Source organism: Colwellia sp. BRX8-7 (genome assembly GCF_014077275.1).
Lineage (GTDB): Bacteria > Pseudomonadota > Gammaproteobacteria > Enterobacterales > Alteromonadaceae > Colwellia_A.
Map to the genome: position 1 here is coordinate 1 of NZ_JACGVP010000011.1, position 57,671 is coordinate 57,671.

At 37.5% G+C, this 57,671-nt stretch carries 52 protein-coding genes, 1 rRNA gene and 1 pseudogene (1 of these 54 running past the window's edge); 31 read left to right on the forward strand and 23 right to left on the reverse strand.

Going from position 1 to position 57,671, the window contains the following annotated elements:
• Positions 1-5 precede the first annotated feature (5 nt).
• The 3 genes from rrf (at position 6) to H4J57_RS11800 (ending at position 2,473) form a co-directional block, all read left to right on the forward strand.
• A 5S ribosomal RNA gene (gene rrf / locus H4J57_RS11790) occupies positions 6-120 on the forward strand.
• 930 nt (positions 121-1,050) lie between these two features.
• Entirely contained in the window at positions 1,051-2,010 is a 960-nt protein-coding gene (gene epmA, locus H4J57_RS11795) for an elongation factor P--(R)-beta-lysine ligase (RefSeq protein ID WP_182243038.1), read from the forward strand.
• Between the two features lie 79 nt (positions 2,011-2,089).
• Positions 2,090-2,473, forward strand: a complete 384-nt coding sequence (locus H4J57_RS11800; RefSeq protein ID WP_182222507.1) for a MerC domain-containing protein — start codon at positions 2,090-2,092, stop codon at positions 2,471-2,473.
• A 22-nt stretch (positions 2,474-2,495) separates the two neighbouring features.
• Here the strand turns inward: H4J57_RS11800 and glnG are convergent, their stop codons facing one another.
• The 4 genes from glnG to glnA all read right to left on the reverse strand — a co-directional run bounded on the left by glnG (position 2,496) and on the right by glnA (position 7,102).
• Complete coding sequence (gene glnG / locus H4J57_RS11805; protein ID WP_182243040.1) at positions 2,496-3,902, reverse strand: nitrogen regulation protein NR(I); 1,407 nt, start codon at positions 3,900-3,902, stop codon at positions 2,496-2,498.
• On the reverse strand, positions 3,892-4,986 hold the full coding sequence (gene glnL / locus H4J57_RS11810) for a nitrogen regulation protein NR(II) (RefSeq protein WP_182176505.1): 1,095 nt from the start codon (positions 4,984-4,986) through the stop codon (positions 3,892-3,894). The genes glnG and glnL overlap by 11 nt, the downstream gene beginning before the upstream one ends.
• Before the next feature lie 76 nt (positions 4,987-5,062).
• The gene (locus tag H4J57_RS11815) at positions 5,063-5,584 is read right to left on the reverse strand and encodes a DUF4124 domain-containing protein (RefSeq protein WP_182176504.1); all 522 of its coding nucleotides are present in this window, start codon (positions 5,582-5,584) and stop codon (positions 5,063-5,065) included.
• Between the two features lie 111 nt (positions 5,585-5,695).
• Positions 5,696-7,102, reverse strand: a complete 1,407-nt coding sequence (gene glnA / locus H4J57_RS11820) for a glutamate--ammonia ligase (protein WP_182176503.1) — start codon at positions 7,100-7,102, stop codon at positions 5,696-5,698.
• 342 nt (positions 7,103-7,444) lie between these two features.
• On the opposite strand from glnA, the gene typA reads away from it, so the two are divergent.
• The 3 genes from typA (at position 7,445) to H4J57_RS11835 (ending at position 9,983) form a co-directional block, all read left to right on the forward strand.
• Entirely contained in the window at positions 7,445-9,259 is a 1,815-nt protein-coding gene (gene typA, locus H4J57_RS11825) for a translational GTPase TypA (RefSeq protein WP_070375026.1), read from the forward strand.
• A 273-nt stretch (positions 9,260-9,532) separates the two neighbouring features.
• Positions 9,533-9,751 (forward strand): hypothetical protein, encoded by a 219-nt coding sequence (locus H4J57_RS11830; RefSeq protein ID WP_182203252.1) that lies wholly within the window; start codon positions 9,533-9,535, stop codon positions 9,749-9,751.
• Between the two features lie 49 nt (positions 9,752-9,800).
• Positions 9,801-9,983, forward strand: a complete 183-nt coding sequence (locus H4J57_RS11835) for a hypothetical protein (protein ID WP_182176501.1) — start codon at positions 9,801-9,803, stop codon at positions 9,981-9,983.
• 167 nt (positions 9,984-10,150) lie between these two features.
• On the opposite strand, the pseudogene H4J57_RS11840 reads toward H4J57_RS11835, so the two are convergent.
• Positions 10,151-10,759: pseudogene (locus H4J57_RS11840) on the reverse strand (DUF2959 domain-containing protein).
• Positions 10,760-10,799: 40 nt separating this feature from the next.
• The gene (locus tag H4J57_RS11845; RefSeq protein ID WP_182176500.1) at positions 10,800-11,033 is read right to left on the reverse strand and encodes a hypothetical protein; all 234 of its coding nucleotides are present in this window, start codon (positions 11,031-11,033) and stop codon (positions 10,800-10,802) included.
• A gap of 100 nt (positions 11,034-11,133) precedes the next feature.
• On the opposite strand from H4J57_RS11845, the gene H4J57_RS11850 reads away from it, so the two are divergent.
• The 3 genes from H4J57_RS11850 (at position 11,134) to dtd (ending at position 13,501) form a co-directional block, all read left to right on the forward strand.
• Positions 11,134-12,015, forward strand: coding sequence for a virulence factor BrkB family protein (locus H4J57_RS11850; RefSeq protein WP_182176499.1), 882 nt, complete (start codon positions 11,134-11,136; stop codon positions 12,013-12,015).
• An 84-nt stretch (positions 12,016-12,099) separates the two neighbouring features.
• Positions 12,100-13,062, forward strand: a complete 963-nt coding sequence (pip, locus tag H4J57_RS11855; RefSeq protein ID WP_182176498.1) for a prolyl aminopeptidase — start codon at positions 12,100-12,102, stop codon at positions 13,060-13,062.
• A 1-nt stretch (position 13,063) separates the two neighbouring features.
• Positions 13,064-13,501, forward strand: coding sequence for a D-aminoacyl-tRNA deacylase (gene dtd, locus H4J57_RS11860; RefSeq protein WP_182176497.1), 438 nt, complete (start codon positions 13,064-13,066; stop codon positions 13,499-13,501).
• A 10-nt stretch (positions 13,502-13,511) separates the two neighbouring features.
• Here the strand turns inward: dtd and H4J57_RS11865 are convergent, their stop codons facing one another.
• Positions 13,512-14,264: a spermidine synthase gene (locus H4J57_RS11865; protein WP_182176496.1), complete on the reverse strand. Its 753-nt coding sequence runs from the start codon at positions 14,262-14,264 to the stop codon at positions 13,512-13,514.
• 50 nt (positions 14,265-14,314) lie between these two features.
• Here H4J57_RS11865 and H4J57_RS11870 point away from each other — a divergent pair, with 50 nt between their 5' ends.
• Genes H4J57_RS11870 through H4J57_RS11885 form a run of 4 tightly spaced genes read left to right on the forward strand, consistent with a single transcriptional unit; the run spans position 14,315 to position 16,871 of the window.
• Positions 14,315-15,205: a bifunctional GNAT family N-acetyltransferase/hotdog fold thioesterase gene (locus tag H4J57_RS11870; RefSeq protein WP_182243042.1), complete on the forward strand. Its 891-nt coding sequence runs from the start codon at positions 14,315-14,317 to the stop codon at positions 15,203-15,205.
• 22 nt (positions 15,206-15,227) lie between these two features.
• Positions 15,228-15,713, forward strand: a complete 486-nt coding sequence (locus H4J57_RS11875) for a nuclear transport factor 2 family protein (protein WP_182176494.1) — start codon at positions 15,228-15,230, stop codon at positions 15,711-15,713.
• Positions 15,714-15,730: 17 nt separating this feature from the next.
• Positions 15,731-16,564 carry an SDR family oxidoreductase gene (locus tag H4J57_RS11880; protein ID WP_182176493.1) on the forward strand — a complete coding sequence of 278 codons (834 nt, stop codon included), beginning with the start codon at positions 15,731-15,733 and terminating at the stop codon, positions 16,562-16,564.
• Between the two features lies 1 nt (position 16,565).
• Positions 16,566-16,871 carry a hypothetical protein gene (locus H4J57_RS11885; RefSeq protein WP_182243044.1) on the forward strand — a complete coding sequence of 102 codons (306 nt, stop codon included), beginning with the start codon at positions 16,566-16,568 and terminating at the stop codon, positions 16,869-16,871.
• A gap of 86 nt (positions 16,872-16,957) precedes the next feature.
• Here H4J57_RS11885 and H4J57_RS11890 read toward each other — a convergent pair whose 3' ends face one another.
• From H4J57_RS11890 to hutC, 6 genes are all read right to left on the reverse strand, one after another.
• Entirely contained in the window at positions 16,958-17,902 is a 945-nt protein-coding gene (locus H4J57_RS11890) for an SPFH domain-containing protein (RefSeq protein ID WP_259366852.1), read from the reverse strand.
• Positions 17,902-18,819 carry a slipin family protein gene (locus tag H4J57_RS11895; RefSeq protein WP_182176490.1) on the reverse strand — a complete coding sequence of 306 codons (918 nt, stop codon included), beginning with the start codon at positions 18,817-18,819 and terminating at the stop codon, positions 17,902-17,904. Before H4J57_RS11895 ends, H4J57_RS11890 begins: the two co-directional genes overlap by 1 nt.
• Positions 18,820-18,863: 44 nt before the next feature.
• Positions 18,864-19,316, reverse strand: coding sequence for an NfeD family protein (locus H4J57_RS20295; RefSeq protein ID WP_182176489.1), 453 nt, complete (start codon positions 19,314-19,316; stop codon positions 18,864-18,866).
• 394 nt (positions 19,317-19,710) lie between these two features.
• A complete protein-coding gene (hutH, locus tag H4J57_RS11905) occupies positions 19,711-21,255 on the reverse strand; it encodes a histidine ammonia-lyase (protein WP_182214769.1) in 1,545 nt (514 codons plus the stop codon).
• A gap of 88 nt (positions 21,256-21,343) precedes the next feature.
• Entirely contained in the window at positions 21,344-23,026 is a 1,683-nt protein-coding gene (gene hutU / locus H4J57_RS11910; RefSeq protein WP_182243152.1) for a urocanate hydratase, read from the reverse strand.
• A gap of 64 nt (positions 23,027-23,090) precedes the next feature.
• Entirely contained in the window at positions 23,091-23,813 is a 723-nt protein-coding gene (gene hutC / locus H4J57_RS11915) for a histidine utilization repressor (RefSeq protein WP_182214766.1), read from the reverse strand.
• Positions 23,814-24,049: 236 nt separating this feature from the next.
• Between hutC and hutI the strand changes: the two genes are divergently transcribed.
• The gene (gene hutI, locus H4J57_RS11920) at positions 24,050-25,282 is read left to right on the forward strand and encodes an imidazolonepropionase (RefSeq protein WP_182214764.1); all 1,233 of its coding nucleotides are present in this window, start codon (positions 24,050-24,052) and stop codon (positions 25,280-25,282) included.
• A gap of 240 nt (positions 25,283-25,522) precedes the next feature.
• Positions 25,523-27,622: an EAL domain-containing protein gene (locus tag H4J57_RS11925; RefSeq protein WP_182243046.1), complete on the forward strand. Its 2,100-nt coding sequence runs from the start codon at positions 25,523-25,525 to the stop codon at positions 27,620-27,622.
• A gap of 51 nt (positions 27,623-27,673) precedes the next feature.
• On the opposite strand, the gene rraA is transcribed toward H4J57_RS11925, so the two are convergent.
• Positions 27,674-28,159: a ribonuclease E activity regulator RraA gene (gene rraA, locus H4J57_RS11930; RefSeq protein ID WP_070375007.1), complete on the reverse strand. Its 486-nt coding sequence runs from the start codon at positions 28,157-28,159 to the stop codon at positions 27,674-27,676.
• Between the two features lie 249 nt (positions 28,160-28,408).
• Between rraA and H4J57_RS11935 the strand changes: the two genes are divergently transcribed.
• A complete protein-coding gene (locus H4J57_RS11935; protein WP_182243048.1) occupies positions 28,409-30,409 on the forward strand; it encodes a bifunctional diguanylate cyclase/phosphodiesterase in 2,001 nt (666 codons plus the stop codon).
• A gap of 107 nt (positions 30,410-30,516) precedes the next feature.
• On the forward strand, positions 30,517-32,376 hold the full coding sequence (locus H4J57_RS11940; protein WP_182243050.1) for a methyl-accepting chemotaxis protein: 1,860 nt from the start codon (positions 30,517-30,519) through the stop codon (positions 32,374-32,376).
• 129 nt (positions 32,377-32,505) lie between these two features.
• On the opposite strand, the gene H4J57_RS11945 is transcribed toward H4J57_RS11940, so the two are convergent.
• From H4J57_RS11945 to priA, 5 genes are all read right to left on the reverse strand, one after another.
• On the reverse strand, positions 32,506-32,871 hold the full coding sequence (locus H4J57_RS11945; RefSeq protein WP_182176480.1) for a gamma-butyrobetaine hydroxylase-like domain-containing protein: 366 nt from the start codon (positions 32,869-32,871) through the stop codon (positions 32,506-32,508).
• A 59-nt stretch (positions 32,872-32,930) separates the two neighbouring features.
• The gene (gene hslU, locus H4J57_RS11950; RefSeq protein ID WP_070375003.1) at positions 32,931-34,259 is read right to left on the reverse strand and encodes an HslU--HslV peptidase ATPase subunit; all 1,329 of its coding nucleotides are present in this window, start codon (positions 34,257-34,259) and stop codon (positions 32,931-32,933) included.
• A gap of 61 nt (positions 34,260-34,320) precedes the next feature.
• On the reverse strand, positions 34,321-34,839 hold the full coding sequence (gene hslV / locus H4J57_RS11955) for an ATP-dependent protease subunit HslV (RefSeq protein WP_070375002.1): 519 nt from the start codon (positions 34,837-34,839) through the stop codon (positions 34,321-34,323).
• 133 nt (positions 34,840-34,972) lie between these two features.
• Positions 34,973-35,527: an SPOR domain-containing protein gene (locus tag H4J57_RS11960; protein WP_182243052.1), complete on the reverse strand. Its 555-nt coding sequence runs from the start codon at positions 35,525-35,527 to the stop codon at positions 34,973-34,975.
• A 103-nt stretch (positions 35,528-35,630) separates the two neighbouring features.
• Positions 35,631-37,847, reverse strand: coding sequence for a primosomal protein N' (gene priA, locus H4J57_RS11965; protein WP_182243054.1), 2,217 nt, complete (start codon positions 37,845-37,847; stop codon positions 35,631-35,633).
• Positions 37,848-38,102: 255 nt separating this feature from the next.
• Between priA and rpmE the strand changes: the two genes are divergently transcribed.
• The 6 genes from rpmE to alr all read left to right on the forward strand — a co-directional run bounded on the left by rpmE (position 38,103) and on the right by alr (position 43,335).
• Positions 38,103-38,315, forward strand: a complete 213-nt coding sequence (gene rpmE / locus H4J57_RS11970) for a 50S ribosomal protein L31 (protein WP_070374999.1) — start codon at positions 38,103-38,105, stop codon at positions 38,313-38,315.
• 234 nt (positions 38,316-38,549) lie between these two features.
• Positions 38,550-39,092: an RNA polymerase sigma factor gene (locus H4J57_RS11975; RefSeq protein WP_182243154.1), complete on the forward strand. Its 543-nt coding sequence runs from the start codon at positions 38,550-38,552 to the stop codon at positions 39,090-39,092.
• Positions 39,089-39,625 carry a hypothetical protein gene (locus H4J57_RS11980; protein ID WP_182203265.1) on the forward strand — a complete coding sequence of 179 codons (537 nt, stop codon included), beginning with the start codon at positions 39,089-39,091 and terminating at the stop codon, positions 39,623-39,625. The genes H4J57_RS11975 and H4J57_RS11980 overlap by 4 nt, the downstream gene beginning before the upstream one ends.
• A 24-nt stretch (positions 39,626-39,649) precedes the next feature.
• Entirely contained in the window at positions 39,650-40,600 is a 951-nt protein-coding gene (locus tag H4J57_RS11985; protein ID WP_182243056.1) for a DUF4097 family beta strand repeat-containing protein, read from the forward strand.
• A gap of 138 nt (positions 40,601-40,738) precedes the next feature.
• Positions 40,739-42,157 (forward strand): replicative DNA helicase, encoded by a 1,419-nt coding sequence (gene dnaB, locus H4J57_RS11990; protein ID WP_070374997.1) that lies wholly within the window; start codon positions 40,739-40,741, stop codon positions 42,155-42,157.
• Positions 42,157-43,335: an alanine racemase gene (gene alr, locus H4J57_RS11995; protein ID WP_182243058.1), complete on the forward strand. Its 1,179-nt coding sequence runs from the start codon at positions 42,157-42,159 to the stop codon at positions 43,333-43,335. Before dnaB ends, alr begins: the two co-directional genes overlap by 1 nt.
• Positions 43,336-43,545: 210 nt before the next feature.
• Here alr and H4J57_RS12000 read toward each other — a convergent pair whose 3' ends face one another.
• The 4 genes from H4J57_RS12000 to zur all read right to left on the reverse strand — a co-directional run bounded on the left by H4J57_RS12000 (position 43,546) and on the right by zur (position 47,551).
• Positions 43,546-44,010: a chemotaxis protein CheX gene (locus tag H4J57_RS12000; RefSeq protein WP_070374995.1), complete on the reverse strand. Its 465-nt coding sequence runs from the start codon at positions 44,008-44,010 to the stop codon at positions 43,546-43,548.
• Positions 44,011-44,085: 75 nt separating this feature from the next.
• On the reverse strand, positions 44,086-44,601 hold the full coding sequence (locus H4J57_RS12005; RefSeq protein ID WP_182222528.1) for a DUF6702 family protein: 516 nt from the start codon (positions 44,599-44,601) through the stop codon (positions 44,086-44,088).
• The gene (locus H4J57_RS12010) at positions 44,601-46,952 is read right to left on the reverse strand and encodes a M1 family metallopeptidase (RefSeq protein ID WP_182243060.1); all 2,352 of its coding nucleotides are present in this window, start codon (positions 46,950-46,952) and stop codon (positions 44,601-44,603) included. The genes H4J57_RS12005 and H4J57_RS12010 overlap by 1 nt, the downstream gene beginning before the upstream one ends.
• 161 nt (positions 46,953-47,113) lie before the next feature.
• The gene (gene zur, locus H4J57_RS12015; protein WP_070374992.1) at positions 47,114-47,551 is read right to left on the reverse strand and encodes a zinc uptake transcriptional repressor Zur; all 438 of its coding nucleotides are present in this window, start codon (positions 47,549-47,551) and stop codon (positions 47,114-47,116) included.
• 285 nt (positions 47,552-47,836) lie between these two features.
• On the opposite strand from zur, the gene H4J57_RS12020 reads away from it, so the two are divergent.
• The 8 genes from H4J57_RS12020 to H4J57_RS12055 all read left to right on the forward strand — a co-directional run.
• On the forward strand, positions 47,837-48,637 hold the full coding sequence (locus H4J57_RS12020; protein WP_182243062.1) for an enoyl-CoA hydratase-related protein: 801 nt from the start codon (positions 47,837-47,839) through the stop codon (positions 48,635-48,637).
• A gap of 283 nt (positions 48,638-48,920) precedes the next feature.
• Complete coding sequence (locus tag H4J57_RS12025) at positions 48,921-49,076, forward strand: hypothetical protein (RefSeq protein ID WP_182214746.1); 156 nt, start codon at positions 48,921-48,923, stop codon at positions 49,074-49,076.
• Between the two features lie 90 nt (positions 49,077-49,166).
• Positions 49,167-51,476, forward strand: coding sequence for a hypothetical protein (locus H4J57_RS12030; protein ID WP_182243064.1), 2,310 nt, complete (start codon positions 49,167-49,169; stop codon positions 51,474-51,476).
• Between the two features lie 200 nt (positions 51,477-51,676).
• On the forward strand, positions 51,677-52,903 hold the full coding sequence (locus H4J57_RS12035) for an ectonucleotide pyrophosphatase/phosphodiesterase (RefSeq protein WP_182222531.1): 1,227 nt from the start codon (positions 51,677-51,679) through the stop codon (positions 52,901-52,903).
• Between the two features lie 247 nt (positions 52,904-53,150).
• Entirely contained in the window at positions 53,151-53,999 is an 849-nt protein-coding gene (locus H4J57_RS12040) for an alpha/beta hydrolase (protein ID WP_259366853.1), read from the forward strand.
• A 178-nt stretch (positions 54,000-54,177) separates the two neighbouring features.
• Positions 54,178-54,540 (forward strand): DUF413 domain-containing protein, encoded by a 363-nt coding sequence (locus tag H4J57_RS12045; RefSeq protein ID WP_182222532.1) that lies wholly within the window; start codon positions 54,178-54,180, stop codon positions 54,538-54,540.
• An 866-nt stretch (positions 54,541-55,406) separates the two neighbouring features.
• A complete protein-coding gene (locus H4J57_RS12050) occupies positions 55,407-56,957 on the forward strand; it encodes an AAA family ATPase (protein ID WP_182243066.1) in 1,551 nt (516 codons plus the stop codon).
• A gap of 62 nt (positions 56,958-57,019) precedes the next feature.
• Positions 57,020-57,671, forward strand: partial view of a DNA adenine methylase gene (locus tag H4J57_RS12055; RefSeq protein WP_182243068.1) — the 5' portion only. It continues 227 nt past the right edge of the window; 652 of the gene's 879 nt are visible here — the first part of the coding sequence; it begins with the start codon at positions 57,020-57,022; the stop codon falls past the right edge of the window.

The following is a 57,671-nucleotide window of genomic DNA, read 5'->3' on the forward strand; positions in this document are numbered from 1 at the left end:
TTTTGTCTAGCGACAATAGCACTGTGGCACCACCTGATCCCATTCCGAACTCAGAAGTGAAACGCAGTAGCGCCGATGGTAGTGTGGGAGTTCCCATGTGAGAGTAGGACATTGCTAGGCTTCTATTTAGAAAAGCCCGTTACTAATGTAGCGGGTTTTTTGCTTTCCGACGTTTAAAAATACAGTATTTATACCGTAGAGCAGTAGCGCAAACAGTAGTGCGACTTATGTTCGACATGCCCATGTAAGAATAGGACATTCTCCGCTTCTATTTAGAGAAACCCGATTCGAAAGAGTTGGGTTTTTTGCTTTCTGTCGTTTGAAAAAAACAGCATTTATACCTGTAGAGTAGTAGCATAAACGGTAGTGTGACTTATGTTCGACATGCCCATATGATAGTAGGATATTCTCCGCTTCTATTTAGGTCGCTCTTTGCCATCATTGGCAACACGACATTAGTATATTCCTAGACGTAAAAACCCGTTACTAACGTAACAGGTTTTTTGCTTTCTGGCGTTTGAAAAACACACCATTTATAACTAATATAGTCGTAGCGCCAACGTTAGTGTGACTTATGTTCGACATGCAAATGTGAGAATAGGACATTGCTAAGCTTCTAATTAGGTTGCTCTTTACCATCCTTGGCAACGCGACATTAGTATATCCCTACACGTAAAAAACCCAATCCGAAAGAGTCAGGTTTTTTGCTTTCTGGCATTTGAAACACATCAATTATAAATATTTTATAACTATAGAGTAGTAGCGCTTACGATAGTGGACTTGTATTGAACATGCCTATCTCGGGGTAGGATATTCAACGTACCAAATCAATATACAGTTAACAGATATTTGTTGTTTGTTACTTCCAGATGATTAACGACGCTGAACGTATATCGCAACAGATAAAAGATAGCGTTGAAAAGTTATTCCCCTCTTTTTCAATATAGCGCTTTAGATATTTCTGATAGTCATCTGTCCACTTCTCAGATGATTAGCTTTTCGTATATACTCTATATAATTATAATTTTTTATTCTAAGTAGTGTACGTAAATGAAGTGGGAAATAGCTAAGTCTAGAGGAAATGTTATTAATGCGATCAGAGATTTTTTTAAAAATAAAAATGTTGTTGAAGTCGAAACACCATCACTCTCTATGGGAACAGTAACAGATCCTTATCTTGATGCCTTTAGCACCCAATACAACTATTTAGATAACAGCGATATAGATCAATCTCAACAGCTATATTTACAAACTTCACCTGAGTTTCATATGAAACGACTACTTGCTTCAGGTTATGGCTGTATCTTCCAAATCTGTAAAGCATTTCGTCATGAAGATTCAGGCCGTTATCACAATCCCGAGTTCACCCTATTAGAATGGTACCGTATAGGTTTTAATCAACACGACTTAATGGCTGAAGTTGATGAACTATTATCTACAGTCGTAAAAACGCCAAAATCTGAAAAAATATCCTATCAAAATTTATTCATTAAATTCGTCAGTATAGATCCCTTAACAGCAACTTTTAATCAATTATATGAGGTTATCGAGTTACACGGTAAAGCCGCAGATTGGTTGTATGAATCAGATGATTGTGACTTATTACTACAGTTTATCTTTTCAGAAATTATAGAAAAGAATATTGGCTTATCTCGACCATGCTTTGTCTATAATTTTCCAATTGCGCAAGCTTCATTAGCTAAAGAGTGTGCAGAAGATAACCGTGTTGCCCAAAGATTTGAATGCTATTTTAAGGGCGTTGAATTGGCAAATGGCTTTAATGAATTAACAGATGCTGATATTCAAATTACGAGATTTGAGCAAGATAACAGTAAACGTCAACAACTAGGACTTGTTACTAAAAATATAGATGAGAACTTTATTAAAGCTCTACAATCAGGGCTACCACAATGTGCAGGAGTAGCTTTAGGTATCGACCGCTTAATGATGATTGCGCTAGAAAAAAGTGCTATTGAGGATGTAATTTCTTTTCCGATAGAACGCGCTTAAAAGTTTTGTGATACTATATCAATTGTGATATTATCCACTTTTAACAGTAATTATTATCTAATTGTAAGGGGAGTATAAAGTGCTTGATCGTATTGGAATAACCGCAACATCACTTTGTGCGCTTCATTGTATCTTATTACCGGTATTGTTACCGGCACTGCCTTTACTCGGATTAAGCTTTTTAGCTGACCATGCATGGGAACATGTATTTTTATTAATGACTGCTGCACTAGGTACTTTAGCCTTGTTTTCCGGTTTTAAAAAATACCATAGAAAATATTACCCTTTCTACTTACTTTTTTTAGGCGTTGGTATTTACTGGATAAAGCATGATTTTTCAGAAGATATTCAGCCATTCTTTATTTTGATTGGCGCAAGTTTGATTGTAGCTGCCCACGTCATTAACTTGAAATTATGTAACAGTTGTAAACAGTGTATCAGTGATACATGTGAAAGTAGCTAAGCAACTACCTTCACATACGTGATTACATATTAAGCTCTTTTAACTTTCTTGTTAGGGTATTCCTTCCCCAACCTAATTTTTTAGCGGCCTCTTGCTTTCTTCCTTGTGTATAATGAAGCGCACGTTCTAATAGTATTTTCTCAAATTCAGGCAAAGCGGTATCAATAATATTGTTATTACCTTTGGCCAATTGCTCATCAACCCACTCTTGCAGCGCAACTGGCCATGATGAAGCTTCTGCAGTAGGTTTTGTTAATGATGTGTTATCAGCAAGTTCGCTTGGTAAATCATCTAATATAATTTCTTTACCACTTGCCATTACCGTTAAGTAACGACAAATATTTTCAAGCTGACGAACATTTCCTGGCCACGCACATTGCTGTAAATAACTAAGAGTGGCTTTATGTAGGGTTTTTTGTTCAACCTCTAATTCTTTTGCAGCTAAATGTAAAAAATGATTAATGAGCTGTTCAATATCTTCCTTGCGTTCACGTAAACTGGGTAACTGTATTCTAATGACATTTAAACGGTGAAATAGATCTTCACGAAAATCACCATTACTGACTTGAACTTCTAGGTTCTGATGTGTAGCCGCAATGATCCTTACGTCAACTTTAATAGGTGAATGACCACCAACGCGATAAAATTGTCCATCGGCGAGCACACGTAACAAACGTGTTTGAATATCTAAAGGCATATCGCCAATTTCATCAAGAAACAAGGTTCCTTTATGCGCTTGTTCAAAGCGACCCTGTCTTACGGCATTCGCGCCAGTAAACGCACCTTTCTCATGGCCAAATAACTCTGATTCAATTAAATCTTTTGGTATTGCAGCCATATTTAAGGGAATAAAGGGAGCATTCGATCGTGGACTATGCGTGTGAAGGGCATGTGCGACAAGCTCTTTACCTGTACCAGACTCGCCATTAATGAGTACACTGATACTCGAACGTGATAGTCGTCCAATTGCCCTGAAAACTTCTTGCATAGCTGGAGCCGCGCCAATTATTCCAACGGGATCAGGTGCTACTATAGAGTGCTTACGTTTAGCACTTTGTTCCCGAGCATGTGTTAGCGCCCGTTTTGTTAGAGAAATAGCTTCGTCAGTATCAAAAGGTTTAGGTAAGTATTCAAATGCGCCACCCTGATAGGCATTTACAGCACTATCGAGATCTGAATGTGCAGTCATTATGATCACCGGTAGGTTAGGAAAATTCTCACTAACACGGCTAAGTAACGTCATACCATCAATATTTGGCATCTTTATATCAGAAATTATTATTTCTGGTTGTTGGTGCTCTAGGGCGATGAGTAAGTCTTCTGGTTTCTCAAAAGAGGCTACAGATATATTTGCTCCTGATAAGGCTTTTTCTAACACCCAGCGAATAGAGCTGTCATCATCTACAATCCAAACTTGCTCAACATTCATTATTATTCTCTTCTTGTAAAGGCAGTAAAATTAAAAACTCAGTATGACCTGGTCGGCTATAGCAAGATAATTTACCTTTGTGCTGTTGCACTAAGGTTTGTGAAATAGACAAGCCTAAACCTGTACCGTTATCGCGTGCAGATACCATAGGGTAAAATAGAGTGTCTTGAATCTTTTTCGGAATACCAGGGCCATTATCAATAACACTGATTTGAACACAGAGTTTTACCCGTCTTCCATTAATGGTTTTATTACTAGCGGCTCTTGTTTTGAGGGTTATGTTACAGCCCTCATCAATAATTTGAACGGCGTTATTAACAATATTCAAAACCGCTTGTTGAAGCTTATCTTGATCAAAACTTATTTCAGGAATAGAGGGGTCATAGTCTCTAATAAATTTAATATTTTTAGGGTTGTTAAAATTAATCAGCTTAAAAACTTTCTCTAAGACAATATGAATATTTTGTTCTGCCATTTGAGGTAATTGATTAGGGCCTAAAAGCTTGTCAACCAAATTAGTTAAACGGTCGGCTTGTTCAATAATCATTTCAGTATATTCTTGTTGCTCTTGCGTTAATTCTTTACTTAATAATTGTGCAGCGCCACGAAGACCGCCTAATGGATTCTTAATTTCATGTGCAAGCCCACGTATCAAATCTCGAGACGACTCCCATTGCTGGTGCTGAAATGCTTCGATACTCATTTGTTTTTGCTGATCAATCTGTTTGAATTCTAAGATTATATGTGGCTGTTTGTTGAACTCAACAGACGAGGCTGTTATTTCCACGGTAATACGGCTGTGATCAAAAAATTCAATAGTGACATCACTGTCACTAAATTCTTGGCCAGAAGTCAGCAGTTGTTCTAAACGTTCCTTTTTAATAGGAGAATTGTAGAAGACTGTTGTAATTGGTAAGTTGCACAGCTTGTTAAAACTCTTAACTAATAACGCTTCTGCTGCAGGGTTAACATATTTAATCGTTAATTTATTATCTAGCACTACAAGTGCCGTAACCATCTGATTTGGCAGCTTTTGTTGGTAGCTAAATTTTAATTGTTGATCTCTATTGCTGTTGCTAGACATAAAAACCTTTTGCACTGATGTAGTGCGACAAAATATTAATGTAGTTACATTTGGTGCAAGTTGCAGCAAATGCTACTTAATTTGCGTTATTAACCGATGCTCTATGCATATAAAAGGTTATAGGCTTTGATGATGCAATTATCTTGCCTTTATCATTAAGTAATTGCATTTTTATGATATGTTCGCCGCGATCTATATTTCGTAGCACAAACATCGAGTGAGATTGCGGAGGTTGATGGGGTTTACCATCTAAAAAAAGTTGAATAGCTAAGCCTTGTTTAAAGATAGGTTTGATACTACCTGCTATGTAAACAGAACCAGTGTTGTCTCTAACCGTGGCATTTTGTTTAGGTTGGTTAATTTCAACTTGGTAATCATCTTTGATAATTTTTGGCGTTAAATCTAGCATTGAGGTATCAATAGAAGAGGCCGTATTGGGTTTTTTTATTTCAACTTCTTCCGCACCAGCTTGAGGGCTATCAGAAAAAACTAAGATACCATCATCACTTCTCCAAACATAAATTTTGGTTGCCGTCGCAAAGGTATTACAACTAAGTAATGTGATGATTAAAGTTAATAACAATAAAGAATAACGCAAAAATTTAGCTCAACTTAAAATAGTTACCTTAAACTTATATAATTAATCGTCTATTTGCCACAAAAAAGCTCACCGAAGTGAGCTTTTTTTCATTTAATCATATAGTCAAGATTATACGCTGTAATATAATTCAAACTCTAATGGATGAGTTGTCATGTTTACGCGTTGTGATTCACCACGTTTAATAGCAATGTATGCATCAATCATATCTTTATCCATAACACCACCAGCGATTAAAAACTCATAATCAGCTTCTAAGCTTTGTAAGGCATCTTCAAGCGATGTTGCTACTTGTGGGATAGCTGCAGCTTCTTCTGCTGGTAAATCGTATAAATCTTTATCCATCGCATCACCAGGATGAATTTTGTTTTTAATACCATCAAGACCAGCCATTAATAAAGCCGTAAAAGCTAAATATGGGTTTGCTGCTGGATCAGGGAAACGAGCTTCAATACGCATTGCTTTTGGTGATGGAACAACCGGTATACGAATTGATGCAGAGCGATTACGTGCAGAATATGCAAGCATTACCGGCGCTTCAAAATGTGGAACTAAACGTTTGTAAGAATTAGTTGCTGGGTTAGTAAAAGCATTCAATGCTTTAGCATGCTTAATAATACCACCAATATAATAAAGCGCCATTTCAGATAAGCCACCGTATTTATCACCAGCGAATAAGTTAACACCGTCTTTGGCAAGTGATTGATGAACATGCATACCAGAGCCGTTGTCGCCAACTAATGGCTTAGGCATGAAAGTTGCTGTTTTACCGTAAGCGTGAGCAACGTTATGAACAACATACTTGTATATTTGAACTTCATCAGCTTTTTTAACTAAGGTATTGAAGCGACATGCAATTTCGTTTTGACCAGCTGTTGCTACTTCATGGTGATGCGCTTCAACAACTAAGCCCATTTCTTCCATAACCAAACACATGGCTGAACGAATATCTTGTGATGAATCTACAGGAGACGTTGGGAAGTAACCGCCTTTAACACCTGGACGGTGACCCATATTGCCTTCTTCGTATTCAGTACCTGAATTCCAAGCAGCTTCTTTATCATCAATCTTATAGAAAGAACCACTCATATCAGTACTGAAGCGTACATCATCAAATAAGAAGAATTCTGGCTCAGGACCAATCAATACAGTATCAGCGATACCTGTGCTACGTAAGTACTCTTCAGCGCGTTTAGCAACCGAACGAGGATCACGGCTGTAGCCTTGCATTGTACTTGGTTCTAAAATATCACAACGAATATTTAATGTTACTGCATCTGTAAAAGGGTCTAATACCGCAGAATCAGCATCAGGCATCATTACCATGTCAGATTCATTAATACCTTTCCAACCTTCGATAGAAGAACCATCAAACATTTTACCGTCTTCAAAAAAGTCTTCATTTACTTGGTGATAAGGAATTGAAACGTGTTGCTCTTTACCTTTTGAATCAGTAAAACGTAGGTCAACAAATTTAACATCGTTGTCTTTGATTAAATCTAATACGGCTTGTGACATGTAAAGTCTCCAGTGTCATTAAAATAAAATACGTTTGCATTTCGCATGACGGGCATAAAGCGAAATTCATGCCAACAGATAAAACCCTTATATATAAGGTGTTAACTTATTTACTAAAGCCTGTCTGCACCACCTTTGTGCGTTGGTAGCGCCAAATTGGTGCGTCTGCTGGTTGTTGGTGCTTAAGAGTATAACAGTGCATTACGATTCGTGTATGGAGAATTTAATAGGTACTGAAATATTTGTTGCTGTCTTTGTTGACTTCGTTGCTGTATAATTCGCGCCCAATTATAGCCCTATATTCTTTTGATGAAAAAGTCTTGCAAGAAGTGAGTAAAACCCGTGTTAGATAAATTACGTAATGTTGCCATCATAGCCCACGTTGATCATGGTAAAACAACTTTGGTTGATAAATTATTAGAACAATCAGGTACCCTTGATGCCCGCGGCGGTCTTGAAGAACGCACGATGGATTCGAATGATATCGAAAAAGAACGTGGTATCACAATCTTAGCTAAAAATACGGCTATTAACTGGAACGGTTACCGTGTAAACATAGTTGATACTCCTGGCCATGCTGATTTCGGCGGCGAAGTTGAACGTGTTATGTCAATGGTAGATTCGGTTTTACTTATCGTTGATGCACAAGAAGGCCCTATGCCACAAACGCGTTTCGTAACGAAAAAAGCGTTTGCTCAAGGTTTAAAGCCAATCCTAGTTATTAATAAAGTTGATAAGCCTGGTTCTCGCCCTGATTGGGTTATGGACCAAGTTTTTGAATTGTTTGACAACCTTGGCGCTACAGATGAACAGCTTGACTTTAAAGTTGTTTACGCTTCAGCAATTAATGGTTGGGCTTCGCTTGAAGAAGGCGTAACAGGCACAGACATGACACCTTTATTTGATACTATTCTTAAAGAAGTGCCAGCACCAACAGCGGATCCAGATGGTCCATTTCAAATGCAAATATCTCAACTTGATTACAGCTCTTACTTAGGTGTAATTGGTGTTGGCCGTATTACTCGTGGTTCTGTTAAACCAAACCAACAAGTGACGATTAAATTAGCAACTGGCAAGATTCATAATGCTAAAGTTGGTAAAGTATTCGGCTACTTAGGTTTAGAAAGACTTGATATCGAAGAAGGTTTTGCTGGCGATATTATTGCTATTACTGGTTTAGGCGAGTTAAAAATATCTGATACGGTTTGTTGTCCTACAGAAGTTGAAGGCTTACCAGCATTATCTGTTGATGAACCTACTATCAATATGACTTTCCAAGTAAACACTTCACCATTTTGTGGTAAAGAAGGTAAGTATGTTACTTCACGTAACATCAAAGACCGTTTAGACAAAGAATTAATTCACAACGTTGCTTTACGTGTTGAGCAACTTCCTGATGCTGATAAATTTAAAGTATCAGGTCGTGGTGAGCTTCACTTAGGCATTTTAATTGAAAACATGCGCCGTGAAGGTTTTGAGTTAGCGGTATCACGTCCTGAAGTTATTATTCGTGAGATTGATGGTCAAATACAAGAACCTTATGAAAACGTGACCATTGATGTTGAAGAGCAGCATCAAGGACCTATAATGGAAAGAATGGGTGTTCGTAAAGCTGAATTAACAGATATGGCACCTGACGGAACGGGTCGTATTCGTATGGACTTTATCATGCCAAGTCGTGGTTTGATCGGTTTCCAAACTGAATTCATGACATTAACGTCAGGTTCTGGCTTGATTTATCATACATTTTTTGAATACGGACCTCATAAAGGTGGCGACATTGGCCAACGTAAAAATGGTGTAATGATCGGTAATGCAACAGGTAAAGCATTAACGAATGCAATATTCAACTTACAATCACGTGGTCGTATGTTAATCGGACACGGTGTTGATATTTATGAAGGTCAAGTTATTGGTATTCATAGCCGTGACAACGATTTAACAGTAAACGCTCTTAAAGGTAAGCAGTTAACTAACGTTCGTTCATCAGGTACTGATGAAGCACAAACGTTAACACCGCCTATTGTCATGTCACTTGAACAAGCGCTTGAGTTTATTGATAACGATGAGCTAGTTGAAGTTACACCACTGAGCATTCGTATTCGTAAAAAGCTTTTAAAAGAAAATGAACGTAAGCGTGATACTCGTCCTAAATAAGCCTCTTATCTAGACGATTGATAAAAACCAGCTTCGGCTGGTTTTTTTGTCAGTAAATTTCAGTAAGCCTAAACGTAATATTGCGTAAGACATGTCTTAAAAACACATAGGAAGTAACACAATACACTGTTAATAAAGTGGGTAATTGTATTTTAATTTATTGTTTTTTAATGAAAATTAATTAAGTGAGTTAGTTATGTCTAAATGTTGAGTTGACGCTAATCATTACACCTCACTGGTGAATATTAGTTTTACTGATACGATTAGTTGCATATGAACTTTAAAAGTAACGGTGCAGGGAGCAAACTTATTATGGTGCAGAGAAAATTAAATCGTTTAAATGATCTATTTGAAAAAGCTGTTGCTGATAAAGCTAACGTTATCGAACGCAGAGAGTTAAAAGTCCTTTATCAAGAGTACATTGATGATGGCAGGGAAATAACTTTGCCCATACAAGACTCTATTTACCCCCAACATGCCACAGCTTCATAACGACCAAGCGGTATCTTTAAATAATATTATTAAGAAAGGGAATTTCGAAATGTCTCCAGAGCAACTCAAAATGTTACAACGATTAAGTCAACTTTTTGAAGAAGGCCGAGCGGGTCCGAGTCAAATAAGAGAGCTGTCAAGCTTACTTACCGCGATTAACCAAAAACAAGATCGAAGTGATTTTATTGCTAATCCTCCCTTATCACACGCTAGATCAAGTAATGACACGTGATAACTTATGATCTCAGCAACATAAAATCCTACTAATAAAGAGTAAGTCTCTGTTATCAAGTAATGGAGCGATGGCGGCTAATTTAACATAAACAAGCTAGCACCTATTCCCATTTACTATTCCTTTTCTTACGCTAAGCAGACATTCATAAAAGTGCTCCTTTTGTACTAAGGGTTTTTAAGTGATTTTATGAATGTTTGTGATTTGTTAATTGAATTGTTCATTTCGTTAATTAAGCGTTCAACATCTTATTCAATTAATTTATATTCTATTTTAAGCTCACCGATAGCTCGCGCATTAAGAACATGTTTTAAATAAAGCATATTATCTTTAAGCGCATCAAGAATAGGTTGCATTCTCTTCTCCGCATTACGCATTGATTCAATCACTGAAGTATAACGCTTTTCGGTTTTGTTATAACGCGATTGACTTTGGCGTTTTAAGGATTGATTAGTAAATTGTTCTAATTCACTACTCCATTCATTAAACAAAGCTTCAGCGACAGCTTCAATTGAATTAATACGAGTAGTTACATCCTCAGCAGCAACTTTACTCGTATGATAGTGTTCATTACTTATTACATATTGTTGTTGCAGTTCACTACCATCAAAATTTACTAATGCAGAAAACTGTTCTAAGGCATTTTTAAATTCTTCTTTTGCTTCCTATTGTGACTCAGTAGCAGTTTCAACACGATCGATTAATATATCACGTTTATGTTTACCTACTTTTTCTATGGCTGAATAGTAAGCAGATTGACAGCCTACTATTGACAGTAAAAGAAAAAAAACGAGACCTTAATTATAATCTTATTCATTAGTTCCTACCGTTATAACGAGCAGCATCGATGATTGCCCACAGATGAAAAATAAGGCCAGGAATCGCCATAAAGAATAAGACTCCTGTCGCTGCTAAAGTGTAGTTAACCCAGGTTAACAGGAAAAACAGGATTGCTGCGAGGATCCTGCCTTGAACTAATTGACCTAAACCTGCAATAAAAAAACTACATATTGCTGCTAAAACATTACCACCTGAACCTTGATTAGACATCATTACTCCTACGTTAAATTTTATTACGATTATTATCACTATCACTTGCTTAGCAATTATCATAATATATTGTACACCATAAGATAATAACTAATTTGTAATGAACTGGATCAAAAGCATTAAAAAAAACCAGCAAAGTCAGACTATTTGGCACTTTTGTTTGTTTTTTATTAATAGAATATTAAAAGAGCAAATACATATTACTGCCGGTTACTTATCTTATGTAACCTTGATGTCGCTGGTGCCTTTGATTGTAGTCATGTTGTCAGTTATGACCGCTTTTCCTATCTTTACTGATATTAAAGAGATCATTGAAAATTTTGTTTATCAAAATTTTATGCCAGCTGCGGGTGATGTGGTTAAAGAACATATTACCGGTTTTGTCACGAATGCTTCAGAGATGTCAGCTATCGCCATTAGTTTTTTATTCTTATTTGCCCTATTGCTAATTTCTGCCATTGACACCAGCTTAAATAAAATTTGGCGGGTCACAACCAAAAGGCGCATTGTTACCGCTTTTTCTATGTATTGGATGGTACTGACTCTTGGACCCGTGTTAATGGGCAGTAGTATAGCGGCAACTTCATATATTGTTTCTTTGATATCAATAGGGAATTATGACGTTTTCGGCCTTACCAATATAGCGTTAAGAGCTTTGCCTATTCTTGCTTCAATTGGCGCATTCCTTATTTTATATATGGTGGTGCCTAATAAAGTGGTACTGCTTAAACATGCCTTGTTTGGTGCAACATTAGCGGCACTTTTATTTGAAGTCGCAAAAAAAGGCTTTGCTTTTTATATCACGCAACTCCCTTCTTATGAAGCTATTTACGGTGCTCTAGCGGGTATTCCGATTCTTTTTTTATGGGTTTATTTATCTTGGCTAGTCGTGCTTTTCGGTGCATTGTTTACGGTCAGCTTAGAAAATTTTAAACCAGAAGTTCACCAAAGAGAACACTTAGATAAGCATCAGATAAGTTAATTTATAAAGGCTTGCTTGAAACTGACAGTTTTTAATATTTTGCGCCATAATATTATTTATGGTCTCAATAAACAGAGTAAATACATGTCACGGTCTTTATATCCTAAAATAGCAACATATTCTGAAGAGTTGTTGCCTGTTGGGGGGCAGCATCAAATATATCTTGAGCAGTCGGGTAACCCAACAGGAATACCTGTGTTATACCTTCATGGTGGTCCTGGTAGTGGTTCAAGCGAGAACCATCGGCGTTATTTTGATCCTGAACTGTATCGTATTATTTTATTTGATCAGCGAGGTTGTGGCCGTTCAAAGCCCTCTCCGTCGGTGCTAGATAATACCACCGTTCATTTGATTGGCGATATCGAAGTTATTCGTCAACACCTAAATATTGAACAGTGGTTAATTTGTGGTGGCTCATGGGGAACAACGTTAGCACTAACCTATGGTATTGCACATTCAGACAAAATCTTAGCGTTTATCTTACGTGGTGTCTTCCTCGGGACTCGATCTGAATACCAATGGCTTTACAGTCAGAAGGGGGCAAAAAACTTTTTCCCAGAGTACTATCAAGAATTTGTAGAACATTTACCAGCAGAGCTACAACATTCACCACTGTCAGGTTATCACCAAGTACTCAATTCAAGTAATGAAGTCGCGGTGATCTCGGCCAGTAAAGCTTGGACATTATGGGAATTAAGGTTATCAACCCTCGAGCATCACCATATAGGTTTGGCGCATGTTGATGACGCCCATCAGGCTTTATGCATGGCAAAGGTATCAAGTCATTACTTTACTCAAGATTGTTTTATCAACGAGAATTACATTTTAGAAAATATTGATAAACTAACCGCAATCCCTGCTATTATTCTTCATGGTCGTTACGACATGGTATGCCAGCTTGATAACGCTTTTTCACTGACTAAATTTTGGGATAACGCGCAATTACAAATTCTGCCTTGTGCCGGACATAGTGGTTTTGAGCGACAAACTATTGATGCATTTTGTCGAGCGAGCGATACTATGGCAAATTTTCTAGCCGAGCAATAAAATGATCGCAGTTATTCAAAGAGTTTCACAAGCAAGCGTTACGGTTAATCAACAAGTGATAGGGAAAATTGATCGAGGGATTTTAGTATTACTTGCCATTGAGCCTGACGACAACGAAACTAAAGCGAAACGCTTAGCGCAACGGATTGCTGGTTATCGTATCTTTGAAGACGAAGTAGGAAAAATGAACCTAAATGTTAGCGATATTGACGGAGAAATTTTAGTTGTTTCACAATTTACACTAGCCGCTGATACGCGTTCAGGTATGCGTCCAAGCTTTACTTCTGCAGCTAAACCAGAAGTCAGCATCCCACTATATAATTATTTTTGTTTACAATTGCGTGGTCATGGTTTTGCCGTGCCTACGGGCGAGTTTGGTGCTGATATGAAAGTCGCACTAGTGAATGATGGTCCTGTTACCTTTACACTCACTTGCTAAGCGGAATGAACTATTGCATGCCATGTCGCCAATATTTACGCCAGCGTTTAAAAGTTCTCGCGGGTAGCACAGTGTTAGCAAGTAAACTCTCTTCTGCTTGACTTAACATATCGTAGGGCAGTAAATGAATAATAACATTTAAGTAGTGAGGAATATGAAAGTATACTAGCTGTTTAGTTGGAGCTAGTACTTTTAACTCGGCGAGAAAATAATTAATTTCTTCGTTTGATGGGCTTGGCAAGTTGAGTGATAAAACAGCTTGCTCGTCCACTTTTTTTAAGATATTTTTGGTTAAAACCAATGAGTCGTTAATTGACTGATTTTTAAGGTAAATATCACAAATAAACCAATCAGGTTTCATTTTTTTATGGTGATGAAGCCAATCTAGTGCCGAGCAATGATGCAAATTAACTTTGGTCGCTTGTGGATTAAAAAAACGTTCGAAACATTCAATAACTTCTTGGGAATATTCAATGGTGTGTAAGGTTAAATCAGGTAAATAATGCAATAAAAATCGTGCTAAATTACCACCACCTAAGCCAAATTCAACAACTTTTTTAGGGCGAAAAAAAAGTAAAGGTGATAATAAGCTGATTTGATGAGGGAATGTAAGTTGTGAGGGCTTGCGCTTTAGCATCATGCTTTGTACGACATTATCAAAAGCTAACCAACGATAGTGTTGGTTTTCACTCACCGAAATTGAGTCATCATTTTGCGTGTAGTAACTTAATTGACCCTGTTGGATATTTTTAACTAATTTCATAATAGCGTATACGAACGAATCTTTTTAATTGTTATAGGTAAGCATAACCAATGTTTGAGTGTCGATCACCCATAAGCCAGCAAGAATTTGACCAATACTACCACTTACGCTGGACAATATTACGTAAACCATCACAACAAAAACAAGGAAGTGAAAAAGATGACTTGGAAAAACAAGCGATTCATCGAGCGATTTTTGATGATAAAGGTAATATTATTGCCGTTGGTCGTCTTCACTTTTGTAGCTTGTTAGTAGGGCAAATTCGTTATATGGCGGTTGCTGATGATTTTCAGGGCAAAGGGTTAGGACAACAGTTAATACTCGCCCTTGAAAAGTTTGCGAACCGTTTAGGTGTCACTAAGCTCTCTTTAAAAGCGCGGGAACAAGCGATCAGCTTCTATGAAAAACAATCTTATAAAAACATTGGCTTTTCGCACTTATTATTCAATAAAATTAAGCATTTCAATATGGAAAAAACGCTGGTAAGCGATGATTTTCATTGTGATGAACTATCAACAGCATTGCAAAAGACTTGGCATAGCACTATACCAATGAGCAAAGTGATGAAGGTGACAGTTGGTTATTACGATCAACAAAATTTAGTCACGACTTGTGATGAACTTTTTAATAAAAATTTACACAATACTATGTTTGCGGGCAGTATCTACACACTAGCAACATTAACAGGATGGGGCTGGGTTTATTTGTTAATGGAACAGAATAATCTAAAGGGCAATATAGTGTTAGCTGATGCCAAGATTAGATATCATAGCCCAATAGCAGGGATAGCTTTTGCAAAAACAGGACGCTCGTTAAGCTCAGGCAGTATTGATAACTTATTGGCTAAGCAGAAAATAAAACTCTGCGTTGAAGTTCAGGTAATGAGTGGAGAAAAAGTAGCCGCAACTTTTAATGGCTTATATTTTATTCTACCAAAATAAGCCAAATTTAGGATTTGATACCATGATAAAAATTATAGTTTGCCTTATAGGCCTCTGTCTTTTAAATGTCAGTGTATTTGCAAACAGCGATATAGATAAAGTGCTAGATACTTTTCATCAAGCTGCTGGCGATGCTGACCAAAAAATTTATCTTGATTTACTTGATGAACAAGCCGTATTTTTAGGCACTGATGGTCAAGAGCGTTGGACAAAAAAACAATTTACTGAGTTTGTTACTCCTTACTTTAGTCAAGGACAAGGTTGGCGCTATCAATCTCGTCAAAGAAATATCACGCTTATAGCATTAGCAAATAATAGCGAGCAATTGGCATTTTTTGACGAGTTACTAGACAATAGTCACTATGGCGAATGCCGGGGCTCTGGTGTGCTTAAGTTGACATCTGATGGTTGGAAAATTTTACAATATAATCTTTCTATACCTGTTCCCAATACTATTTCAACAGATGTTGTCAGTAAAATTAAAGAATATCATCAAAAGAATCGTTAATAAATTAAGGGAATACTATGGCAAAAAATGTTGCGATTATAGGTTGTGGTTGGCTTGGCTACGCTTTAGCAAAGCAATTATTGAGAGAACAATATCGCGTCACAGTAACGGTACAAAGTGAAGAGAAAAAGCAAAGACTAGCTAAAGAGCAAATAGATACAGAGCTTTTGATTTTACCTGTTGAAGATCCTAAATCAACAGTGTTAAGTGTTTTTGGTCACGATACGCTTATTATTTCTATAACACCACAGATCCGCCAAGGGCGAAGCGATTACCCTGAAAAAGTTGCCCAGTTAATTGAAATGGCTGAACTAGGCGGTGTAAAAAAAATTGTCTTGTTAAGTAGTACTGCTGTCTATAATGGTTTGTCAGGTTTAGTTGATGAACAATCAGTGCTAGATATGAACGCTGATAAAGTGGCTACTCTAATTCGCGCCGAAAAAGCAGCAGAGGCCTTTTCAGGCGAAACAGTTATATTGCGCTTGGCCGGATTAATTGGCCCTGAGCGACACCCCGGTAGGTTTTTACAAGGAAGAAAATTACTTTCTGACCCACAAGCCTTTATTAATCTAATCCATCAGGATGATGCGGTTGGTGTTTTAATGGAGATCATTAAAGATGGAAACATTAGGGGTATTTATAACGCGGTAAGCGCTACAGAAACATCTAAACAACATTATTACCATGCGGCAGCTGAGGCTTTAAACTTGCCGTTGCCAGAGTTCTCGTTTGAAACATCAATGCGTTTTGGTAAACGTATTAATGATGCAAAACTGCGTAATAGTTTTACTTATCAATTTACTCATGATGATTTAATTGTTTGGTTATATAAATCGGTTGCAGGGTTATAAGATGCTTAAAGCTTGGTTAACTAACAAAGCCACTCAGTTGTTTTTTGTTTTATGGTTGCATATTTCGTTATTAAACTTATTTTTTGTTAACAAACGAGGCATTGTGTTTTTGTGGCAACAAAATAGCGAAATTAATACCTTACTTATTCATTTTATTACTGCTTTAATTGCGGCCCTTATTTATATTGCCGTCACTAAGATTCGAATAGGTTTAGCAGAAAAAAAACTCACGATGGGTAATCATTTTTTTGTGGTTGGCTCAGTGGTTATGGTATTACTCATTGGCTTTTTTTTATTTTCAAGTTAATAACATAATTTTATTTATCAAAGCACCTAGTTAAAAAGCGAGTTAACTACGTGCTTTATTTATTCTACTATTTTGAAGCTTAGCTATTATTTAATACCTGATACGGCTAACCACTGCTTAAAATCAAGTAAGTTTGCCGGTAAAATAACTTTTCTGTTTGCCTGGCTTAAGCCTTGCATTTGTTGAAGGTACTGCTCGGTTAATTGTAAATCAAGTGCTTGTTGTCCACCCGGTTGCTCAATGGCTATCGCTATTTTAGCGATTGAATCCCCAGTTGCCTGCGCAATAGCAATTATTTGTGCCGCTTTACCTTCCGCAGAATTTATACGACGTTGTTTTTCACCTTCTGAAATATTGATCATTTCAGTCATTAAACCTTCTGAACGGTTAATACGACTCGCCTTATCACCTAAACTCTTTGCTAGAATTGCCCGGCGTTCACGCTCTGCATTAACTTCTAACTCCATGGCATTTTTAACAGTATCAGGTGGTGTTATATTTTTTATTTCATAGCGATGAACACGTATTCCCCAACTTTCGCCTGCTTTATCCAATACTTCTACCACTTTAGCACTGATAACATCACGCTCTTCAAAGGTTCTGTCCAAGTCTAAGGTACCAATAACCGAACGTGTCGTGGTTTGTGCTAATTGCATCGCGGCAAAACGATAGTCAGTGATACCGTAGCTTGCTTTTAATGAATCAATGACTTCGATGTAAATAACGCCATCTACTTCAACATTCACTTCGTCTTTTGAAAAACATTCTTGCGGTGGTACGTCGATTGTTTCTTCTTTTAAATCTTGAATAAAAGCCACGCGGTCAATAAATGGCAATAAAAGATGAAAGCCTGCTTCTAAGGTACAGCGGTACTTGCCTAAACGTTCAACGACATAGGCAGACTTTGTTGGTACTAAGCAAATAGCTTGTACAAATTTGTAGGCTAGAAAGAGAAATATAGCGCCCCAAATAGCCAGCACCACGATATCAAGGTTACTGCCACCCATATTACTTATAGTTTGCTGGATCATTATTTTGCTCCTTGAACGGTTTGCGTTACTTTGTCCATGCCTTCGAAAAAGCCTTCTAATTTCGCCATTTCAGCAGGCATAATTGAGACATCTGCAGTTTTTAAAATAGACCCAGTTTGTTTAATGAATTGCTCTAGTAAACGCATTTTTATTGCTTTGTCGCCACCCGGAGCCATTGACGCTTTGGCAATCATGTTCATGCCCTCTGCGGTGGCTTGCGTTAGTATTTCAATTTCTTTTGCAAAACCATGCGCTTCATTAATTTGTCGTTGTTTATCACCCTCTGAAATATTAATGGCTTCTTGACGCTCACCTTCTGATAAATTTATTGTCGACTCTTTGTCAGCTTCCGCTAATGTAATTTCAGCACGTTTTTTTCGCTCGGCTTCCATTTGTTTTTCAAGGGTATGAATGACATTAGCAGAAGGTGTGATATTCCTAACTTCGTAACGCAACATCTTGATGCCCCAAGGATCCGATGCTTTGTCTATTTCACGGACAATCGTTTCGTTAAGGGTGTCTCGTTCTGAAAACGTTTGTCCGAGTTTTAACTTGCCAATTTCACTACGCATAGTGGTTTGCGCTAAATTCACACAAGCCCGGCGGTAATCTTCTATACCATAGCTGGCTTTGGCACCGTCCATAACTTGAATATAAACTAAGCCGTCGACTTCAATTTGAATATTATCGCGAGATATACAGCTTTGAGAAGGGATGTCTAAGACTTGTTCTCTTGTTTCATGACGGTAAGCGACACGGTCAATAAAAGGAATAAGAAAATGTAATCCAGGTTGCATTATTGCGCGAAATTTACCTAAACGTTCGATAATACAAACTTCTTTCATTGGCACAATAAGGACCAGTTTGACAACGATAAACAGTAATCCAAGAAAGACAAAGGTGAGTGTGGCTAGCATAGGTTGCTCCCATATTTTTAGTTAGAATGATAATTTTGTTGTTGTTACTTTATCGGTTCAACAACCAAAGAGATATTTTCTTTACAAACAATAGTGGCGTGACTACCTTCTTGTAACTCTGAACCGTCGCTCAGTGCTGTCCAAGTAGTGCCTTGAAATTCTACACGACCAGCATGAGTGCCTGGTCCAATTTTTTCTATAACCGTTACTTCTTTTCCATATATGTCTAGTTCTTCATAAATATTTTCAACGGTATATTCACCACTGAAAAACCGCTCAGTGACAAAATAAAGTACAAAGAGTAAAAATGAAGCAAGAATAAACCAAGTCGTTAAAGTTAGAGTCCAAGTATCGAGTAATTGTTGTTGTACACCAATAGCGACTAATAATGAGGCAATACCTAAATTTAAGAGGATACCACCGGGAACAAAAATTTCTGCGCAAGCAAATAATATGGCTAGAACAATCCATGTTTCAAAGAAAAGTATGTATTCCACCGCTAACTCCTTGTTATTAATACTTCAATAGATTAACAGGTTAAAAAAATATAGATACTGTTGTTATATTATTATGAAGAGGTAAAATTTATGATCACTTCTGTAAAAATAAAGTTAGCAACTATGACATATTATGTCAAGTTTGTTATTGAATTATATTTACTAGTTAAGTCTAGGTTATCAGGTAACTTCCTTACGTTAGTCTGGCTCTGATATCCTTGTCTCAAAGATTGATATACAGGAAAGTATTAATAAGGTGAATGCGCGTACCTAGCAGAAATATACGTTGCTTTACTTTTTACATCCATGTGATCACAGCATACCGTTCATCCTGAACATATAAAGCCCGTTAACTTTCATTAACGGGCTTTATTTTTTATATTTTTATTAAATACTAGAAGCTTGGTAGTATACCAGCGGGTATTAATTGATTTAATTCACCATCAGCAATAATATCTGAGGCTTCTGCAATATCGGGTGCAAAGTATCTATCTTTATCATAAAAGCTTACTTCTTGACGTAAAATAGCTTTGGCTAATTCAACTTTTTCAGCACCTTTAAGAGGAGCTCTAAAGTCTAAACCTTGCGCGGCGGCTAAATACTCTACGGCCAAGACACCATTGGTATTTTCTGCCATATCAGCTAAACGACGACCAGCAAAGCAAGCCATCGATACATGATCTTCTTGGTTAGCCGATGTTGGTAAACTGTCAACCGAAGCAGGGTGAGCTAACGATTTATTTTCTGATGCTAAAGCTGCTGAGGTCACCTGAGCTATCATAAAACCTGAGTTAACACCGCCGTTATCTACAAGAAATGGAGGGAGTTTACTTAAGTTTGCATCAATCAATAGTGCCATTCTACGTTCAGACAACGAACCTATTTCGGCAATGGCGAGGGCTAAATTATCAGCAGCCATAGCGACAGGTTCAGCGTGGAAATTACCTGCCGAGATAAAATCACCTTCATTTGCAAAAACCAGTGGATTATCCGTTACTCCATTGGCTTCGATATGAAGCACTTCAGCAGCCTGACGAATTTGTGTTAAACATGCCCCCATCACTTGTGGCTGACAACGTAATGAATAAGGGTCTTGTACTTTTTCACAATCAACATGAGAGCCACCAATTTCAGAGTTTGTATCTAAAACATAACGGTAAGCGGTTGCTGCATCTATTTGGCCTATTTGCCCACGTACTTGGTGAACGCGATCGTCAAAAGGGGCACGTGAACCTAATGCGGCTTCAACAGACATTGAGCCAATAACCACAGCAGCAGCAAATAAATCTTCAGCGTGAAATAAACCTTCCAAAGAAAAAGCCGTAGATGCTTGTGTACCGTTAAGTAGCGCTAAACCTTCTTTCGCGGCAAGTGTTACCGGTTCAAGACCTGCAATTTTTAAACCTTCAAGGGCGGTAATGACTTCACCGTCATGCGACATTTCACCTTCACCTAGTAAAGGTAAAACCATATGTGAAAGTGGCGCTAAATCGCCAGATGCGCCAACTGAACCTTTTTTGGGTACACAAGGATAGACTTCAGCATTAAGCAGAGTGATTAAGGCTTGGATGACTTTTAAACGTATACCTGAAAAGCCACGTGACAATGAATTGATTTTTAACACCATCATTAAGCGTACCGTGGCATCTTCCATATATTCGCCAAAACCCGCTGAGTGAGAAAGTACGATAGAGCGTTGTAATAATTCTAGCTCTTCTGTCTTTATGCGTGTGCTGGCTAATAAGCCAAAGCCGGTATTAATACCATAAACGACACGGTTTTCACGGATAACTTGTTGTACCGCTTCAGCACTTTGATGAATCGCATCAAAGGCACTCTCGTCAAGGCTATATTGAATACCTTCGTATTTAACGACGTTGCGTAATTGCGCTAGGGTTAATTGCCCTGGAATAATGTTTAATGTGCTTATATCTGACATGTATTTCTCGTTAATTCTAATTAATTCGTTAAATGAGTTTTCTTTAATGTGGCTGCATTAAGTCATTACGTCAGCCACGAAGAAAAAGTTACTTACCGTTAGCGCCTTCAATCATAGGTAAATCAAGGCCTTGCTCTATTGCACAATCAACGGCTATATCGTAACCCGCATCGGCATGACGCATAACACCTGTCGCAGGGTCGTTCCATAAAACGCGGCCAATACGCTGTGCTGCTTCGTCAGTTCCGTCAGCAACAATAACCACACCTGAATGTTGGCTAAAGCCCATACCAACACCACCTCCGTGATGTATGCTTACCCAAGTAGCACCACCAGACGTTGAAAGTAGGGCATTAAGTAATGGCCAATCAGAAACAGCATCTGAGCCATCTAACATACTTTCAGTTTCTCGATTTGGTGAAGCAACTGAACCTGAATCTAAGTGATCTCGACCGATAACAACGGGGGCAGATAATTCGCCAGTTTTAACCATTTCGTTAAAGGCTAACGCTAAACGCGCACGGTCTTTTAAACCAACCCAACAAATACGTGCTGGTAGACCTTGAAAGTCGATACGCTCACGAGCCATATCCAACCAATTGTGTAAATGAGGATTATTGGGGATCAATTCTTTAACTTTTGCATCGGTTTTATAGATATCTTCTGGATCGCCAGACAATGCTACCCAGCGGAAAGGACCTATGCCCTCACAAAATAAGGGACGAACATATGCAGGTACAAAACCGGGGAAGTCAAAAGCATTTGTAACCCCTTCATCTAAAGCCATTTGACGAATGTTGTTGCCATAATCTGTTGTTGCAGAACCTGCCGCTTGTAAGTCGAGCATGGCTTGTACTTGTATCGCCATTGATTTTTTCGCCGCTTTTACTACAAAAGCTTCGTCTTTTAAGCGCATCTCTGCTGCGTATTCCATGGTCCAACCTTGTGGAAGGTAGCCATTTAATGGATCATGTGCTGATGTTTGATCTGTGGTTACATCGGGTGTGATACCACGCTTTACTAATTCAGGAAAAACGTCAGCGGCGTTACCTAATAAACCAACAGATATCGCTTCACCTCTAGCACATGCTTCGTTGATCATGACTAAAGCTTCATCTAGCGTTTTTGCTTTTTTGTCTACATAACGAGTTTTGATACGAAAGTCGATTCGGGTTTCATCACATTCAACCACTAATGCTGAGAAACCAGCCATAGTTGCTGCGAGAGGTTGTGCACCGCCCATACCGCCTAACCCACCAGTAAGTACCCACTTACCTTTAGCGCTTCCGCCAAAGTGTTGCTTAGCCATCGCGACAAAGGTTTCATAAGTACCTTGCACAATACCTTGTGAACCAATGTAAATCCACGAGCCCGCAGTCATTTGGCCATACATCATCAAGCCTTTTTTATCGAGCTCGTTGAAGTGTTCCCAATTACCCCAGTTTGGCACTAGGTTTGAGTTAGCAATTAAAACACGTGGCGCATTTGAGTGGGTTTTAAATACACCAACCGGCTTGCCTGATTGCACCATTAAGGTTTCGTCATCTTCTAAACGATTTAATACTTCAATAATTTTGTCATAGCAAGCCCAGTTGCGTGCGGCACGGCCGATCCCGCCATAGACCACTAATGATTGCGGGTGTTCAGCAACTTCAGGGTCAAGGTTATTCATTAACATGCGTTTAGCCGCTTCGGTTAACCAACTTTTTGCGGTAATTTTATTACCACGATCGGCTCTGATCACTCGGCTTGTATCTAATCTTGGGTCTATTGAGGTATTTTCGATAGTCATGATGTTTTCCTAACTATGGGTTGTAAAAAGGATGATTATTTCTTTAGAATTTTAAGTGACTGCCTAAACGATACTTATTACCTGGAGAGGTTAAGGTCGCTAAACTGACCACCCCTTTACTTGACCAAGTACGACGTTTTACTTGTAAGCAAGGCATTGATTCTTCTATATGAAGTAATTGGCAAATATAGGCTTCTGCTAATACAGCTTCTATTTCGTGTGTTGCTTCTGTTAATGGTGCTTCACTTGATAAATATTCGTGAGGCGTTATTTGCGTGAAGTCTTGCTGTAAATAATTTTTTACTAAGTCGCTATTAACAAAACGTTGTTCGAGTTGAATCGGTTGATCATTTTCAAAATGCAGTACTTCAGAATAAAAAACTGACACGCTATTAATTGAATTAGTTTTTAAGTTAAGTAAAATAGCGATTTCTTCGTTAACAGCAACCGCTTTTAAGGTCAGCTGTTTAGCGTGATGTCGATGACCTCGCTCTTGAATTTCATCAGCGATATTACGAATTTCTAATAACGAAGACTGTGACTTAAACGTTGCAACAAAAGTGCCTGAGCCTTGCGAACGAATCAATAGTCCTTGCTCGGTAAGTTCTTGTAAAGCACGTCTTGCTGTCATACGACTTACTGAAAATTGATCCGCGAGTTCATTTTCAGAAGGGACTTTTGCATGTTGTTGCCATTCGCCAGATTCAATTTTTTGGCAAATATGCTGCTTTATTACGGTAAATTTTGCTGTTTTTACTTTAGTCATGTTAATTCGCTAGGTTTATTGTTTATAAGACTGTTGTCGTCTTAACGCTATAACTTGTATATACAATCTCATTTATTAGTGCTGATGTCAATACTTGTATATACAAGCTTGCTTGTCTATTCTCTATCGCGTAAAGTAGCGTTATTAGCAATCAAACACTACGCTTATAATGCCGCCATCTTTTGATATAAACGCTGGTTAAAAGTTTAGCGTTAAAATCACCTTTTGGATCTATTATGACGATTAATTCTTCTGCTTGGCACACTCTCTTCATTAATGTAAATCTAGCGACTATGACTGATGGCGCTAACAGCTATGGTGCGATTGAAAATGGTGCTTTAGCAATAAGTGGAAGTAAAATTGCTTGGTTAGGCGCTGAAACTTCTTTACCCCCATATGATGAAAAATCAGTACGGGTTATTGATGGAAAAGGCAAATGGTTAACGCCCGGACTCGTTGATTGTCATACTCATATCGTTTATGGCGGTAACCGAGCCAATGAATTTGAAATGCGCTTACTCGGGAAAAGTTATCAAGAAATTGCTAATGCCGGCGGAGGCATAGTCTCAACAGTATCTGCCACACGCAAAGCCAGTGAAAGTGAATTATTAGCCAGTGCCTTACCCAGGTTAACTGCATTACATCAACAAGGTGTGACCAGTATTGAAATTAAATCGGGTTATGGTCTTGATACAGAAAACGAAATTAAAATGCTTAAAGTAGCAGGGCAGTTAGCTGAAAAACTGCCTGTTACTATTAAGCGGACTTTCCTTGGCGCTCATGCTTTACCTGTTGAATACAAAGATAATCCCGATGAATATGTCGACTTAGTCTGTGATGAAATGATACCCATTATTGCCGAAGGTAAACTAGCCGATGCGGTTGATGTTTTTTGCGAAAGTATTGGTTTTAGTTTAGTACAAACAGAACGTGTCTTTGCTGCGGCTCAAAAGCATCATCTACCGATAAAAGTTCACGCTGAGCAATTATCAAATTTAGGCGCTACCGCATTAGCGGCAAAATATAATGCGCTTTCATCTGATCATATCGAATTTTTAGATGAAACCGGTATTAAAGCCATGAAAGATGCAGACATGACTGCAGTACTGTTACCCGGAGCCTTTTATTTTCTTCGTGAAACACAATTACCGCCAATGGAATTATTACGCAAGTATCAAGTGCCAATGGCGATTGCTACCGATGCAAACCCCGGTTCCTCACCCATTCATAATATTCAACTGATGCTTAATATGGCATGCACATTCTTTCGATTAACACCGGCAGAAGCACTAGCTGGTGTTACTTGTTATGGTGCTAAAGCACTCGGTTTAGCTAATAAAGGTCAGCTTGCGCTTGGCTTTGATGCAGATATTGCCTTGTGGAATATAGAGCAACCAGCGGAACTTTGTTATCAATTTGGCGTAAACCCACTGAGTGAATTATTTGTAGCGGGTAATAAAGCCATTTAATTTCATTAAATGGGCTTATATTCAGGCGATAATTTTTTCTGCGATAAGCCTAGTTAAAAACACCCTATACAAACTTCACTATATTGCTTAGTCTTAATATATATCCGTTCTACTTCAATACGCAGGTTCGTCTAATGGTGTTTAGTTATAAACCCCGTTTGGCATTGCAATAATTGATCTAATTTCCTAGTTAAACTCATCAATCGTATAGGTTTGTTGTCATTAGGTAAAAGGCTTTATATGAAACACTTTCGCTCGACGCGCTTATCACTCACTGGTTTTTTGATGCTAGTGTTAAGCTTGTTTTTATTTTCGAGTACGGCACAAGCCGCCTCTTTTTCTTTTGCTGAATTTAATATTGCCTTTGTTTTGGGGTTAATGTTTCCTGTTATATTAATTATCGCCTTAGTTAAGCCCTTAAAAAACATTCGTCTTCGTTACCCCTTACTGATTTCTCTGAGTGTTTTATTGATGCTTTATGCCTTGGCTTATCCAAAAAGCTATCAAAGTGAATTGATACTTTCATCAGCCATGATTTTTTCTTCGGTGTTATTTTTTTGGCTACGAAGCACTTATTCTCAACCGGCAGAAAAAGTAAATTATTTAATCAATTTTATTGTTGTCGCAACAGCGGTATCTTTTGTTTTTAGTTTATGGTTTTTACCCGATATTGATGGTTATTTAGCCTGGCTGGCGGCAAGTTTACTGGTGCTTGCATGTGCTGGCGTTACGGTGCTTTCATCAAAAAAAATTAAAGAGCCTAGTAGTGTGAGATTAACGGCACAGTGGTTTATACATCTTTGTTTCGTGGTTATTCTTTTCGCGTGGTTAAATGCTTTTATCAGTGTTGTTTGGTTAGTGTCGGCAATCGTTATTTCTTATCTAGCCGCTTTGGTCAATGGTTGTTGGTATTTAGTGCAAGCCATTCGCGTCGAACTTAATAATAGCGATGATATTCGTCAAAAAATATCAACAGCATATTTGTTAGACCCAGCAACAAATTTACCCTGTTATCAGCAAGCCTTGGAAAAACTAGACAATGTTATAAAGCAGAAGCCTAAAAGTCGCTTTGTGAGTATTGTTTTTAAGCCGGTAAACTTTCAAGCGGTTAACACCGTTTTAGGTCACCATAATTCTGATATTTTATTATTACAATTAGCGTATTGTTTACAGAAAAAAGTCGCTGAAAATATTTTATTAGTTAACTTTTCAGATGAACAATCACCGATAAAAATCGCTCGGCTACAAGGGTTACACTTTTTAGTGGTGCTAGACTTGAGTACTGACAACTATCCTGACCATACTAAAGTTGACCAGCTTTGCCGTGAGCTTATGGCTGCTGTGCCGAGTGCAATGAGTTTTAAAAGTTTTTCTCTCAATTTCGAATTGGCTTTTGGTGCTGCTTATATGGGTGAATACAGTCATAGTGTCAGTGAGGTTATTTCATTTGCTGAAGATGCCTTACTCGTTTCAGAACAAACTCAACAAGTTGTTAGTTACTTTGACCACAATAGTGCACTCTATACCGAACAACAATTACAGCGTATGGAACAATTAAAACAAGATATAGCCGATGAAAAATTACATTGGTATTTACAACCACAAATAGGTCTAGCAAATAAAAAAGTAGTAGGCTTTCACATGGAGGTGCATTGGTATTGCGGTGATCAAACACCTCGTGCACTCAACCAATTTGTCGATATTGCCGAGCATAGTGGCGATATCTATCTATTAACAAAGCAGATGATTGTTGAAGCATGTAAGGCCATTGCTCAATTACAAAAGGTAGGTTTTGAAAAGCCAGTAACCATTACCTTTGCTAGTAAAGAGTTACTTGAACCGGCATTAATTGACTACATTGTTTTGCAAGCTAAAGAATATAGTATTAATACAAATTCTTTAATTATCGAGTTTAAAGAAGCGCTAATTTTATCTGCTAGCCAAAGAGCAAAAGCGATCATTGATCAGCTGAAATCTTTAAATATAAAGATCGCGATAGGAGATTTTTCAGGCAGCTATGAATCATTACGATACTTACGAAAGCTGAGTATCCATCAAGTAAAAATTAATTGTGGCTTGTTGGGTAATAGTGATAATAATATTGAGAGTGGTAGCTCAGATAAGGCCATTATTAATGCGCTAATCAATTTAACCCGGGCAATGAAACTCCCCCTTATTGGCACCTCAATTAATAACAGTAATATTGAACAAGCATTTATATCAATGGGTGGTGAATATGCTCAGGGTAGATATTTAAGTCGTGGGGTTGTTTTTGATGAAATTGAAATTTGGACGCAACGTTGGCTCGAACAATATCCACATAGTGAGCCAGCTAAGTGAGCCAAATTTAAGTCAGTGGGCGTAACTTACTGAATGTAAAGTCTAGATGATTTATTCAATGTCTAACGGCTCTGGTGACAAAATAATACCAGTATTGTCAGCATAAATGTGGTCTTCAGGGAGAAATGTTACCCCAGCAAAGTTTATTGCTAAATCACTTTCGCCAATATCTTGGTCGCTAGCACCGACAGGAATAGAGACTAAGCCTTGAATACCTAAGTCGAGTTCTTCTATTGCATCTACGTCGCGGACACTTCCATAGCAAACAATTCCTTCCCAAGCATTGTTAGCGGCCTGTTCAGCAATGTTAAAATCAATCAGTGCCCTACGTGTTGAGCCACCACCATCAATAACAAGTACTTTTCCTCGTCCATCTGTCGCTACAATTTGTGCTATTAAACCATTATTTTCAAAGCACTTAATGGTAACAACTTGACCACCAAAAGAGCTGCGCCCGCCATAATTACAAAAGATAGGATCAACAACATCAATTAGGTCGGCATAAATATTACAAAGCTCTGAGGTGTTGTATTCCATGATTTTTCCTTAATGCTATGATTGAATGCTTATACCTATGCTACTAAATTTTTGCTCACGGCAACAGTAAACATAAAGTGTGAAAAAATTTAATCGATTGGCTGCTAGTATAGCTCGATGTACAAACGTTGTGTGAAATATATTCAATGGTAAATAACCGTATAATCAGCAAATAATAATAGCGACTGTCTTGTATTGCTAAGCAAAAGAATATTTAATGGTCGCCCGCAACTTAATAGAGAATATAACATGGTAGGTGAGAAAGACTTTTATCACGGTCTATTATTTTCTGTTGAAGCCGTAGTTTTTGGCTTACTTGCTACATTTTTTTTGCTGTATTATCGGGGGATAGGTCGACAGTATGTTAGCTACTGGACGGTGGGCCTATTTTCTTTAAGTGCCCATCAACTTTGCCTTGCCATTGAAACCCAACTTACCGACCTCAGTGTTATCGCCTTAGAGAAAGTTCTTCTTACAGTAGGTATTCAAGTTAGTTTTTATTTTCATCTCTGCGCACTTTTACTCGGAATATATAGCGCAGTTTCAAAAAAAAATATTTCTAAAAAAATCACCAATAGCATCTTTATACTCAGTGCTTTGTTCGCACTAACGGCAACGTTACTCTATGGATTTGATGTTAACGAGGTTTATAACCGCTTTTACCTGCGAGAGAGTTTACCTGCATTTGTGATGGGCTGTAGTTTATTGCTAACGGCCTTTTATCTATATAACTTGCCAAAAAAATATTTTTCTGCACATATTTTTATTATCTATAGTCTTATTATGGGGGGCAGGTACGTTTTATTTTCCTTTCTTTCTATTGTACTTATCAATGAGTATTGGTTTAGGCCATTAGCAGAAGTACTGATTTATTTTGATTTGGGTGCCTTTACTTTATTAGCATTTACTATGCTTATTTGGATGCAAGGGGCAGAGCGAAGTATTGCGACCTCTGCGATGAATAAGGCTCAATATTTAGGTAAGCACGATTCATTAACCGGGGCGTTAAACCGACAACAAGTCATGGAGAAACTGCCTTTAATCATCGAAAAAACCGCCTGTAATCAACAAAATTTAGCGGTTTTTTTACTAGATATTAAAGGCTTTAAATTTGTAAATGATACATACGGGCTTAAGGTTGGGGATGCTATTTTAGGTGAAATAGCGCGTAGACTTGATGAAAGTATTTTTTTACCCCAGGTGGTTGGACGATTAAGTGGTGATTCTTTTACTTTTATTATTGATGGTGTTGACGAAAAGCAACAAGCGGCTGCAATAGAACATTTACACGGCTTAATAAGTCGGGCGTACCATATCAAACAACATAAAGTATTATTACAATGCTCTGTTGGTTATTGTTTATATCCTGGGGATGGGCTATTAGCTGAAGATTTATTGCAGAAAGCTAATTTAGCCTTAGCGCAAGCTGAAAGTCAAAATGTGGCGACGGTTAAATATAAAACGGGAATGCAATCGCATGGTCGAAGATTACTTGCCATGGAAAAAGAAATTCGCGATGGTTTTGAAAACAATGAATTTGTACTCTATTTTCAACCACAGCTTAACTTATTAAATAATCGTATAGAAGGCTTCGAAGCGCTTGTTCGCTGGCAACACCAAGAACGTGGTTTATTACAACCCGCAAGTTTTTTACCTGATATTGAATCGCTTAACCTGCTTAGTGAGCTAGACAGTTATGTGCTTGAACGAGCATGCCAAACTATTGCACGTTTGCAAAAAGAATATCATCGACGAGTGACCATAGCGGTTAATATTACCGCCGTTGAATTTCAAGATCCAAAATTGATTGAAAATATCCAAGCCTTACTTTTTAAATATCAAATTACACCAAGATGTTTAGATTTAGAAATTACCGAAAATGTTGTGATGACTGAAATCGCAACAGCAATGAATACCATTGTTATTTTGCAAAATATGGGCATAAAAGTTTCAATTGATGATTTTGGTACAGGGTATTCCTCATTGGCATACCTGCGTAAACTGCCGATCGACAAAATTAAAATTGATCGGAGTTTTATTGAAGAAGTCGCAAGTAATGATTCAGATTTAACGATTGTTAAATCTATGGTTGAACTTTCTCATGGTTTAGGTAAGCGTGTTTTAGCCGAGGGAGTTGAAACCGAAGAACAACTAAGGGTATTACGCAACATTGGCTGTGATGCTGTTCAAGGATATTACATCAGTAAACCTATACCCGAAGAAGCATTGAAAAAATACTTTGCCCGATAATTATCATCTTATTATTTCATATAAAAAAACATATAAATTTGTTTCAAATTTTAATTTTCTACCTATACTAAAAATATCAATCTATTAATATTTTTAGGATCTCCTTTATGCTAATCAAGCACAAGCTTATTGCTAACACCGGTATTTTGGTTTTATCAATGGTCTTTATGTTGGGCTTACTTAATTTTACTATGTCGTCTTTGGAAACTGATATAAAAATTGCTCGAGAAATTGGCAATATCGAAACCGAAATTTTACAGTTGCGTCGTAATGAAAAGGATTTTTTAGCTAGAAAAGATATCAAGTATTTTGAGGCGTTTAGTGAAAATTATGCTGAGCTTATAAGAAATATTAGTTCACTTGAGCAAGCTTACGAAACGATAGGCAAAGACCTTCCTGAATTAAATAAGCTTCGCGCTGTGCTAAATGATTATCAACAGTTCTTTAAAGACTTAGTTGATGCACAAAAAGATCTTGGTTTATCTTCAACCGACGGTCTATACGGCTCATTAAGATCTGCTGTTCATGTAGTTGAAGAGTCGATTGGTAATAGTGACTATAAATTGCTGAGCAATATGCTACAACTTAGACGCAATGAGAAAGACTTTATGTTACGTCTCGATACGAAATACGTCGACCGTTGGAATAATAATGCCAGTTCTTTTGTTCAAGACATAAATGTAAGCAATTTATCCAGTGATGCTAAATCACAAGCTATTGATAATATCTCTCTCTATGAACAAGCATTTACAGACTTTGTTGCCGGACAAAAACGGCTTGGTTTCACCGCTAAAGAAGGTTTAAAAGGTGATATGCGTAACGCTGTTCATCAAGTGGATGAAATTTTAGATAAACTTGTTTTACTGAGTAAAAATGAGGTTGTTGAGCACACCAAATTTGTTGACTTGGTTGCCTACAGTGTCTTTTTTAGCATATTACTTATTGCCATCAGTTTTGCCTTTTTTGTCAGTAGAAGTATTTTATTAAGCATAAATCAGCTAAACGAGACCATGAAAAAAGTGGCTGATACTCAGGATTTATCGTTGACCGTATCTACTCACAGTGATGATGAACTCGGCGAAATGGCCACTATTTTTAATAATATGCTGGGTAAATTTAGAAACTTAATTACGGCCGTTAACCTTTCTGTTGATACTGTGCACGAAGCAACAGATAGTTTATCAAAAAATATTCACCTTGCTAATGCCGGAGTCGACTCACAAATTCAACAAACGGATATGGTCGCTACCGCGGTGACTCAAATGGTTGCGACCGTTGATGAAATTGCTAATAATACCAATGCCGCTGCGAGTAAAGCTGAAGCAACCAATAATAATGCGATTAGTGGTAAAGAAGGGGTTGAGCAAACTATTGCGAAAATTGATGAGCTTTCTGAAAAGTTAAGGGAGTCAGAAAATATAGTGCACGAACTTGCTAAAGATAGCGATACTATTGGTTCAGTATTAGATGTTATTCGAGGCATAGCAGAGCAAACAAACTTACTGGCGTTAAATGCGGCTATCGAAGCAGCCAGGGCGGGTGAACAAGGGCGTGGCTTTGCTGTGGTTGCTGATGAAGTTAGAACATTAGCCAGTCGGACTCAAGATTCGACACAAGAAATTGAAACGATTATTAGTTCATTGCAAGGACGAACCAAAGAAATTGTTTCTCATATGGCTATTTGTCGAACACAAGGGCAAGACAGCGCTGACCAAGCAAGCTCAGCGGGTAAAATGCTAGAAGAAATAACCTATGATGTTTCAACCATCATGGAAATGAATACAGCTATCGCATCAGCCATTCAAGAGCAAAGTACGGTCGCTTCTGAAGTTAATCAACATGTGGTTGAGATAAGAGACGTCGCCGAACAAGCCGGGCTAATATCTCATCAAAATGCACAAATGAGTGAAGAGTTATCTCAGCAAGCGGCAGTGTTGAATAATGAAGTGAGTCAGTTTAAAGTTTAGAAATATACTTTTCTCTTGAAGATACCGAACAGGTATTTTCAAGAGAAAACGTTATCTCTGTCTAGTTATTACTAGGCAAAATTCGCTAAATAAAAACCATCTTGAATGTTCGTGTTAACTTATTCTATTTTATTTCACTTCAACAAAACTAATCGACGCTTCTCTATTTTGGCTTGTGGTTAAACTTGAACAATAGCTTTGCCAATTAATGTCGTAATTATCAAAGAGATTTTTGAATGTTTGGTCAGTGAAAATAGCGCCGTGCTTGTCATCAAATACTAAGCGGTGGCCATGCTTACCTAGCGGTTCAATATCAGTTAATAGCACGTCTTTTTTATGAAACACTTCTGGTATTTTAACGCCATTTTTAGCTTTCGTTTCTACGGGAGAAAATACTCTTAGGTATTCAAAGGAGAAGCTAAGTTGAAGGTTACTATCAAAATTAAGGGTTAATTTTTTTTGCTTGCGATCAAGCGTAAACTGAATGATTTTCATTAATTCCTGCGCTTATATTGGCTAAAAGAGTAGGAAGTTAACTTCCTACTCTTTTCTTTCTATAGAATAAAACGGCTTAAATCTTCATTTTTAACTAATTCAGAAATAGTGTCATCTACGTATTTTTGATCAATTATAATGACTTCCCCAGCACGCTTATCAGCATTAAATGATAGGTCTTCGATTAAACGTTCCATCATAGTATGTAAGCGTCTTGCGCCAATGTTTTCTGTACTTTCATTAACTTGCCATGCGGCATTAGCGATTGCCTGAATGCCATCTTCACTAAAAGAAACATGTACACCTTCTGTTGCCAACAAAGCAATATACTGTTCAGTTAATGATGCGTTTGGCTCAGTCAAAATTCTAACAAAATCATGGGTAGTTAGCGCTTGTAACTCGACACGAATTGGTAATCGACCTTGCAATTCAGGGATCAAATCAGATGGTTTTGCCATCTGGAATGCGCCTGAAGCAATAAATAAAATATGGTCTGTTTTAATCATGCCATGCTTAGTGCTTACTGTTGAGCCCTCAATCAGTGGTAGTAAGTCTCGTTGTACCCCTTCGCGAGAAACATCAGGACCTGAGCTATCACCACGCTTACAAATCTTGTCAATTTCATCGATAAAAACGATGCCATTTTGCTCTACCGCATAAATAGCCTTCTCTTTGATATCGTCATTGTTAACAATTTTGGCGGCTTCTTCTTCTTGCAACGCTTTAAAAGCATCTTTAATTTTTAATTTACGCTTACTGGTTTTTTCATTAGACATGCCCTGAAACATATTTTGCAGCTGCGAAGTCATTTCTTCCATACCAGGAGGAGCCATTATTTCAACCCCCATTTGTGGGGCAGCTAAATCTAATTCTATTTCTTTATCATCAAGTTGACCTTCACGAAACTTTTTGCGAAAAGCTTGACGAGTACTGCTATTATCCGTAGCTCCATCAGCGCCAAAACCGTCTCGTGGTGGTGGCAATAATATATCTAAAATTCGTTCTTCAGCGGCTTCTTCGGCGATATGTTTTACCCGAGCCATTTCTTGCTCTTTGGTCATCTTTATTGCCATATCAGCCAAGTCACGAATGATCGTTTCGACTTCTTTACCAACATAACCGACTTCGGTAAATTTAGTTGCTTCAACTTTAATAAAAGGAGCGTTGGCAAGTTTGGCCAGACGCCTTGCTATTTCTGTTTTACCAACCCCCGTTGGACCAATCATTAGAATGTTTTTAGGAGTAACTTCGGTGCGTAACTCTTCGTTTAACTGCATTCTGCGCCAGCGATTTCTTAAGGCGATGGCTACAGCACGTTTGGCATCACTTTGACCAATAATGTGGCTGTCTAATTCACTGACTATTTCACGTGGTGTCATATTCGACATGATAATTCCTTAAGCATTTTACTTATTTGATACACTTACTAAGCGAGACGAAAGTCGAGCTTTATAGCTCGTCAATCGTATGTTGATGATTGGTGAATACACAAATGTCGCCAGCGATTTTTAACGACTTTTCAACAATTTCAATCGCAGAAAGCTCGGTATTCTCTAACAGTGCAGTTGCTGCCGACTGTGCAAAGTTACCACCACTACCAATAGCAATTAAGTCATTCTCTGGTTGTATAACATCGCCATTGCCGGTGATGATTAATGAAGCTGTTTCGTCTGCAACAGCAAGTAAAGCCTCTAACTTTCTTAAGGCGCGGTCACTTCGCCAATCTTTAGCAAGCTCAACAGCGGCTTTAGTTAAATGGCCTTGGTGTTGTTCAAGTTTACTTTCAAAGCGCTCAAATAAAGTAAAAGCATCAGCAGTGCCGCCAGCAAAACCAGCAAGGACCTTGCCGTTATATAAACGACGAACTTTGCGAGCATTACCTTTCATTACGGTATTTCCAAGCGATACTTGGCCATCACCACCAATTGCTACTTTGCCATTACGTCTTACGGATACGATAGTTGTCACAATTAACCTCAAATATTTATTTATATCTATGAAGAATAGATAAGGCTAATTATGACTTTTTCAAGGAGGGAGCTAGATAAATGTGTCTATTATGTCAATCAGACTAATTTATTGTTCACTAATCCGTTGGATTTTATTTCCAAAGCCAAATTTGGCAGCCATTAACATTATTACTTTTTAGCTTATGTTTGTCTTTTTCTGCTTCACGTTTACGCTCATAAGGACCTAAAAACACTTTGTAATAAATACCGTTTTTACCTTTAGATTCACTTATTTGAGCCGTTAAGCCAGTAAAGGCAATATTGGCTTTTAATACTTCGGCTTGTCTCATCGTTCTAAACGATGCGCACTGCATCTTATACGGTCCTTTATCCTTAACTTCATATTTACCCACTTCAACTTCTTTACTCTTTAGGTTGTCAACATATGCCCATATCTCTTTTGGTGGAGCGGGTAATGCTTTTTCTTTCACCGCTTGTGCGTCTTCTTTGACTATTTTCACGGGAGAGACTTGCGGTTTATTGTCTTTAATTGACCATAATCCATAAATAAAACCACCGATCAATAATATGACTAAAAAGAGTAAAAACTTAAATTTTAAGGTGAAGGTTGGTTTAGGCGCTACCTTGCCTTTATAGGGACTTTTCTTTTTGTTTTGTGCGCGGGAAACGTAATCTTGATGAGCCATGAAATAATAATATACCGGTAAACGTCGGGTAATTCTAACCAAGTGGTAAGGAAATGACACTAGTTTAAAAAGAAAATTGTAACAGAAGGCTTATTACTTAAAGTTACCAACTTAAATCAAGTGGATCAACATCTACTGTCCAGCGTACTTTTTTCTGCCATTCATTCTGAGAAATAGCGTTAATCAGCTGATAAATAGCAAGATGAAGTTGCTTGCGTGATTTAGCTTGTACAATTAAATGATAGCGATATTTACCTGCTTTTTTCTCCATCGCAGCTGGCACCGGACCGGCAAATTGGCAGCCATCAAAAGTAAATTCGGTTAATGCACTGAGAAATTTTTCAGGATAAGAAGGATAGTTAGCTTCTGCCCGAAAAAGTGCTTGATAACTAAACGGTGGTAATAAGGCCTGTTTGCGCTCAGTTAACGCATATTTAGCAAAGTGTGGGTAACCGTTGTTGACTAAATCTTGCAGTAATGGATGTTCAGGGAAGTTGGTTTGTACTAATACTTTGCCGGGCTTACTTTCTCGACCTGCACGGCCAGCAACTTGCACTAATAATTGTGCCATGTGCTCGGCGGCACGAAAGTCAAAACTAAAGAGTGCACCATCAACGTCTAACACTGCAACCAGTGTTACATCAGGGAAGTGATGCCCCTTTGCCAACATTTGTGTACCAATCAGTAACTGATGTTTTTTATCACTGACTTCTTGTAATAATTTTGCCAATTCGCCTTTTTTACGAGTACTGTCGCGATCGATTCTTACGGTACTATAGTCAGCAAAAAGTTCGCCGATGCGCTCTTCTAATTGTTCTGTACCTTGTCCCATAGGTTTAATACGGACACTTCCGCAACTAGGACACTGGTATGGGATACGCTTTTGACTACTACAGTGGTGACAAATTAATAATTTTTTCCCTTGGTGCAAAGTATAAGGTTTATTACAACGCTGACAATCCGCTACCCAGTGACACTCTTGACAATTAATCGCTGGCGCATAACCACGGCGATTTAAAAATATTAAGGCTTGTTCACCGCGTTTAAGTGTTGTTTCAATCGCCTTTTTTAACGTACCTGATAAGCCATGTTCCATTTGCTGTTGGGCAACATTAATAAGACTGATTTTGGCTTGAGTACTTTGACCGGGTCTTTTAGTTAATTGATGATATTGATATTTACCCGACAATGCATTTTGTAGCGTTTCTAAACTAGGCGTGGCACTACCGAGTACAATGGGAATATTTAACTGACCCGCGCGTAAAATAGCAATGTCGCGCGCGTGATAACGAAAACTGTCTTGTTGTTTAAAAGAGCCATCGTGCTCTTCATCAACAATAATTAAACCTAAATGATGTAGCGGTGCAAAAACAGCTGAACGCGTGCCAATAATTATTGCGGCGGTGCCCCGTTGTGCAGCCAGCCAAGTTTGTAAACGTTCTTTGTCGTTTAATCCTGAGTGGTGCAAACAAATAGGTAAATTAAAGCGTTGTTCAAACCGACTGAGCATTTGTGGTGTTAGACCAATTTCAGGCACTAATACCAGTACTTGTTTATTGGCGGCGAGAGTTTTTTCCATCGCTTGTAAATAAACTTCGGTTTTACCACTGCCGGTGACACCGTCTACTAAATGACAAGAAAACTGCTCAAAGGACGCTTTCACCGCTGAGACAATAACCGCTTGTTCAACGGTTAAGGTTAGCTTTTCATTCTCAGCTAAAGCGTCTTGGTGATAGACAAAGGTTTCAGCTTTTTGTTGCCTTTCTTCAATTAACTTTTTCTTTTCAAGCGTATTTAATTGTGCTTTTGTATAGCCTAGTGTTCTAATTTCTGCCCAAGTTAGCCCCGGGTGGGTTTTAATGACATTATACAGTTCGGCTTGTTTGGGGGCTCGCTTAACTATTTTTTCTAATACCAGCTTTTCTTCACTGTCTTGCTCAAGCAAGAAACAATGCCAAGTGGTCGCTAAATCAATAGTAGGTTGCTCAATTTGACGAAGCAACACGGGAAGAGCCAGTTGTAGTACGTCTCCAATCGGGTGATGATAATAATCAGCACAGCGCAGTAAAAACTTTAACAGCGCGGGAGGAAAACGAAAGTTGTCATTGACTAAGCCAATAATCGGCTTAAGTTTTTTGTCGTCAATATCACAGACTTCACTGGTACTTATAATAATACCAATAACTTCTCTATGACTAAAAGGCACGATCACTCGTGCGCCTATTTGAATCTCGTCATCACTGATGGTTTGTGGCACGATATAAGTAAATAACTGACGCATAGGAACAGGAATAGCGACTTGAATATAACTAACCTGCATAACGAGTACTTTTTTGACAATAATTAAGCTTATTCTGCCGACTTGTTGTTAATATGCCAAGTACGATTTTATAGAAAGTTTAACTTTAATCACCTTAACGGATTAATTGTTCATTTTTTAGCAATTAGTGTCATTAGGCTATTGCTAAGCATGTGTCGATGATTTAAAATTCGCCTCCATTATTTTTAACTCGTATGGTGCTTAGCAGCAATAATGACTGACTAAGTGGCGATACGGCCTTATACAGAGGTTTCTATGAAAGACGGTATTCATCCTAATTATGTTGAGTTCAAGGCAACTTGTTCTTGCGGTAACATCATCGTAACTCGTTCTACAGCGAAAAAAGATATTCACTTAGACGTATGTTCAGCTTGTCACCCATTTTACACGGGCAAACAAAAAGCTGCTGAGACCGGTGGTCGTGTTGATAAATTCAACAAACGTTTTGGTGCACTTAGCAGCAAGTAATTTTGCGCTAAAATCAAAATGTAAAAAAAAGCGTCGTAAGACGCTTTTTTTATGCCTAAAATCCATTGAAATACCATTCAGCTTTGCCGTGATCTCAAAAAATATAATATTTTTCGCTTTTCTTTAAACCCTTTTCATAAATACTGTATCTTACTTTATAACGACACCATTATTGAGAGTTAACCTTTGGATAATCCGAAAGTTATTAACATTAAAAACTGTGCTGAACCGCCGATCCATATTGCTGTAAACCTTGCAAAAGAACGTGCAATTATTAGTCGAGCACAGCAGGGTGATCAGCAGGCTTTTTATCAACTTTATCAGCAGTATCATCGTAAAGTTTATGCTATTTGCTGGCGTATGCTTGCAGATAAAGATAGTGCCGAGGATGTTTGCCAAGAGGTTTTTGTACAACTATGGCAAAAAATAGCTAATTTTCGTGGTGAAAGTAAATTTTCTACTTGGTTACACAGTGTCACCAACAATATTGTACTTGGACACTTGCGCAAACATAAAAACTGGTTGCAACGTATCTTTAGTATCGAAGATCAAACCATGGCAGATATTGCCGTAGAAATGCCAGATAGTTCGGGTCTAACCGAATTAGATAAACATATCGCTCGTTTACCTGAAAGAGCTCGCTTAGTTTTTGTGTTGTTCGCGGTTGAAGGTTATCGCCATGAAGAAATTGCAAATATGCTCGACATGGCAGTAGGTACTAGTAAAGCGCAATACCATAGAGCTAGAAATTTGTTAATGGAGTGGATCGAGATATGAATAAATTATTATCAGAGCAAGCTTTACAAAAAGCACTGGCAAAATTACCTGATGAAATGACACCACAACGTGATTTATGGGCTGGTATTGAACGTGCAATTGAAGTTAAAACACAAGACAAACCCGTTTTTGTATCACCGGTGAAAAAAGTGTTTATGCCTACAGCATGGGCGGCATCTTTAGTGCTCGCAGTATTGGCTACTTGGTTTTCTTTTTCGCCTCAATTTTCAGAACAGCCGCTGGATTTAGCGCAACAAAATAACTCACCCCTGACCTTAGTAACTGCAATGCAAGAAAATTTTAAGCACACCAAGCAATCGATGTTGATTAGCTTTGGCCAGCCTAAAATATCGGCACTGCCAAAAGAAATTCAACAAGAGTTAATAAACCTAAGCTCAGCCCAAGCTACGATTGAAAAGGCTCTAAATGAAGACCCAAGTAATAATGATTTACTTAATTTATTACGTTGGACCCAAAAACAAGAATTAGATCTATTAAGCCAACTATACAGCCCTAAATGGCAGAGTATTTAAAGATAACACTATAAAGAGGTAGTTATGAGAGTTTTACAAAAAGTTATTCCGATGATGTTATTTTCAGCCGCTTGTTCAAGCTTTGCGGGTGAGCAGATAGACAAGTCATTACTGGTCAGTGATGTCAGTAGTGTAAATATTGAAAATTTACGCGGTAATATTACGGTTATTGGTTGGGATAAAAACACTATTTCGATAAAGGGAGAATTGGAAGACGACGCCGAAGGTTTACTCTTTAAGCAACAAGGATCGCGTGTGAAAATTAAGGTTGAGCTTGAAAATCATAGCAACAACTTCTGGGGTAACAATGCTAAAGGCTCAGTATTAACGATTCATATGCCTAAAAACATTCGTGTCAGTTTTGAGGGGATTGCCAGTGATATTAATTTTGATAACTTGCATGCCAGCGCCGAAGCAAAAACAGTAAGTGGTAACATCAAAGCGGTAAATTTGAGTGAACGCATTGAATTAATTTCAGTTAGTGGTGATATTAACAGTAGTAAATTATCAGGGAAAGTGAGTTTGTCGAGTGTTAGCGGTAATATTAAAGATCGTCAGTCACGTGGACGTTTAAGTTTGCGCGTGGTCAGTGGTGAAATTGACGCGCAATCAACAGCAAAAGAAGTGACGATCGAAAATGTCAGTGGCGATATTAACATAGGATTAAATGAGATTGACGAACTTACCGTTGCAAATGTCAGTGGCGATCTTTCAGCAACGTTATCGTTAAATGATGGTGGTGTCGTTAAGATGTCTAGTGTTAGTGGCGGTTTAGCATTAAAGCTACAGAAAAATGTTCAAGCAAGCTTCCGGTTATCAGCCAGTGCTGGTGGTCAAATCACTAATAAAATTACCACGCAAAAATCAAATAAAGCTAAGTATGGACCAAGCTCAAAATTAGACTTTGAAACCGGTAGTGCCAACGCGAACGTACGTGTAAATACGGTAAATGGCAATATTAGCGTCAGCAATTAATTTTTATGACTCTGGCATTGAAAATAGAACGAGTTAGGGCGCTTTCTGGCTCGTATTTATATTCTGTTTCAAAGTAAATTCTGCTAACCTACCAAAAGTTTTAATCTCGCATTTGCGATAGAGTTTTAGGGTATATAAATGGCAGAGCGCAAGCCAAATAAATTTTTCAAAGATAAAAAGTATTCTCAAGATAGTCAAATGAATGCTTTAAAAGTTCCACCTCATTCGCTTGAGGCAGAGCAATCTGTATTGGGCGGTTTATTGCTCGATAACGAGACGTGGGATCGTGTTGGCGAACGTGTTGTCGCTCAGGATTTTTATAGTCGTTCACATCGTATTACTTTTGAAACCATAGCTGCGTTAATTGAACTAGGCAACCCTGTTGATTTAATTACCTTATCTGAAGCTTTAGAAAACGAGCAACGACTTGAAGATGCTGGTGGCTTTGCTTACCTTGCCGAAATGATGAGGAATACACCCAGTGCGGCCAATATCACCGCTTATGCCGACATCGTTCGTGAACGTGCAGTTACTCGTGAAATGATCAGTGTGGCAAATGAAATTGCTGAAGCGGGTTATGATCCTCAAGGCCGTGCTAGTGCAGAGCTTCTCGATTTTGCTGAAACTAAAATATTTGCTATCGCGGAACAACGGGCTAACAAGTCCGAAGGGCCAGAAAACATAACCTCAGTACTAGAAAAAACAGTCGATCGTATTGAACAACTTTGTTCATCGCCAAATAATGGTGTTACCGGTGTTTCTAGTGGCTTTTCTGATTTAGATAAGATGACCGCTGGTTTTCAAAAGTCAGATCTTATTATCGTTGCTGCACGTCCATCAATGGGTAAAACTACCTTTGCGATGAACATCGCAGAAAACGCGGCGATGACTGAAGATAAACCCGCATTGATTTTTAGTTTAGAAATGCCTGCAGAACAACTGATGATGAGAATGCTAGCCTCATTAGGCCGTATTGACCAAACCAAAATTCGTACGGGGCAATTAGGTGACGAAGATTGGGCGCGTTTATCATCAACCATGGGGTTACTTATTGATAAAGGTAAGATGTTTATTGATGATGCCGCTGGTTTAACGCCAACCGATGTTCGCTCTCGTGCGCGCCGCATTGCCCGTGATCACGGTGGTATAAGTATGATCATGATCGATTACTTACAGTTGATGCGCGCGCCACAATTTGCTGATAACCGCACCTTAGAGATTGCCGAAATATCACGGTCATTAAAAGCATTAGCTAAAGAATTACAAGTGCCGGTTGTGGCACTGTCTCAGCTAAACCGTAGTTTGGAGCAACGCTCAGATAAACGGCCGATTAACTCGGATCTTCGTGAATCAGGCTCTATTGAGCAAGATGCCGATTTGATCATGTTTATCTATCGTGATGAGGTTTATCACGATGATTCAGAGTTTAAAGGTATGGCAGAAATTATTATTGGTAAACAACGTAACGGCCCTATTGGTCGTGTTCCGTTGACTTTCCAAGGACAGTTTTCTCGTTTTGATAATTATGCCGGCCCGCATGTATTAGATGAAGATTAATGGCATTAACGACCGCAACGGCAATTATTAATTTATCTGCGCTCAAGCACAACTTAGCGCAGATAAAATCACTTGCACCGACAGCAAAGGTGCTAGCCGTTTTAAAAGCTAATGCCTATGGCCATGGCCTTGAACGCATTGCGCACGCATTGTTTTCTGAGCAAGCTAAAATAAATGAACACGGTCATTCATCGATCACCGCTGATGCTATTGCAGTGGCAAGAATTGATGAAGCGCTGGCATTACGGTCTTCAGGTATTACTCAACCGATTGTCTTGCTCGAAGGTTTTTTTAATGCAAAAGACTTAGCGATACTTGCGGTCAATAATTTACAAACGGTTATTCATAACCATCAACAACTTGATGCTCTTTTATCGGCAACGCTTCCTTCTCCGTTAAAGGTTTGGCTAAAAATCGATACCGGTATGCACCGTTTAGGCATAAATCCAGAGGAGTTTAGCCATTTTTATCAGCAATTAACGGACTCAGTAAACGTGCAAAAAAATATTGTGCTAATGAGTCACTTAGGTTGTGCTGATGATAAAAGCAATCAGGCGACTCGCCAACAAATATCACTCTTTGAAAAAGTAACGTCAGGCTGTAACGAAGAACGAACATTGGCAAACTCTGCCGGTATTTGTGCATGGCCAGCAAGCCATTACCAATGGCTTCGCCCCGGGTTATTATTATACGGGATTTCTCCTTTACCCTTTGAAACTAGCGCAGCAAATTTATCAACTTGTGCGCCAGAGAGTGCTTTGCACAATAAAGATATAACCTTGGATGTTCTGCCAGTAATGACGCTGAAGTCAAGTTTGATCGCCGTACGTGAATTAGCCGCTGGCGAATCAGTCGGTTACGGTAATGCTTGGACAAGTGAGCAAAAGACTATTATTGGTGTTGTTGCCATTGGTTACGGTGATGGTTACCCTCGGCATGCTAAAAATGGCACACCTGTTTTGGTCAATGGACGAAGGGTTCCTTTGGTAGGAAGAGTATCAATGGATATGATCACTGTTGATTTAGGGATAAATGCACAAGAACAGGTTGGCGATGTTGTGACTTTGTGGGGAGAGCAATTATCTGTTGCCGAAATAGCGCTATGTGCAACTACCATTCCCTATGAGCTCTTATGTAATATTACTCGCCGTGTACAAATCACCTTGTCAGCGCAGTAAAGGTCTTTTTTAAATACTAAGTAAACTACTCATCTTCTTGGTAAAGTCGCCAAAAATTCATTTACAGCGCACTTAACCGCCACTGTTTATTATAATGTCATTAATTGTCAGTTGTTATTGAGTCAATAAACTAAATATAGCGTAAAAAATAAAAAACCTCGTTTATTACTAAACGAGGTTTTGGTCTATGACTACAAATTACTTAATTCACTATTTATCGAAACTGAACTCAATAAAAGCTTTACCAAATTCAGAATTTAACGGAATAATAATGATAGGGCCATCAGCTTTGTGGTGAATAGTATGGTTTTGACCAGAAACAACCATAGGCGTTGCCATGTCAAATTCAAAGCCTTTTTCGCTCAGCATACGCTTAGCGCCACCGGTGACCATATTAGTAATTTCACCGACTAAATCGGTAATTTCTTCATTGATTTCGTCAGGACCTTCGCCAACCATTTTTTTCATGGTGGCCAGTGCTAACTTTCCTTCAAAAGTAATTGATAGTGAGCCTTTTGTTTGAGCGCTCACCATACCAATTAAACCAGAAACATCGCCCATAGCAACTTCATTTTTTTTCAAACGAGGTTTTTCAGGTACTAATTCCATTTGTGCCATAGTAGACATTACATTGAGCATTGAAGATAAAAAAGGGTTAATAAACTCTACATTCATGAATGTTTCCCAAGGGCTTAGTTATACTAGTCATTTTATTTTGCATGTTAATTTAGCAAATGTAAATCGTTCCTACTAGTTATTGTTTTTTATTATCGCAATTTTAACTGATTTCGAAAAAGTTAAGCTGCCAATAATTGTTTCGTCTTTATAATTTACAGTATTTACTTGCTTAGGGTAAGTATCGATGAGTAAATCATTTTTTACCACTAATCCGGATAAAAAGTTTTCAAAATTAGCTTCTTGGTAAATATAAACATTACCTTTAGCGACTTCTAAACCTATCCAATTGAGCTTGATTGGCTGTTTTTTATTATCTTGAACATCAATAAGTTGGAAATGTGCTTCAACATAGTTTTGAATGAACTTTTCGTATTTAGGATGCTCAGCTGAAAAGCGTATTTGCTGTTGCTCAGCAATAGCATTATCAATATCGTGAGCCGTAAATTGATGAATAACTTCTATGTTATGGGTTCTTGGATTAACTGATAAATCAGTTAATCCAAAGAAGTATCGGTGGGCTGCGCTTGAAAGCGCAACGCCACACAATAAACAAAAAACAAAGCTTTTAAATAATGAGGTTTTTGACATTATTTATCTTCTTCTTCCTTGTCTTCTTTTTCGTCATCAGCTGACTTTAATTTAACATTATAGTCACGCATCATGTCTTTTTTCTTACGTTTGTATAATTCAAAGCTTGATTTAATAGGGCGTGCTGGCCAGTAGTTATTGTTAACATCTACATCGGCTGTTTCCCAGTTTGGATCAATAGCGATAGCGGTAATCTCTTTGTCAGTAATAAATAATTTAGAAACATTTTTACTGTTTTTACGCCAGATTTCTGCAGGAATATGTACTTGTTCTGTTGTTTTATCTGCAAAAGTTAATTGGACAATAATAGGCATGACCAAGCCACCCTTATTTTCAAAATCAACGATGTAGAAATTTCTTTCATCAACAAGGAGATCTTTTTGCCATTGTTCTAACTTTTTATTTGCGCTGTTATAGGTATTACGTGCTTTATTGGTTGCCGTAAATTTATCATGCTCATTGTAAAAATCTAACAATTCAGGCTTGTCAGTTGTTCTAAGCCATTGACCTTTATCACGAAGGTCACTAATAAATGTTGGCTTTTCACTCTCTAAGGCACGATTCCAAGCGGCTTCTGTATCAGGGTTTTGGCTATCAGGACGATATAAATGAATATTACCTAAAGCGATATCAACATGATCTGTTGTGTAGAACCAACCACGCCAGAACCAATCTAAATCAACGGCTGATGCATCTTCCATGGTGCGGAAAAAGTCTGAAGGTGTTGGGCGTTTAAACATCCAACGTTGTGCATATTCCTTAAAGGCAAAATCAAATAATTCTCGGCCCATAACGGTTTCACGTAAAATATTTAATGCTGTTGCTGGCTTACCATAGGCATTATTACCAAACTGAAGAATTGATTCAGAGTTGGTCATAATAGGTACCTGGTTAGTACTTTTCATGTAATTAGTAATGTCAGCAGCATGACCACGGCGTGAAGGATAACCTTCTTCCCATGCTTGTTGTGCTAAAAACTGTAGGAAAGTGTTTAAACCTTCATCCATCCAAGTCCATTGACGTTCATCAGAGTTAACGATCATTGGAAAGTAGTTATGACCCACTTCGTGAATAATTACTCCAACTAAGCCGTATTTAGTACCACGAGAATAGGTTTTTTCACCCGTTTCTTTGTCAAGTGTTGGGCGAGGACCATTAAAAGTGATCATCGGATATTCCATGCCACCAACGGGTCCATTGACTGAAATTGATACTGGGTATGGGTAAGCAAAGGTGTATTTATTATACTGTTGCATGGTATGGATAATAGCTTCAGTGGAGTACTTTTCCCATAATGGATTACCTTCATTAGGGTAAAAAGACATCGCCATGGTATCGGTACCGCCTTCTTTATAACCTTGAGCGTCCCAAATAAATTTACGGCTTGATGCGAAAGCAAAATCACGAACATTTTTAGCTTTAAAATGCCAGGTTTTCGTTTTTGTTGAGCGAGATTTTTCGTTTTCAAGTGCTTCATCAACGGTAACGATAAGCACAGGTTTCTTTGCGTTTTTAGCTTGTTCTAAGCGTTTACGCTGTGTTTTTGTTAAGACCTTGCTTTCATTTTGTAACTCACCGGTAGCGGCAACAATATGGTCAGCAGGAACGGTGATCTTAACGTCGTAATCACCAAATTCTAAAGTGAATTCGCCGTTACCTAAAAACTGCTTATTTTGCCAGCCCATAACGTCATAGTATGCTGCTGCGCGAGGAAACCAGCCAGCAAGCTCATACAAATAGTTATCGTCTTCTTTAAAGTATTCGTAACCCGAACGGCCACCTAACACTTTTTGTTCATGAAGCTTATAGTTCCACTTAATATTTAATTCAACATCATCGCCGGATTTTAATGCCTTAGGTAAGATAACGCGCATCATTGTGCCGTTAATTACATAGTCAAGAGCACTACCGTTTGATGCTGTAACTGCAGTAATTGTATTACCACCATCAAATTCAGTTGACTCGATAGCGCCACGCAATCCGCTATAAGTTATTTTTTTACTAGGAGCTGTCGCTGTTAAGCGATTATCAGAGTCACGTTTTAAGCGGTTTTGATCTAGCTGTATCCACAAGTAGCGTAAAGTGTCAGGTGAATTATTGGTATAACTCATTGTTTCGCTACCCGTTAAGGTTTGCGTTTTATCATCAAGTTGAATATTAATTTTATAATCAACTTGTTGTTGCCAATACTGGTGACCTGGTGCGCCTGATGCAGTTCTGTAAGTGTTGGGTGTTGGTAAAGATTCTTCTAATTGACGAAATTTATCACTACTAATGGTGTTTTTCGCTATTGCGCTACCACTGGCAACAACAAATAAGCAAACTAACGCTGACTTGATTGAATATTTCATAGGCTTCCTGAATATTTTATAATATGGGCATGTTTAACCGTGTACTTATAGCATAAATAAGTTCACTGAGTTAAGGGGGAGGGTACTTCTTATGCGACCAATAGCTCTAAATATGAGTTTAATGGGGGTGTTAAAGTTATTATTACTCCTGAATAATAACGCTATTTACTACAGCTTTGACATGCACCATGCGCTTCAACAATTTGATGGCTAATGGTAAAGCCGGTAGCATCTGCCATCGAGCGTAAAGCTAAGTCTAAATTAGACGATTGAATTTCTTCAACATGTCCGCAACGGTCACAAATAAGTAATTGCACGGGATGATTACATTCACTGAAATGATGGCACATCACAAAAGCATTTATAGACTCAATCTTATGAACAAAGCCCTGCTTACCAAGGAAATCTAAAGCACGATAGATGGTTGCTGGTTTTGCTGCTGGGTCAATTAGCTTTAATTCGTCAAGCAAATCATAAGCACCAATAGCACCGCTATGTCCGGTTAATAGTTTAAATACTTGTTCGCGAGCCAAAGTAAATCGTGCACCACGCTTCTTGCAAGACTCTTTTGCTTGTATTAATAATTCTTCTGCATTCATTATGAGTTAGGTACTTGCATGATTGGGTTACTTTTTAGCAGTTTAACACAGAGATTTTGATGATGTAATATGCTTGAAAGGTTAATTACTTAACCTTTTAAATTAAAAGCGTGTTGTTGGCACTCTCAACGTTTACGAAAATGTAATGTAATATTTGATAGTTGGATAACAGCTAAGTACCAAGATAAAATTCACTTTACTGGTTTAGCAATTTTATCTTGCCCTCTTCGATACCTACGTGTCATCTTTAATCAATAAGAATAAATTTTTTACTATGGACTGAACATGCCTGAATTTGAATATTTAGATTTAACGCTCCAAAATAATGTCTTACATTTACAACTTGCACGCCCGAATAAGGCGAACGCGATGAATAAAAAAATGTGGTTTGAAATTGGTGACGCTTATCGTTGGATAAATAACCAAAACGATATTCATGTCGTGGTATTGAGTGGCAAGGGGAAACAATTTTCATCGGGCGCCGATATCAACTTTTTATTAGACGTTATGGCGTCAACACAAGATTGCCAAAATGATAAAACAGCGCACTTGAGGGCTGAAATCATTAATATGCAACAAGCATTTTCAGCGATTGTTGATTGTTCTGTTCCAACAATCGCAGCGGTCCATGGTGTATGTATCGGGGGGGCGGTTGATTTAATTTCGGCATGCGATATTCGTTTAGCGTCGATGCGGTCTTACTTTAGCATTTTGGAAACGCAATTAGGTATACCTGCAGATATGGGAACATTGCAACGCTTGCATTTTAATTTACCCGATGGCCGATTACGAGAATTAGCATACACTTCGGCTATTTTCTCAGGACGTCAGGCAAAAAAATGGGGCATGATTAATGATACCTATTTAACACGTAAGCGTTTAATGAAAGCTGCTTTCAGTTTAGCCAACCGCATTGCTTTATTACCTAATTATGCCGTAAAAGCGACAAAACGCAGTTTAAATGTAAATACCGATACTATTGTGGCTAATGGCTTAAGTGCAGTTGCCGACTTAAACGCAGAATTACTGCAGTCTCCACAAGCAATGTTGACAATGGAAGAGCTCAAACGAAAACTGAAAAAGTGATATAAAATTAAGTCATTTCAGTGAAATTATTTAAACGTTCTCCTCAATAAATATTTGTTGGCTTTAGCGCTATAGAGTTAATCTTTATATGTTACTAAAGAGTGTGCGTCGGGCACCTGCACTTGCTCAGGAAAGCCCAAGAAGAGACTTTGGGAAAATAATCATTAATTAAGCAGTATTGTCAGTAACGTTTGTCATCAAAGATTCATAAACTAACTCACTAAAAGCTATACCTTTTTCATTATTTAAGTCATAATTCATTGACATATAACAAGGAATGTTAATGATGAATGTCAATGAATTTGATCGAATGAATACCCTCTCTGAAAAAATCCTCAGCTCAACCGCATCTGTCCATGAAATAGCAGAATTTACTGTATTACTTAACCTATGGAAAAGCTCTGAAAAATTCAATTTAGTTATTGATTTACCCCAATAAAGAATAGACGTTTCAATTGTAAATATATTGATCTTTAGGTATAAATGTCTCGCCTATTTAGGATGAATTATAACAAATGGATGTTTTTGAATGAATTATACTGCTTCTCTTTTTGTGAGCTTAATATCACTGGCTCTTTTAGCTTCTTGTGGTGGAGGCAGTGGTGAACGTTCAGAAAAAATAACGACACCGCAGCCTACTGTTCCAACACCACCTGTTGTCGATGCGATTTTTACAGAAGATAATGCCGGTGATATTGCCATCTGGAGTACGGTGTTAACCGAAGCGAGTATTAATGCCGCAGACATCATCGAACAGGAAATTATTTGGTTTCATCATGCACCTGAAAACATCTTAATTAGAGACTGTAATAGCACAGGTACCGTTGAAAAAATTATTGACGATACAGAAAATAGCTACCAATTAGTTTTTACAAACTGTAGTTACCAAACCGATATTATTGATAGAAAAAATTCAACCACAACAGTGACTGCCTTAGTGAATATTACCCAGCAGGATATTCAACTTGATGACAGCAAGAATCCTTACTCGGATAGTTTCCTTATTAAGGACCTAAGTGCAAAGTTTTCCTCTACGGGCTTTATTATCTCTACGATAGAAGAGCCTTCACTTTCATTAGAGTTAATGTTTGAGTTTTTGCTAACAAGCAACCAAACGTGGAGCGCAAGTACTGAAGATTTAGACGGAGATCTCGTTTTAAATTATCAAAGTAAAAACAGAAAACTTGATATAAAAGCAATCGACTTTAAAGTTAAAACTGATGATTTAATGGTTGTTACTGACTCTCTAAAGCAAACGACAATTAATCAACATATTAACGCGCCAGGTAGTAATAAATATCCGCATTACCAAGTCGATATTACCAGTACAATAACGAGTGAACTATTTGCCTTTGAGACCACTTTAACCTCTACCGTTACCTCGCCATATTCAGGTAAAGGTTACGCATCACAATCACCTGCTGGAACCTTTAGACTGACCAACGCTCAAAATGAAGAAATATTGCTAACATTTATCACAAATAAATATATGCAATTGCACCTTAACCAAGAACTTATAGGTGAAGCAGAAACAGTAGCATGGACTTCATCCGCCTTATTTAATTTACATGATAATGCCCAAGCACTAGCTTTTATCCAAGAGTTAACACCGTTTAAAGCTATTTCAATTACTAAAGAGACGATTGAAAATGATCCCGTTGAAAAGGTAATCATAAAATTTAATAAAAAAGTATCTATTAATAGTAGTTATTCAAATACTCCGATACAAGTTTCAACTCTTTCGGTCTCTAATTCTTTTTACCGACCTATTATTTTAGCGACTGAAAACAACATTACCCTTTCTTTCGATACCAATGAATCTAAAGGTTTTTATAATATTTATTACGACGGAAACTATAAACTGAAAACCAGTGAAAAATATGTTGAACAAAGTTCAGGCGGACACTCAGTTAAACAAATCGTTGGCATTGTCGGTGAGGCAGTTACATTAGATCATACCGTAGAGCAGGTTCGATACTCATCTGTGTTCAACCATCTTATTGCAATAAATGATTTTAATACCGTAATAAAAGTCTTTGATCTTGAAACAGGTCACTTAATTAAGGCTTCTAATGAAACCAATATTATTTTTGACCATATTTGTTTCTCGGCTGATCAAGAACGTATATTTTTAACGGGTCTAAACTATGACGATTACAGTTACCAAATATTTTCATATGACCACCAAACGCTAAGGCTTATTGAGTCGTATCAGCAAACGGGCTCTGCTCATAGCCTTAAAAAGTGCGCGGCTAATCAACTTATATTTGTAAATGATGATTCACTTGAGCAATTTAACTTGTCAACGACAGACTTTTCGCTTACCAATACCGCTTTAGCTAACGTCAATAACATTGTTCAATTTCCATTAAACGACAATAAATTATTATATGTGTCGGATACAGATAGCCGTGGTTATGAATTGTTCTCATTAACATTAGATCCTTTGGCGATTGAAGCTGTTGCGACTCCACTGGCGGATAGTCGCGATACTTACAATTACTCTGGTAACCAAGAACGGGCTATTTTCATTGATGGCGTCAATGAAACACTGCTTGCTAGAAACACTGTTATTAAGATAAGTGACACTTCTGAAGTACTGCATACCTTTACGGGCGAAGAAACTTATTTTCCTAAGAAAAATGAACATATCCGATATCATAATCAAGCGCATAATATTATAGTTACTAATCTTGCGGTTTATGACGCCTCAACTTTTGTTGAGCTTATAGCACTCCCGTCGATTCCTGCGGCAAGCTATTGGTTTGTTGATAATGATGATAGATTATCTGTAGTCCTTCAATCAATGGATAGTATTTACCGAGTAAAGCTCTACTAATTTTACCGAGCGCTCAATTATAAAAAGGCATCAGCACAAAATATATAATTATTATACTGATGTTTAATTGAAGCGATTGTCTTATTTACGCCCCGCGTTGAGTCAATAAATACTCGTCTTAAGATAAAGCAATAACGATTTTATGTTAGTAAAAAAATGCTAGAAAGCCCTTAAACACTAATTATTGATGAGAAATTACCGTGAATAAATTATTTATAATAGGCATGTTATTTGCCTTAAATGCATGCACATCAGAATCAAAAAATTCACTAGGTATAGCATCCAATCCTAATCCTAAACCTTATGTGTTGTTAATTTCACTGGATGGTTTTAGGTGGGATTATGTTGATAAATATCAGCCTACATTCTTGTCTCAATTTGCTAAAGAGTCTGCTCATTTAACATCATTACGTCCTACTTTCCCGACAAAAACCTTTCCTAACCATTTGAGTATTGTTACGGGGTCATACCCTGAGAATCATGGCATAGTGTCTAACCGTTTCTATGCTCGCGATTTAAATAAAACCTACAGCATAAGAGACTCGGAAGCGGTGACCAATCCCGACTTTTATTTACGTAAACCCTTGTGGATTATTGCGGAAGAACAAAATATGCGTACCGCTAACTATTTTTGGCCAAGCTCCGAAGCCGCTATTGCGGGTATTTATCCGTCTCATTTTAAAAAATATGATCACAACGCCTCACATCAAGAACGCATAGATGGTGTATTAAATTGGTATCAGCTTCCTTCAAGCGAACGGCCGCAATTAATAACCACTTATTTTCATGATATAGACAGTGCAGGGCATGGTTTTGGTCAAGATTCACCTGAGCTTATTGCCGCTATTAACCGTGTAGATAGCACCATTCGTGAAATGGTTGAAAAAGTACGAACGTTAGATTTTGAAGTAAATATTATTATTGTCTCTGATCATGGTATGGCTGATTATCCTGCTAAGAATTATGAATATTTACCTAATTGGTTAAATGATGAATATAAAGTTTTGGCAACCAACCCTATTACACTTATATACGATGAGGGTAAGTCTACCCGCACATTAGCTCAAACTGTTGCACAATTAAATCAACAAGCTAAACATTATAAATGTTATCAATACCAAGATATTCCAGCAAAATTTAACGCCTCAAAATCCAGTCGTATCGGTGATATAGCTTGTTTAACCGATAACGATTGGTCGATAGGTTTTACCGGAAAAACCAGTAAAGGAAATCATGGTTGGAGTCAGTTTGACACTACAGACATGGACGGAATATTCTATGCACAAGGGCCCGCATTTAAAAAAGCATATCAGTTAGATACAGCTGAAAACATAAATATTATGCCATTAATTGCAGACATTTTAGGCCTAGAAATCACCACACCAATTGATGGTAAATTAGCGATTATGAAACCGTTACTTAAATAAATATTATGCCAATAAGAATAGCAGACATTTTAGGCCTAGAAATCACCACACCAATTGATGGTAAATTAGCGATTATGAAACCGTTACTTAAATAAATATTATGCCCATAAGAGTTGCATACTAAAAGTAATACACCGGTGATTTATTCGCTGGAGTATTGCTTTACTTATCCTTAAGGTTTTATAAATAGCTCGTTATGGTTAGGTAAACATAACGACTTGTCATTGAGTCAAGAAAGAGAGTTCACTTGAAACTAGTAATATACAGTTTAACGCTGCTATTAATATTGACCAGCCAGCTATCAATGGCTTTTGCCACTACGCCTTTTCAAATACCAAGAAGTAAAGTCGTTGAAATTAAAGATCCCGACAGTCAACGTGTTTACCCATTATTTATAAAGTTACCTAAATCTTATGCTAAAAATGATGATAAAACTTATCCCGTTATTTACTTAACCGATGCTTGGTATACTTTTCAGATTGTTTCTGGGGCAACCCGTTATCCAATGAATGCACAAAAAATGAAAGAAGCTATTATCGTTGGCATTTCATATGCTAAAGGGTCGAAGCGAGATGCTAGCAGAGTGCGAGACTATACCCCAAAAATCAATAAATCCTGGCAACAAACAACAGGTGGTGCTCAACAGCATATGGCGTTTATCGAAGCTAGTGTTATCAATTATATCGATAAAAATTATCGAACGGATCGACAAGATAGAACCTTTGTCGGTAACTCGCTTGGCGGATTATTTGGTACATATATATTATTAACTAAACCGACATTATTTAATCATTACATACTCGGTAGTCCTTCTTATTGGTTTGATAATAAGGTTATTTTTACATTAGAAGAGGCGCATCGAAAGCGGCAGTTAACCATTAATGCTAATATTTTTATTGCTATTGGCGAGCGTGAATCAAAAGCATTAGACAGCAGCCATGACATGGTCAAAGATGCTGAAAATTTTTATGAAAAAATACTTAATTGGCAACAAACTCATGTAAAAGCAAAAATTGTTATTATCCCAGAAGCCAATCATCAAACCGCTTTTCCTACGACGGTCATTCAAGGACTACATTGGATTTACAAAATATAACCTCATGCTAGTTTTGTATTTTTAGCCTAAAAAAAAGTCAAAAATAGTGTATATAATGGTAAATAATATACATTAAGTAAAATATTCTAATTAACGTTAAAAAAATAATTGCCAATTAATCGATATTGAGTTAAAAATGCGATTATCAGTGTATTTATATTTTAGTAGAGTTTATAAAATGGCTAATTTAGCAATATCAGCAGAAAGTTTTAAGGTAAATAGAAATTTTTACGATGATAGAAATTATCCGCGCGGCATAAAGCGTTCCGGTGACTTTAACTTGGCCGAGGCCGAGGCATTAGAAAAATATGGCGTTGCATTAATGGCACTTTCTTTAGGAAGCCGTCTGCCTGTTACCGAAGAAGAGCAACATTTTGTTGAAGTTTGTCGTGGTAATGCTGCTGTAAGCAATACCATCGAGAAGGCTTGGTTAAAATATCAAAACATAATTTTAACACCCAAGCAATTCCACACCTTATTTGGTCGAACTAAAGTTGAAACAGACGACGAACTTGAGTCAGATCCTGACGACCTAGATTAACCTTTTCTTGTTAATCTATTAGGCTATTTATGCAAGATACTTGCTATAACTTAGCCCCGATTTAGGTTCAAATTGACTAGGCGTTAATTCGCCAAATTATTAAGTGATGTTATTTAAAATTCACCCATCTTTATACCATAAAAATAGCTGAAAGCTATCGAGGCTTTCGGTGCTGTCACTTGGCATTATTTCTTTTGTTTAACATCGCTAAAGCCTTTATAATCAGCGAAATTTTCTGTTGTTGTTTCCAACAGCTACATTCGCTTTAAACTTAAAGGTTTTTTATAACTTTATGATTTCACATAAACTTTCTATTGCACCCATGCTCGATTGGACTGACTCCCCTATTTTTGCTGCCCTGTAAGGTTCGTAGGAGTACTAAAGGGGTACCTTTAAGTTTATATATTCCATTATAGCCCTTTTGGGATATTTCTTTTCCAATTTAACTTCGTGCTATCACACTATTTTAACTTCAGCTTTGTGCCTTGAGTTCAGGTGGTGAATGCAACGCTATCCTATAATTTGAATTTTTGAACGTTGCTAAACTTGTTTGTTGGAGGTTATTTTAAAATATTATCGACTCGCAAGGATGCTTTTGATTTGTTGATTTCATTACTTCTCAATGCATTATTATTTATATTATGGCCAATAAGTCTTTTACACCTAATTAGTAATTTTCCATAAATAAAATATAAAATATACTTTATTTGGACTGCTAGTCGTTCATTTTATTAAATTCAAAGTTTGTAACGCTATTAATTTATTAATACTATAGGCTAATACTTTGATCTATCTGGTTTAATTGTTTTTTTACTTGTATGATATTGATGTTTAATTAAACGTTGGATTATGGAGCAGAAATAAGTATGGTTATAAATAAAGTGGATATAGTAAAGTTCAGAGGATTTAAAAATGTATCCTTTGATTTAGGTAGCCATATTACTTTAATTGCAGGTAGAAATGGCACTCAAAAAAGTACCTTACTTGGTCTTCTGACCCAGCCATTTACCATAACTAATGCTTTAAACCCTATGAAGGGAGAAAAGCCTCTTTGTGGTGGGTCATTCAAGTCGGCATTTTCTGAAAAATTTAAATTATCTAAAACTTTTGATAAAGCAGGTGATCATGAGTGGACATTAGATGTTAAAAAAGTTAATTCACCTTTTACGCTTGTAAGTATGAAACGTGATCAAAAGACTGGAGCGATACGCTTTTGGCAGAAGGGGAGTCGAGGACAAGGGACAGGATATTTACAAAGACCAGTAATCTATCTCAGTCTAAAACGTTTGGTTCCTATAGGAGAAGATAAATCTCTTAAGACTAATGACGCTGTTACTCTAACTGATAAGGAAAAAGTTATTTTTAGAGAAGCTTATAATAAAATATTGATTAGTCGAGATGAAATTAAAGATTTAAATTATTTAAAAAGTTCTCATAAAGATACTATGGGTATTACTTCCAAAAATTATGATTGGCAGTCTAATTCGGCAGGACAAGATAATATAGGTAAAATATTATTGGCTATATTATCTTTTAAGCGATTAAAAGAAAAATTTGGTAGAGAATATCACGGCGGTATTTTAGCAATTGATGAGATTGACGCATCTTTATATCCAGCCTCCCAAGTTAAGCTGATTGAACAAATGATGAAGTATTGTTCTAAATTTAATATTCAATTAATTGCTACAACTCATTCCTTACCTTTAATTAAAAAAGTATTTGATTTCTCCTTACTAGATAAACAAGTTGGACAGTGTAAAGTAGCATTTTTGGAGAAATTGGATCATTCTGTAATTGTTAATGACAATATTGATTATGATGGGATTGTTGCTAAATTAAATTTAGATCTCGGTAATCCAAAATCTTTGAGTAAAATAACTATTTTCACTGAAGATGCTGAGGGGCGGGAGTTCGCAAAAGCGATAATTAAATCTACATATCCACAGATTGAATTTATAAGGAAGTGTACATTTAGTTGCGACTTACTTATTGAATTGAATCGAACTAATGTACCTGGTTTTGTTTTTCCAACTTCAATAGTCATTCTTGACGGTGATGTTAAACGGAAAAAGTTAAAAGAAAATTTTGTTCTACTTCCAGGAACTAATTCTCCAGAAAGAGAACTAGCTCAGTTTCTTTATGATTTAAGTGATATGGATCCTTTCTGGACTTCTAAAAATCAACACTATGACAAAGATTGTTGTTTTCTTGATTTTTCTCTCGATGAGATTTTAGGTGATAGAAATAAGGCAAAGTTATGGTATAACTCACAAAAAGAAATGAAAGTTTGGGGAAACGAAGCAAGAGCCTTATATAATCGTTGGATGAAAGATAATAAAGAAGTTGTAGTTAAATTTTTAGATGACTTTGAAGCTATATACTTTTCTACTTTGAGGGAAAGAAAATTAATACAATAGTTGTGGCCATAGCGTAAAAATTATCTGTATAATCTAGGTATATTTACTTAGAGCAATTTTTTATGCCCCAAACACCTACTCCATTACGATATCCTGGCGGGAAGTCTTCCGTTTGGCCTATGGTTTCAAAACTTATTTCTGAAAACAACTTGGAAAACAGGGAATATGCTGAGCCTTTTGCAGGTGGTTGTGGATTAGCTTTAAACCTATTATTTAGAAACAAAGTGTCGAAGCTTCACTTAAATGATTTCGACCCTTCAATTTGGAGTTTTTGGTATTCAGTCTTAAATTTAACAAATGAGTTGATTGATATGATTCAGCAAACTCCTGTAACAATTGAAGAATGGCATAAACAAAGAGAAATCCATAAAACTACATCAAGAGATAATCCACTTATTTTGGGTTTTTCTACTTTTTTTCTAAATAGAACTAATCGGTCTGGTATTATTTTAAAAGCTGGAGTGATTGGGGGGAAGTCACAAGCAGGAGAATATAAGTTAGATTGCAGATTCAATAAAAAAGGGTTGATAGAGAAGATAGTTAAAATAGCTGAACGTAAACACGATATACAACTTTATAATTTAGATGCATTAGAGTTTTTCTCAGTTACAGATAAGCTTCTATCCAAAAAAGGACTTTATTGTATCGACCCTCCGTATTACATGAAAGGACAAACTCTATACACTAATTTTTACGAGCATGATGATCATGTTC

Bases quoted from the DNA above. Each gene is read 5' to 3' on its own strand.
- priA (WP_182243054.1), bottom strand. From the start codon at position 37,847: ATGCAGGTTAGTTATATTCAAGTCGCTATTCCTGTTCCTATGCGTCAG.
- H4J57_RS11945 (WP_182176480.1), bottom strand. From the start codon at position 32,871: ATGAAAATCATTCAGTTTACGCTTGATCGCAAGCAAAAAAAATTAACC.
- H4J57_RS11935 (WP_182243048.1), top strand. From the start codon at position 28,409: ATGGTAGGTGAGAAAGACTTTTATCACGGTCTATTATTTTCTGTTGAA.
- H4J57_RS11890 (WP_259366852.1), bottom strand. From the start codon at position 17,902: ATGATCCAGCAAACTATAAGTAATATGGGTGGCAGTAACCTTGATATC.
- H4J57_RS11835 (WP_182176501.1), top strand. From the start codon at position 9,801: ATGTCTCCAGAGCAACTCAAAATGTTACAACGATTAAGTCAACTTTTT.
- hutI (WP_182214764.1), top strand. From the start codon at position 24,050: ATGACGATTAATTCTTCTGCTTGGCACACTCTCTTCATTAATGTAAAT.
- H4J57_RS11850 (WP_182176499.1), top strand. From the start codon at position 11,134: ATGAACTGGATCAAAAGCATTAAAAAAAACCAGCAAAGTCAGACTATT.
- H4J57_RS11940 (WP_182243050.1), top strand. From the start codon at position 30,517: ATGCTAATCAAGCACAAGCTTATTGCTAACACCGGTATTTTGGTTTTA.
- glnG (WP_182243040.1), bottom strand. From the start codon at position 3,902: ATGAATGTTGAGCAAGTTTGGATTGTAGATGATGACAGCTCTATTCGC.
- H4J57_RS11985 (WP_182243056.1), top strand. From the start codon at position 39,650: ATGAGAGTTTTACAAAAAGTTATTCCGATGATGTTATTTTCAGCCGCT.
- H4J57_RS12045 (WP_182222532.1), top strand. From the start codon at position 54,178: ATGGCTAATTTAGCAATATCAGCAGAAAGTTTTAAGGTAAATAGAAAT.
- glnL (WP_182176505.1), bottom strand. From the start codon at position 4,986: ATGTCTAGCAACAGCAATAGAGATCAACAATTAAAATTTAGCTACCAA.
- H4J57_RS11870 (WP_182243042.1), top strand. From the start codon at position 14,315: ATGTTTGAGTGTCGATCACCCATAAGCCAGCAAGAATTTGACCAATAC.
- H4J57_RS12000 (WP_070374995.1), bottom strand. From the start codon at position 44,010: ATGAATGTAGAGTTTATTAACCCTTTTTTATCTTCAATGCTCAATGTA.
- H4J57_RS11980 (WP_182203265.1), top strand. From the start codon at position 39,089: ATGAATAAATTATTATCAGAGCAAGCTTTACAAAAAGCACTGGCAAAA.
- H4J57_RS11960 (WP_182243052.1), bottom strand. From the start codon at position 35,527: ATGGCTCATCAAGATTACGTTTCCCGCGCACAAAACAAAAAGAAAAGT.
- H4J57_RS12005 (WP_182222528.1), bottom strand. From the start codon at position 44,601: ATGTCAAAAACCTCATTATTTAAAAGCTTTGTTTTTTGTTTATTGTGT.
- dnaB (WP_070374997.1), top strand. From the start codon at position 40,739: ATGGCAGAGCGCAAGCCAAATAAATTTTTCAAAGATAAAAAGTATTCT.
- H4J57_RS11885 (WP_182243044.1), top strand. From the start codon at position 16,566: ATGCTTAAAGCTTGGTTAACTAACAAAGCCACTCAGTTGTTTTTTGTT.
- H4J57_RS11875 (WP_182176494.1), top strand. From the start codon at position 15,228: ATGATAAAAATTATAGTTTGCCTTATAGGCCTCTGTCTTTTAAATGTC.
- rraA (WP_070375007.1), bottom strand. From the start codon at position 28,159: ATGGAATACAACACCTCAGAGCTTTGTAATATTTATGCCGACCTAATT.
- H4J57_RS11845 (WP_182176500.1), bottom strand. From the start codon at position 11,033: ATGTCTAATCAAGGTTCAGGTGGTAATGTTTTAGCAGCAATATGTAGT.
- pip (WP_182176498.1), top strand. From the start codon at position 12,100: ATGTCACGGTCTTTATATCCTAAAATAGCAACATATTCTGAAGAGTTG.
- hslU (WP_070375003.1), bottom strand. From the start codon at position 34,259: ATGTCGAATATGACACCACGTGAAATAGTCAGTGAATTAGACAGCCAC.
- H4J57_RS12030 (WP_182243064.1), top strand. From the start codon at position 49,167: ATGAATTATACTGCTTCTCTTTTTGTGAGCTTAATATCACTGGCTCTT.
- alr (WP_182243058.1), top strand. From the start codon at position 42,157: ATGGCATTAACGACCGCAACGGCAATTATTAATTTATCTGCGCTCAAG.
- hutC (WP_182214766.1), bottom strand. From the start codon at position 23,813: ATGACTAAAGTAAAAACAGCAAAATTTACCGTAATAAAGCAGCATATT.
- H4J57_RS12020 (WP_182243062.1), top strand. From the start codon at position 47,837: ATGCCTGAATTTGAATATTTAGATTTAACGCTCCAAAATAATGTCTTA.
- epmA (WP_182243038.1), top strand. From the start codon at position 1,051: ATGAAGTGGGAAATAGCTAAGTCTAGAGGAAATGTTATTAATGCGATC.
- H4J57_RS11830 (WP_182203252.1), top strand. From the start codon at position 9,533: ATGAACTTTAAAAGTAACGGTGCAGGGAGCAAACTTATTATGGTGCAG.
- H4J57_RS11865 (WP_182176496.1), bottom strand. From the start codon at position 14,264: ATGAAATTAGTTAAAAATATCCAACAGGGTCAATTAAGTTACTACACG.
- glnA (WP_182176503.1), bottom strand. From the start codon at position 7,102: ATGTCACAAGCCGTATTAGATTTAATCAAAGACAACGATGTTAAATTT.
- H4J57_RS12050 (WP_182243066.1), top strand. From the start codon at position 55,407: ATGGTTATAAATAAAGTGGATATAGTAAAGTTCAGAGGATTTAAAAAT.
- H4J57_RS12010 (WP_182243060.1), bottom strand. From the start codon at position 46,952: ATGAAATATTCAATCAAGTCAGCGTTAGTTTGCTTATTTGTTGTTGCC.
- rpmE (WP_070374999.1), top strand. From the start codon at position 38,103: ATGAAAGACGGTATTCATCCTAATTATGTTGAGTTCAAGGCAACTTGT.
- zur (WP_070374992.1), bottom strand. From the start codon at position 47,551: ATGAATGCAGAAGAATTATTAATACAAGCAAAAGAGTCTTGCAAGAAG.
- H4J57_RS11895 (WP_182176490.1), bottom strand. From the start codon at position 18,819: ATGCTAGCCACACTCACCTTTGTCTTTCTTGGATTACTGTTTATCGTT.
- H4J57_RS11925 (WP_182243046.1), top strand. From the start codon at position 25,523: ATGAAACACTTTCGCTCGACGCGCTTATCACTCACTGGTTTTTTGATG.
- H4J57_RS12025 (WP_182214746.1), top strand. From the start codon at position 48,921: ATGATGAATGTCAATGAATTTGATCGAATGAATACCCTCTCTGAAAAA.
- hutH (WP_182214769.1), bottom strand. From the start codon at position 21,255: ATGTCAGATATAAGCACATTAAACATTATTCCAGGGCAATTAACCCTA.
- dtd (WP_182176497.1), top strand. From the start codon at position 13,064: ATGATCGCAGTTATTCAAAGAGTTTCACAAGCAAGCGTTACGGTTAAT.
- H4J57_RS11880 (WP_182176493.1), top strand. From the start codon at position 15,731: ATGGCAAAAAATGTTGCGATTATAGGTTGTGGTTGGCTTGGCTACGCT.